Genomic DNA, 57,671 nt, shown 5'->3' with positions numbered 1-57,671 from the left:
GCGGCGAAGTGCCTCAAAGGCGTGCAACCGGGGGTAAACCTGCCGCTGATGCTCGATGGTCGGCTGATGGGGGTGCTGGGCCTTACCGGCGACCCTCAGCAGTTGCGTACCTATGGCGAACTGGTGCGGATGACCGCTGAAATGCTCCTGGCCCAGCGCCACCTGCAGGTAGAACAGCAATGGCGGCGACAACGTTGTGACGACTTGCTGGCCTTGCTGCTGGGCGGCAGCGGCGATTCGCCCCGGCTGCTGGACGAGGCCCGACAGTTGGGCCTGAAACCGCAGTTGGCGAGGGTACCCTGCCTGTTCGAACTGGCGTCGGGGCCACCTGCCGAAACCTTGTCGTCCTGGCTGATGAGCCGCTACCCGGACAGCTGGTGCGTAAGCCCCGCACGCCAGTCGTTGCTGTGGTGCCGCCCGGCGGGCCTGGTGCTGGACGAAGCGCGGCTGCTGGAGCGCCTGCAGCGTCACGGCTGGCAGGTTGAGCGCTTGGCCCTTGGTGGCGTGGCGCAAAGCCTGGAACAGTTGCGCCGAGGGTATCGCAGAGTGCGCGATCTGCTGGCCTATGGGCGAGCGGTGCTGCCAGGCGAACGCCTGCTCAGCCTCGACCGCTACCGGCTACCTGCCTTGCTGTGGCGCCATCGCAACGACGATGCGCTGGATGAGCTGCTCGAACCGCTGCAACGTATCCGCGCCAAGGATTCCAGCGGTCAGCTGATTGCCACCTTGCGTGCCTGGTGCGCCCATGATGGTCAGAGCCAGGCCTGTGCCGATGCCCTGGGCATTCACCGCAACAGCCTGCGCTATCGGCTGGAACGGATTGCCGAACTTGGCGAAGTCGACCCGCTACGGATGGAAGGCATGCTCAGCCTGTACCTGGCGTTGCAACTGCTGCCGACCGCGTAAGGCCGCGCCCGAAGGCATTTGCCCAAACAACGCATTCGCTGTCTTGTGCATTTGACCGAGGCCACCTGGCCGGGCAACTGTCAGCATGCCGCTCATCAGGACAGGAGAATCCCCATGAAGATCGTCATCGCCCCCGACTCGTTCAAGGACAGCCTCGATGCTGCCGGTGTCGCCCGCGCCATTGCCACGGGCCTGGCCGACGTGTGGCCGGATGCCGAGCTTGTCCAATGCCCCATGGCCGATGGCGGTGAAGGCACCATGGACGCCATTCTGGCTGCCAGCCAGGGCGAATGGCGGCGCCAGACCGTGCGTGGGCCGTTGGGGCAAACTGTCGAAGCCGGTTGGGGCTGGCTGGCGCAGAGCCGCACCGCAATCATCGAGATGGCCCAGGCCAGTGGCCTGCAATTGGTGCCGACCCGGCAGCGCGATGCCTGCCTCAGCAGCACCTGGGGGACTGGCGAGCTGATCGCCGCCGCATTGGCCGCAGGTGCCCGGCGTATCGTTCTGGCTATTGGCGGCAGCGCGACCAATGACGGTGGCAGCGGCATGCTGCGCGCTTTGGGTTTGCGTCTGCTGGATGCTGAGGGGCAAGCGTTGGAGGAGGGTGGCCTGGCCCTGGCAAGGCTGGCGCGCATCGATGCCAGCGACCTGGACCCTCGGCTGGCCGAAGTCCAGGTCGAAGTGGCTGCCGACGTCGACAACCCGCTGTGTGGCGCCAATGGCGCCTCGGCGATCTTCGGCCCGCAAAAAGGGGCAAGCCCGCAACAGGTACAGGCGCTGGACCAGGCGCTGGGGCATTTTGCCGATCACTGTGCGCGGTTGCTGGGTGAGGATGTACGGAACTTCCCCGGCTGTGGCGCCGCAGGCGGCATGGGGTTCGCGGCCAAGGCGTTCATGGGGGCGCAGTTCCGCCCAGGTGTGGAGGTGGTGGCAGAGCTGGCAGGCCTTGACGCGCTGGTGCAGGGCGCCGACCTGGTGGTGACCGGCGAGGGGCGCTTTGACGCCCAGACCTTGCGCGGCAAGACGCCGATGGGGGTGGCGCGGGTCGCCAAGCGCCATGGTGTACCGGTGGTGGTGCTTGCCGGTACGCTGGGGGAGGGGTATCAGCAGCTGTATGCCCACGGTATCGATGCGGCCTTTGCCTTGGTCAACGGGCCGATGAGCCTGGAGCAGGCGTGTGCCAACGCCGCTGAGTTGCTGCAGGCGCGCGCCGGTGATATCGGCAGGCTGTGGCGCTGCGCGTTGGAGGCGCGGGCTACAGGATCAACGGGTTCTGCAGGGTGTCGCTGAAGCGCTTCGGCGCGCCCTGCTCGAGCATGGTGATGAAACTGCCCAGGGCTGGCGAGGCGTTCTGGGTGTTCCAGTTCATGTACAGGCCCATGGTCGGAGTGGGCTGGCCCTTGATTGGGCGGATCGGGCGGAACTGCACACGCTCACGCAGCGTGGAATAGGCAATCGACTCGGGCACCAGGGCCACGCCAAAGCCACAGGCCACCAGGCCGATCAGGGTGTGGATCTGCGCCGCTTCCTGGACCACCTTGGGGTAGAAACCGGCCGATTCGCACAGGGCGATCAGCTGGCTGTGGTAGCCACTGCCCAGGGCTTGTGGGGTGAAGACAAAGTCCTCTTCGGCGAAGTCGCGCAGGTCGACCAGCGGCTGATGTGCCCTGGCGTGGCTGGCGGGCAGGGCCATGATGATCTGCTCGTTGAGCAACAAGCGCGACTCGATGGTGTCGGGTGGCATCGCCAGCTTGCGCATGAAACCGATGTCGGCTTCGCCGGCCAACAAGGCCTTGGCCTGGGAGGCTGAGGGCATCTCACGAATGGTCAGGCGCACATTCGGGTAGACCTCGCGGAACCTGCGCAAGGTGGTGAGCAGCGACTCGTAGTACGCGATGGAGATGGCTGTGATGGTCAGCTTGCCGCAGATGCCTTGCGACACATTGCGCGCGTATTCGATGCCTTGTTCCAGTTCCTTGAGCGTGCGATAGGCGGTGTCCAGGAAGGCCATGCCGGCGGCGGTCAGCTTGACCGCGCGCTTGTTGCGCAGGAACAGGCTGAAACCGAGTTTTTCTTCAAGGCGGTTGATCGCTTGGCTCAGGGGCGGTTGCGCCATGTGCAGGCGAATGGCGGCCTTGTGGAAGTGCAGTTCCTCAGCCACGGCAATGAACTGCCTGAGCAAACGTGTCTCGATCATTCTACGTCCCTTCATCGACTTGCAGGGGTGCCCGCAAGGCGGCCATCAGGGTGCGTGACACCCGACTGACAAAGCCTCGGTGATATCTCTGAGATATCAAAGTTGCATGCTTTTAATATTAAGTCATTGATTTTTTTATTGTTATCGTAAAAAAGGAGAATCAAAGGTGCCCTGTAATGCCCATACCAGACCCATTCAACGAAAAAGTCGCCATCATTACCGGTGCGGCCCAAGGGCTAGGCTTGGCTTACGCCATGGCATTGGCCGAGCGTGGCGCGCGGGTGGTGATCAGCGACCTGGGTACTGACCGGGCTGGCCAGGGGCAAGACCCCTCGGCGCTGGCCCAGGCGCTCGCGATCATGCAAGCCAAGGGTTACAAGGTGATCGCCCATGCCGGGCAACTGGAACACGAACGCGAATGCCAGCGGTTGATCGAGCTTGCCATCGAGCATTTTGGCGCGCTGGACATCCTCATTCACAACGCAGGCTGGGTCGATTACCAGGGGATCGAAGCGCAGGAAGAGGCGTTTCTCCAGCGGGCGCTGGGTATCAGCGTGCACGCCCCGGTGTGGCTGGCCAAGCATGCCTGGAAGCACCTCAAGCAGTCCGCCGCGCCACGCGTGGTACTGACCACCTCGGACCGTGCCATGTACCAGCGCTATTCGCAGCCCGGCCTGGTGGCGTATTCGGCCGGCAAGATGGCCCAGGTCGGCATCATGAACGCGTTGAGCATGGAAGGGCTGGAGCACGGCATTCTGGTCAATGCGATTTCGCCCGTGGCCAAGACCCGCATGTGGGGCGTGACCCAGGCACCGGAAGAGCTCAAGCCCGAGTGGGTCACCCCAGGGGTGTTGTACCTGGCCAGTTCGCTGTGCCGCGACACCGGCTACATCCTGCGCGCCAGCAACGGGCAGTTCACCGCCACCCGTTTCACCGAGAACAGCGGCGTCAGTTACCCGCGCGACCTGGCGCGGGTACAAGCGGGCAACCTCAAGGAGGTGGCCGAACGCTGGAGCCGCATCAAGGAATGCCACTATGTGCCAGCCAAGGTCGCCAACACCCAGGCCGATCTGGGCGAGAGCCCGGTCTGGGACGCGCGCAGCGGCGCACTGTACTTCGTCGACATCTCCGATGGGCGCATCAACCGGCTGAACCCGGACGGCGAAGTCGAGAGCCTCTATGAATCGGCTGCCCGCATTGGCGCCCTGGCATTGACCGACAAGGGCAACCTGATTTTCACCGAAGATGCCAGCGTTGCCATTCTTGACGTGAATGCGCGCAAGGTGCGCCAGTATTCCGTGCCGGTTCACCCGCGCGCCACCTACCGTTTCAACGATGGCGCCTGCGACCCTCAAGGGCGTTTTGTCAGCGGCCTGATGGACGAAGCCCCAAGCGGCAAGACCGGTGCCTTGTTGCGTTTCGATGCAGCGTTAAGCGACGAGGTGATCCACGATGGCATGGCACTGCCCAATGGCCTGGCCTGGTCTGAAGATGGGCACACCGTGTATTTCGTCGACTCTGTCGCCCGCTCGATCTACCGCGCCGACTACCTGGCGGAAGGCCGCTTGGCCGAAGTCGTGCTGTTTGCCGAAACCCCCGCGGAGCTGGGGCGCCCGGATGGCATTGCGCTGGATCGTGAGGGCGGGTTGTGGGTGTGCCAGTTCAATGGCAGTTGCCTGCTGCGGTTCGACCGCAATGGCCACCTGACCGACCAGGTGGTGATGCCGGTGCCACGCCCGACCAGCTGCTGCTTTGGTGGCGAGGGCATGACGACCCTGTACATCACCACCGCGCGTTTCGGCATGAACCCTGTTGAACTGCGGCATTACCCGGATGCCGGGGACCTGTATGCCATTCGCCCGGAAATCGCTGGCGTCCACCGCCACGCCTTCAAGGAATGAGGTTATGCACCTGGCTGGCCGGTAACACCGCCAGTTCGCCAAAGCGCTGCGCCGAGTCGATATAGCGCAGCGCCGACTTGGCGTCTTTCCAGCCCACATAACTCATCAACGATTTCAGCTCCCAACCGTTGGCCGTGGCCCAGGTGGCGAAACCGCGGCGCAGGGAGTGGCCGGTGTATAACGCCGCCGGTACCCCGGCGCGCTCCAGCATGCGCCTGAGCAGGCCGACCAGGCTGTTGCTGTTGAGCGGCGCGTCGCTGAGGTTGCCCCAGCGGTCGAGCTTGCGAAACACCGGGCCATGGGCGATGCCGGCCACTTCGAGCCATTGCAGGTACGCGGTGACGGGGCACAACGCCTTGAGTGCCGGCGTGCGGTGCTGCACGCCAAGCGCTTCGCGATCGCCCTTGCTGCGCGGCAGGAACAAGGTGATGCCGACACCGGCTTCAGCCTGGATATGCTCGACGCGCAGGCGTGCCAGTTCATCACCCCGAAACCCTCGCCAGAACCCCAGCAACAGCAGTGCAGTGTCGCGGCGTGCCCGGCGCAGGGCGGTCAGGTCGTGACATTCACGCGCCTGGCGGGCTTCGTCCTCGAAGCACTGCACGGCGGTTTGCAGATGCTGCAGCAACAGCGGTGCGGCCTGCTTTGGCGGTGTCGGGTGCAGGGTGCGGATGCCGCGCAGCACCTGGCGCACCAGCGGTGCCTTGGTCGGGTCGGGGAAGCCCTGGCTGACATGCCATTGGCTCAGCGCCGCAAGGCGTTGGCGCAACGTGCTCACGGCATGCTGTTCGGCGTGGTCGGCCAGGTAGCGGGCGATACGCTCGGGGGTGGCCGGCAAGAAACCGCCCCATTGGGTTTCGAAATGGTCAATGGCAGCCTGGTAGCTGCGCCGCGTGTTATCGCGGGTGGCGGCGCGGACATAGCGCTCGATGTCGGTCATGGTGCGGTAGCCGGTATTCAGTGCACACACGATAAACCGAATCGGCTTGCCTGTCCCGGCACACTTATGCGCCATGGCCTATGGCAGCGACTTTGCCGGTGTTCGCGGGTGAACCCGCGAACACCAGCTCCTCGCTGCCGTTGAAGGGTGGGTAGTCGAGCAATTGCGCCGGCGACAGCGGCCGGCTGAAGTGATACCCCTGAGCAATGTCGCAACCCGCGAGCTTCAGGCACACCACTTGTTCGCGGGTTTCCACGCCTTCGGCCACCACCTCAAGGCCCAGGCGTTTGGCCAGGATGATGGTGGAAGAGACGATCGGGCTGTCGTCATGGCTGTTGGACAGCGGCGCAATCAGCGACCGGTCGATTTTCAGCTTGCTCAACGGCAGTGAATGCAAGTGCGCAAACCCCGCATAGCCACGCCCGAAATCGTCCAGGCTGATGCCCAGGCCAGCGTCGCGCAGGCGGTGCAGGTGGCCGACCGCCGTGCCCTCGGGGTCGAGGATGGTGGTTTCGGTGATCTCCAGTTCCAACCGTTGCGGGGCAATGGCGTGCCTCTGCAGTTTGCTGAGCAGCCGGGTGCTGAAGTCTGCCTGGCGCAACTGCAGCGCCGAGACATTGACCGCCAGGCGAGCATCACGGCCCTGAACGTGCCAACGGGCCAATTCCTCACAGGCCAGACGCAGCACTTCCCAGCCGAGCTCGATGATGAAGCCGCTGCGCTCGGCCAGGTCGATGAAGCGGTCCGGGTAGAGCAGGCCGAATTCTGGGTGGTCCCAGCGCACCAGTGCCTCGTAGCCCAGCACCTGGTGGGTATCAAGGCGGATCTGCGGTTGGTAGTGCAGTACGAACTGACGCTCTGCCAGGGCTGCGCCGAAGGCCTGTTCGAGGGTGAAGGCGTGGATGTCGGTGAGGTTCAGCGAGGGGTCGAAGAAGCGGTACTGGGCGCGTCCCGCCTGCTTGGCCGAATACATCGCGGCATCGGCGCAGCGGATCAGGCTGTCGATCTCCTGGCCATCGCGTGGGCAAATGCTGACACCGACACTGGGGCTGGTGTTGACCTCCTGGCCATCCAGGGCATAGGTGGCCGAGAGCTTGTGCACCAGTTCACGTACCCAGGCGTTGATCTGCTCTTCAGTGCGCTGGCCGGCCAGCAAGACCACGAACTCGTCACCGCCAAAGCGCGACGCTTCGTCGCCTGGCTCCAGCAGGCGCTGGATACGCCCGGCCACGGCTTGCAGCAGCAGGTCGCCAATCTTGTGCCCGAGCGAATCGTTGATCGACTTGAAGCGGTCCATGTCGATGAACAGGATCGCCATCAGTCGGCGCTGGCCCCGTTGCCGGGTGAGCGCAAGCCCTGCGACTTCGACGAACTGGCGGCGGTTGTGCAGGCCGCTGAGGTGATCGGTGGCCGCGGCATGGCTGCTGCGTCGGTGTTCGTCTTCAAGCCGCCCGATCAGTTGCTGGTTGACCTGCTGCGCCTGTACCAGGGCACTGAACGCCTCCTGGCGCTTGCGCAGCAGGCGCAGGGTCCAGAGCAGGCTGGCGAGAATCATCAGGGTCATGCTCAGGTTTAGCCAGAACTGCCGGGCGTATGCCAAGGTCGATGGCGCGAGAATCTCTTCGTAGCGTTGGCTGACCACCACGCTGAAGCCGCGTTCGGCAACCCGCCGGAACAGGCTCTGGTAGGGGCCGCCGGGTGCGTACTGTGTCAGTGCCCCCGCGTCTGGCCCCGCTTGCGGCAGCTCGGGTTCCAGGGTATCGGCGGCCACCACCAGGCCACTGCTATCGATGCGCAGGCGTTCCTGGCCATCGTCTTGAAGCAGGCGCATCACGCCGGTGCTGCCCAGGTCGATGTGCTGGAACAGTACCGCCAGGTAACCGATGTCCAGTTGCACCACGAGGATGCTGTCGATTTCACGGCCCGGCAAGTCGGTCAGCGGCAACACGAAGGGCAGTCGCCAACTGGGCATGGCGCTGAATGGGCCAGGCGCCTCGACACTGGGCAGGAAGGGTTTGAAGCCGTATCGGGCAACGTGCAACTGCAACTGGCGCAGCCAGTCTTCAGGCAGTGTCGCGGCGTCATCGGCATGGCTGGCCGACACCCGCCGACCGTGCCGGTCATATAGGCTCATGCGTTTGAACAGCGGGTCTTCGGCAAGCAGCCGGGCCAGGCTGGTGTTGCCCTGGTGCAGCGCTTTCAGGTCGCCCTGGGTGACGCGCCCCACGACCTGGGCGCGGTCGACCAACTGGCGCAGGCTCTGCGCGACGATGCTGGCCAGGTTCAGGTGTTCGGCGGCCTTGGCGGACAGCGCATCCTGGCGCGCGGCGGCCTTCTGCGAGAAGTGCAGCCCCCAGAGAAAGGCCAGGGTGGCTGCACAAAGCATCAGGATCAACAGGCGCAGAAGGCCGGCGGAAGAGAGCGAACGGCGAATCACAGCGGATGGTCCCGACCCTGGGTGAAGTGGGCAAAATACGACAGTAAGATGACAGGCTAATGACTGGTGGCTAATGGCCTCTAAGGTTTTGCCGTATCCGCCAAGGGCGTCTGCAGGCGTGTGGTTTCTTCTTCCATGTAGGCCATCAACGCGCTGACTTCGGCATCGCCCAGGCGCATGTTCGGCATCGCCAGGCGGTTGTACTGCTCGTACAGCAGCATGGCCAGTGGGTCTTTTTGCGCAAGCATCTGGTCGGGTTCTTTCAGCCAGCGGCTCAACCAGTTGGCATCGCGTTGGCGGGTCACGCCAAGCAAGTCGGGGCCGATACCCCGTTGCACGCCGGGCTCGGTGTTGCCCAGGGTGTGGCAGGAGGAGCAGCGGGTGCGGAAGATCTGCTCGCCACTGCTGGGCGAGCGGATTTCAGGTGCCTGGGTGTAGTCGTTGGCCATGGCGCTGGCCTGTTTCCAGTTGTGCAGGCTGTTGCCCAGGCGGTCGGCGAGAATGTAGGGGCTTTCGAAGGGGGAGGCTTTCATCCAGCGGCCGGTGGCCTGGTTACCGATGATCAGGCTCAGGTTGTGGTCCTTGGAGCGGCCGTTTTCCAGGCCCTCTATGTACAGGCCCAGGCTTCTGCGCAATTGCTCGATGTCGTCGGGCTCGCCGGTAAGCAAGGTCCAGCCAGGGCCGATGCCGAATTTTTCGGCGTAGCGTTTGAGGGTGGCTGGGGTGTCGTTGTAGGGGTCGATGCTGATGGAGTAGAGGAAGATGTCTTTGCCTACCCGGTCGCCAAGAATCTTTTGCACCTGGCGCAGGCGGGCGGTTTCCACTGGGCAGGAGTCGGTGCAGCCGGTGAAGATGAAGTTGATGGCAACGACCTTGTCCTTGATCAGGTCGTCGAAGAAGTGGACCTTTTCGCCCTCTTGGGTGAGCAGGGGGATATTGGGAAAGTAATCGGCGCCCCAGGGCGTGGCCGTTTCGGTGGTTGGGGCTTGCTGGGGTTGCACTGGCCAGAACGGGATACTGGCAGCGAACAGCGACAGCACGAGCAGAACACGCCATGAGCCGGTCATGATGCACGCCTCTGTAACAGATCCGATGAAAAACCTGTGCAGGGGCGGCCCAAGGCTGCGCCTGCACAGGTTACCCGCTACTGGTAACTGATCGGTACCGTCACGCTTTGCCCCAGCTTCGACTTCACGGTCGCCGTTGCGGGCGTTGCCGGACCGTAGCCGGTGGTGGTGACCGATATCCGCCAACGGGCACCGGTGGTCGCCGCAGTCAGCGTCGCAGCACCCAGGTTCAGCAGGCCGTTGGTGGTGGCCACCGACACGTTGATGCTGTTGCCGGTGGCGATCGAGGTCGTACCGGACAGGTCCCAGGTGAATCGGTTACCGCTGCGTATTTGCACCGTGGCACTGCTGACCTGGATGTCGTCGATCAGTGCCGCCGGGCTCACCGCGACGCTGACCGTGGCCGGAGCCACCGACTCGGCACCCTTGGCGTCACGCGCCGAGTAGTTGAAGCTGGCCGTGAACGGCGTGGCCACGGTGGCGGGTGGGGTGTAGGTCACGGTGGTGCCATCGGTGCTGGTGGTGCCTTGCCCAGAGTCCGGCTGGCTCAGGCCAATGACGGTCAAGGGCACGTTGCGCTCGGGGTCGGTGTCGTTGGCCAGCACATTGAGCGTGATCGCCTTGCCGGCGGTGGTCGCAGCGCTGTCGTTGACGGCAACCGGCGGCTTGTTGGCATCGTCTTCATCGTCGTGGTCGGCGGTGCGGAAGGTCGGCAGGCCCACGGAGGCTACGTATTCCACACCGTCCCAGCCCGGTAGCGGCGTTGGCATCACCTGGAACTGGCCAGGGTGTTCCAGGTCCCAGCGCAGCAGCATCGAGGTGTCTTCATGCTGGGTGTTGTGGCAGTGTTCCATGTAGGTCCCGGCAAATTCGCGGAATCGTATAGCGATATCCAGCTCTTCCGACGAGTCGGTGTCCGGCCCGATGCGATAGACGTCCTTGCGCGCCCATTTTTCCCATTCTGGCGGTGCCTTGCCGTCACGGCTGAGCACGATGCCTTCTTCGAAGTGCACGTGCACTGGGTGGCTCCAGCCATTACCGCCGTTCTTGATTTTCCACACTTCCAGGGTGCCATCGCCGCTGAAGCCGCCTGCTGTGGCCTCGTTCGCCAGTTGCGGCGCCGCGCTGATACGCCGTGGGTCCATGCTGTAGCCGAAGCCGCCATCGGTCTTGATGGTCCAAGGGGTGGTGTCGGTACCGTCGGAGCGGCCAAAGATGAACTCGCGGTGGCGGGCAGCCTTGAGCTTGGCCTGGTCGGCCACGGCGTTACGGTCGAGGGTCAGCGGGATCATTTTCAGGCCTGCGGCTTTGCCGGGCTTGGCCGGCTCATAGGCGACTGGGTCCATGCTCAGGTCCTGGCCGCTGTAGGGCTGCACCAGCAGTTGCATGAACTTGCCCACCACCGGGTCGCCTTTATCCCATTGCGGGCCCTTGCTGGTCTGCTTGATGACTGCCTTGTATTTCTCCGACAGCACATCCGCCAGCGCAATGGCCTGGTTCGGGCCCTTGCCGCTCTGGTGCTCCATCAGGTTGACGAAGTACAGCTTGTCACCCGCTTTGATGCCGTTCTTGGCGAAGTTGATGATGATGTCGTAACGCTCGGCGATGCCTTGCAGCGGCATGATGCCGTTGTTGTCCTTGAGGTCGCCGTCGCCGTTGAGGTCCAGGGTGCCGTCGAACGGCACGGCATGCTCCATGATGTTGCCGTCGTTGGCGATCATGTGGAACGGCACGCGGGCGTAAGACAGGTTGGAGCCGGTGGGGCCTTTGAACTCGCCGCTGGTGCCGGCGATTTCACGTACCACGGCGAATTTGAAGTAACGCGACACCGAACCGTTGAGGATCCGGAAGCGATAGCTGCGCGCGCGTACCTTGAGTTTTGGCTGGTACTGCCAGTTGACCAGGATCTGGTCGCCGAGGAAGCCGTCGGTGTTGAACGGGTTGAACCACAACTGGCCGTTGGCATCCCAGGCCTTGTCGGCGATCACCAGGTTGACGTCATAGTCGCGGTTGCCCCACGGCATGCCCGAGCCGCTGGGAAAGCGCAGGTTGACGCCATCCTGCAGGGCTTCGTTGCCACGGTCCAGGGCGCTGTAGTAGTTCATCATCACGGCGTTGCCTTTGTAGACGTTCTGCGCCGTGAAATCCAGCATGTGGTCGTGGAACCAGTGGGTGCTCATGGTTTCGCGCCAGTCGCCGCGGATCTTGATGCTGCCGTTATCGCAGGTCTTGAGGCCTGGCGTCGCATCATTGACGAACAGGGTTTCGCCCGGTGAGCAGGGGAAGGCTGCACGTGGGTCCTGGGCACGGGTGTTGATGGTGTCGTAGCCGGCCAACTGCACCGGCCAGCGGTAGTCGTAATACTGGCCGGGGAAGAAGTAGGCGTTGGCGAAACCATCGCTTTCAGCCGGGGAGTGGCCGTTGTGCTCGTGGGTCGAGAGGGTGTGAAGGCCAAAGCCACCGTTGGCCGAAGGGTCGATCGGCAGCGCATTGTAGTGACGCATGAGGATCGGCTGGCCATAGCGCACCATCAGCAGCTTGACCGGGAAGGTGCCATCGAACGTCCACAACGATTTGTGGTTTTGCAGGGGCATGTTCGGGTGGAAGCGGGTGTCGATGCCCTTGGTGGTACCCAGAGTCGTGGGGATGTCCGAGGTCTGGTAGTACAGCCCGCCCGGCGCGAACTCGCCGACCGCATAGTTGTGCAATTGCTTACGGTCACGCAGCCCGAGGTTGATGCGTGCACCGGCTTGGGCGGTCTTGAACGCAGCCTGGGGGTAGAACTCGTTCCAGCGCTGGTGGGACCAGCCCTTTCCTGGTGGCCGGCCTTCAGCGGGCGAGCCGACCGGTTGGCGGTTGAGGAACATCTCGATCTGCGCCTTCCAGGGGTTGCGGTCGAGCACGTTGGAGTACTGGGTCGGGAACGGGTACAGGCCCGGTTGTTTGAGGAAAGCTTCCAGGGCCGTGCCACTGGGGCCGCTGCGCGCGACCACGTTGGGGTCTTGCGCGGGTGCCGCGCCGAGGGTGGGTGGCGGGAAGGTCAGGCTCGGTGCAGGAATGCTCGGGTCGAGTTTCTCCGGGCCAAATTCCTCGAACAGTAGCAGTTGCTGGGTGAACGGTTGCGCGCCAAACAGCGGGCTGGGCTTGCCGTTGGTGGGGTACTTTTCAGACGTTTGCAGGGCCGGCGGCAGTACGTTGTCCTTGCGCACGGTCGAACGGTCGCCGTAAGCACCATCGGTGAGCTCCAGAGAGCCTTCGTTGGCTTCCGGCAAGGTATACAGGTTGAGCAACGCGGGGGTCGGGTCGGCCGGCTGATCGGTGTAGGCCGAAGGATCGGTCGGCGGGGGCTGGCTGACGTCATCGAGGGAGGAGGCCATGGCCGGGATCAGCCCAAGGCTGAGCATCAGCACGGTGACGGAGGACAGCTTGAATGCGTGCCTGGTGGGGTGGATCACGGCAGGTGTTTTCATTGCCTTATGCCTCGCTCGCGGCTGTATGGCTTGGGGCCATCAATGGCGTTTTGCCTGGTTTAAGGGCCTGAGCAACGGCTATGCCAACTGGTGTTTCAGTAATGCTTTGTTAAACAAATCCTTGCACGGCCTGGGGCCAGGGCGCCAAGGAAGTGTCAAAAAACGGGGGCAGGCACCCACAACCGGGTAATGGGTGCCCCATTGTTTGGGTAGTGACAGTACCTTCGCACCTGCTGTATACCTGTGCGCCACCAAGGGGAGCCCGGCATCGGGCTGAGAAACCGCTGAACGCAGCAGCGCGGTGACCCTTCGAACCTGATCCGGATCATGCCGGCGAAGGGATGGGACTTGCGACCTGCCTTTTTGCCGGCCTCACTGCGAGGCCAGTCCATGCCAGTTTCAACGGTCTCGCTGTCACCCCCTGCAGAGGACAGCATCATGACCGAACGCTTCACGCAAACCCTGCGCCGTCAGAGCGAGCCGACCTGGTCGGCGGCCGTTGGGCACCGCTTTGTTACCCAATTGTGCGACGGCAGCCTGCCGGACCCGATCATGGTCCGCTACCTGGTGCAGGACCACCGTTTTCTTGACAGTTTCCTGACCCTGCTTGGCGCTGCGATCGCGACCGCTGACACCTTCGAGGCACGCCTGCGCTTCGGCCAGTTCGCCGGGATGATCTCCAGTGATGAAAACACCTATTTCCTGCGCGCCTTCGAGGCGCTGGACGTAAGCCCGGCGCAGCGCGTCGAAGCCGAGGACACCGCACCCACCGCAGGTTTCAAGGCCATCATGCGCGAAGCGGCGGCCACCCGCTCCTATGCCGCCGCGCTGGCGGTGCTGAATGTCGCCGAGGGCTTGTACCTGGACTGGGCGATCAAGGCGCCCAAGCCCTTGCCCGAGCACTTCGTTCACGCCGAATGGATCACCCTGCACGACAACCCGGCGTTCCAGGCATTCGTCGCCTTCCTGCACGCTGAACTGGACCGCGTGGGGCCGCAGGAAGCCGAGCTGAGCACCGACTTCTACCTGCGTACCGTAGCCCTTGAGCTGGCCTTCTTCGATGCCGTTTATGAGGGGGAGGTGTGAGCATGGATGTTTTCGATCGCCTCAAGACGGCCACCAGCGGCCAGTGGCAGCGTTATGTCGAGCATGACTTCGTGCGCCAGATGGGCGAAGGCACGCTGAGCGAGGCTGCGTTCAGGACTTACCTGGTGCAGGACTACCTGTTCTTGATCCAGTTCGCCCGCGCCTGGGCGCTGGCCGCCTACAAGAGCCGCCTGCCGGCCGACATCCGTGCAGCCCAGGCGGGCCTTGCGGCGATCCTTGACGAAACCGAACTGCACCTGCGCCTGTGCGCGCGCTGGGGGCTGACCCAGGCCGATATTCAGTCCGCACCCGAGCACCAGGCCACGGTGGCGTATACCCGTTATGTACTCGACTGTGGCGCTGCAGGCGATCTGCTCGAACTGCACGTGGCGTTGGCCCCTTGCGTGATCGGCTATGCAGAAATCGGGCGGACGTTGGCTGAGCGTATTGGCGACCTGAGCGATCACCCTTACCGTGAGTGGATCGGCGAGTACGCCGGTGAGGGGTATCAGCGTGTGGCGGCCAATGCGCGCGCGCACCTGGATGAACTGGCGGCGCGCAGCATGACCGAGCAGCGTTTCGTGGCGTTGGCGGGGACCTTTGGCCAGGCGTCGAGCCTTGAAGCCGACTTTTGGCAGATGGGCCTCGATGGCGCTGCCTAACCGGTAGGGCGTTGACCTGCGCAACCTGTTACCGCTTGCCGACGAGAGGTTGCGCAGTTGGGGGCGCTACGCCAGTTCGCTGGCAGGCCGTTTGGCCTCTGCAGTCACCTGCACAGGCGCCTGCCGGGCAATCACCGGGTCACTGGCCAACAGGCTGCGCATCAGGCTGTAGCCCGTCAGCAGCATGTACAACGCAATCGGCAGGCCCACCACGATGCTCGCCATCTGGATTGCCAACAGGCCACCGGCAATCACCAGGCTGGCCGCAATGGCGCCTTCCAGCACACACCACAACACACGTATCCAGTTGGGCGAATTGATGCTGCCCAGCGAGTTGAGCATGCACAGTACCTGGGTTCCGGCATCGGCGGCAGTGACGAAATGCACGGCCAACAGCAGGCAGATGATCACGCTGAGAAATGCACCCAGCGTCGGGCCGTCGAGGCGGTCGAGCAAGGTGAACATCGCCGTGGTGGTTTCCTTGCGCGTGGCCTCCAGAATCGGGCCGCCCTGGAACGGGCCGGCAGCGGTCTGTTCGGCGACCGGCAGTTGCTGGTAGGCGTGGCGCACTTGCTGCTCGTCCTTGAGCGCGGCACCGCCGAACACCGCCATCCACAGGATCGTCACCAAGGTTGGCACCAGCAACGCGCCGAACACCAGTTCGCGGATGGTCCGCCCGCGAGAAATACGGGCGATGAACAGGCCAACGAAGGGCCCCCAGGTCATCCACCATGGCCAGTAGAAGGCGGTCCAGCTCTTCTGCCAGCTGCTGTCGGCCTGGGCGTCGGTCCACAAACTCATGCCGATGATGTTCTGCGCGTAGTCACCTGCAGACTCGAACAGCAGGTTGAGGATGTAGTGGGTGGGGCCCAGTGCCAGCACCACCAGCATCAGCCCCAGGGAAATCCACATGTTCAGCGTTGAAAGGCGCTTCATGCCACGCGATACACCGGCCACCAGCGAGATCGAGGCGATCACGGTGACGACGGCGATGATGCTCAGCTTGAACGACAGGGTGACAGGGGTGCCGAACACCTGGTGCATGCCCATGTTGATCTGCTCAACGCCCAGCCCCAGCGATTGCGAGACCCCGAATGCGGTGACAGCGCCCCCAATGATGTCCACCGTGTGGCCGATCGGCCCGTAGATGCGGTTACCGATGATCGGGTAGAGAATCGAGCGCAGGGCCAGCGGCAGCCCTTCACGGTAGGCGAAGTAGGCCAGGCCCAGGCCAATCACGGTGAAGATCGCCCAAGGGTGCAGGCCCCAGTGCAACAGGGTGATGCGCATGGCCATGGACGCGGCTTGGTCGGTGAGCCCCGGCGTGAAGGGGTTGCTGGCGTAGTGCAGCACAGGTTCGGCAACCGACCAGAAGATCAGCCCAACGCCCATGCCCGCACTGAACAGCATGGCGATCCAGGCGGCGAAGCTGAACTCGGGTTTTTCGTCGGGGCGGCCCAGCTTGAGGGTGCCGAAGCGGCTGAAGGCGATGAACACCAACACCCCGAGGATGCCGCTGACCAGGGCCAGGTAGAACCATTTGAGGTGGTCGAGAATGGCGTCCGAGGCCCCTTTGAACACACCGGCCGCCTGGTCGCCATGCGAGGCGCAGAGCACCACGAAAGCCACCACAATGGAGAGGGACCCTACCGTCACAATAGGGTTCAGGCCTTTGAAAAGGCCTTGTTTTGCACGCATCGTCCATATCCTTTTTATTTTCGCTAGACGGCAAAAAAGGACGCCCGAAACCCGGGCGTCCTTGTCGAAAGTCAGAGGTCGATCACCAGGTCCGAAGTCGGGCGGCTGCAACACAGCAGCCGCAGGCCCTTGTCGATTTCACGCTGGCGAATACCGCCGTTGTGCTTCATATCCACGCTGCCTTGCAGTACCGCGGTCTTGCAGGTGCCGCATACACCTTGGCTGCAGGAGGAGGGGACTACGGCACCGGCTTTCTTGGCGGCGGCCAGTACGGTCTGGTCGGCGCTCATGGTGAATTCCTTGCCTGAGCGGGCCAGGCGCACGGTGAAGCTGTCCAGGGCCTGGCCGGGCGCGACGGGGGGGGGCTGCAGGCTCGGCCTCGGCGCTGATGTCGAAGCTTTCCTGGTGGTAACGGGCCAGGTCGAAACCTGCGTTGGCCAATAATGCCTTGGTGGCCTCCATGTAGCCCTTGGGCCCACAGGTAAACACGGCCCGCTCCTTGAAGTCGGGGATCTGGCGCTGCAGTTCGTCCAGCGACAAGCGCCCGGTCGGGCCGCGCCAGTCCGGCTCGTCACCGGTGCTTTCACAGAAGAACAAGGTGCGCAGCCGTGGCATGGTGCGCTCCAGGCGCGCCAGTTCATCGCGGAAGATGATGTCTTTGGGCGTGCGCGCACTGTGCACGAAAACGATGTCCAGGTCGGCGTGCAGGTCGGCGGCGGCGCGGGTCATCGCCATCAGCGGGGTGACGCCAGAGCCGGCCGACAGGTACAGCAACTTGCGCGCCGGGCCCGCCACCGGGGTAAAGACCCCCGCCGGGCCAGAAGCGGCCAGCGCGTGCCCTGGGCGCAGGTTGTCGTGCAACCAATTGGACACCGTACCGCCCAGCACCCGTTTGACCGTAATGGAAAAGGTGAACGGGCGGGTCGGTGTCGAGGACAGTGTGTAGCAGCGTGACACGCTAGCCCCGGCGATTACCGGCGACACGGTCAGAAACTGCCCCGGCTCGTAGGCGAGGGCGGAATAATCCGGGCTGTGGAAGGTGAAGGTCTTCACGTCGTGGGTTTCGTCCACGACGCTCAGGCACTCGATGCGTTTGCTTTCACCGCTGGCCCACTGGGCGCCATGGGCGGCCCAGTGGTCGGTGTCGGTGAAGCGCTGGTCGGCGCGCAGGCCGGCGATGTTTTGGGCAGTGTTCTGGGCAATGTTCTCGAGCACGGTCATCTCCTTCACACCCCATGTGCCGCGAGGCGCGAGGTATACCAGCGGGCGAACTGGTCGACGTACGGCTCGGTGTAGGTGGAGTAGGGGCCTGGGACGAAAGCCGGGTCCTGGGTGCCGCTGTGGGTGATGGCGACCAGGGCGGCGTCCTGCTGGGTAGTGGCGACCCAGACTTCGGTCAAGCGCTGCAGGTCGTAATCGACACCTTCGACGGCGTCGCGGTGCACCAGCCATTTGGTACGCACCAGTGTGCGATCCGGCGACAGCGGGATGATCCAGCTGATCATGGCGTGGTCGCTCATCACATGAGCCCAGGCGTTGTTGCCCCACAGGTGAGTGTCGCCCAAATCGCGTCGGGTCAAGTTGCCCAACAGCTTGCGGCAGGCAACCTTGGTGTCGAGCGTCTGTGATTCGCCAGCGCCAGCAATGATCATGCGCTGGGTACGGAACTGCGTGGGCGCGTTATCCTGCAAGTGCTCCACAGTCTCGTACAGGAGGCCCGATTCGGCCCAGTCGCCCTCGATACCGGCTTTGCGAATTTGATAGGCATCGTACGAGGCGCGGGCCTCGTCGCTCATTTCTTCCAGGCTGACGCCAAGGTCTTCGGACTGGTAAGACACGATCAGTTCCGGGTGGGTGCCGGCGCAGTGGTAGCACTCACGGTTGTTTTCCATCACCAGCTTCCAGTTGCCGTTCTCGATGTAGTCGAGTTCGTAGGCAATGCGGGTATTGGTCAGGTCGAACGGCTCGAAGCGTGGCCCCATCACCGCTTCGAGGTCGTTGATGTCTTCGGGCGGGTTATCGCCCAGGCACACCAGCACATGAGTACCGATGACCTTGCAATGCACCGAGATCAGGCTGCGGCACTTGGGGTCGAAGCCCTTGCCCATGTGGCTGGCATGCTTGAGGCTGCCGTCCAGGTCGTAGGTCCATTGGTGGTAGGGGCACACCAGCATGCCCACGGTGGATTTGCCCGCTTCCTTCAGGCGCGCGCCACGGTGGCGGCACACATTGCGGTACGCGCGGATCTGTTCATCATCGTCGCGCAGGATCAGCACCGACGATTTGCCGATGTCCACGGTGTAGACGTCACCGGGCTCATCGACATCGGCAGTAACGGCAACCTGTATCCAATGCTGGTTGAAGAAAATCTCCATGTCGGTGTCGAAGATATCCTGGCGGCTGTACAACGCGCCATTCATGCCAAAACCAGGTTGGCGTGATTCAATAAGTTCGCGATGGGTTTTGCTCGATGAAGGGCGCATTGTTGTCCTCAGGCACTTTTATTTTTAATTGATCAAGCCGTCTGGCGCGGATTATTGAAGTGGCCCTGAAAAGGCGTCAATGCGCTTAATTTTCTACGTGGTATTACTTGAAGTTATGCGAGAGCGGGGCGGCAGGGCGGGGGTTTGCAGGGATATTACAGGCGGGACAAATAATAGGCGTTTACTGCGTTAATTAACTTACGTGCGCCTGTTTTATGTAGAAGTTGGGGGGCGCACAACGCCCCCCTGGCAACTTGATCAGTGCCCACCCTTCATGCGGCGGGCCACGCAGTAAATGGCAAAACCGACCAGCGCCGTTGCGGCGCCGATATAGCCAGTACTGGTCCAGCCCATGCCGGCGGTGATAGCCATGCCACCCAACCACGGCCCAAGTGCATTGGCCAGGTTGAACGCGGCGTGGTTCGAGGCTGCCGCAAGGCTTGGGGCTTCATGGGCAATATCCATCAGGCGGATTTGCAAGGGCGCGGCCAGGGCAATCATGGTGCCGACCAGGCCGACGCCCAGCAACAGGGTCCACAGCGAATGCGCTGCGAAGGTGAAAAACAGCAGCACGGCAATCGACCAGATCAGCACCAGCCCCACGGCGCGAAACTGCAGGCGGTCGAACAGCTTGCCACCGACGATGTTGCCGACGATGCCACCGACACCAAAGGCGGCCAGGCCAAAGGGGATCCACTGCGGCGACGTTTGGGTCACGTGCAGCATGGTCGGTGCCAGGTAGCTGAACACGCAGAACATGCCGGCAAAGCCGATCGACGCGATGGCGAGCGCCATCCACACCTGGGGCAGGGCGAACGCCTGCAGCTCCTTGCGCGGGTCGCTGCGCACCTCATCGTGCGGTTGCGGCACGAAGCGCCAAACCATGGCGATGGTGCACAGGGCGATCAGCCCGACCAGCACAAACGCAGAGCGCCAGCCGAAGTACTGCCCCAGGAAGGTGGCAACCGGGTTGCCCAGTAACATGGCCAGCGTCAGGCCCATCATCACCCGTGCCACCGCGCCCGCCCGCTGGTTGTTCGCCACCATGCTCGATGCCACCACTGCAGCGATGCCGAAGTAGGCGCCGTGGGGCAGGCCGCTGATAAAGCGAAAAGTCACCAAGCCGCCAAACGAGGGGGCAAAGGCCGTGGCCAGGTTGCCGAGGGCGTACAGCGCCATCAACAGCAGCAGCATGTGCTTGCGCAGCAGTTTGGCACCCAGGATCGCCAGTGTCGGGGCGCCGACCATCACGCCCAGGGCATAGGCACTGATGGCATGGCCCACCTGGGGCTCGCTCAGTTGCAGGTTGCTGGCGATGTCTGGCATCAACCCCATGATGGCGAATTCGCCGGTGCCGATGGCAAAGCTGCCCAGCGCCATGGCGGCTTCCATCTTGGCGACAGTACTTTTCGGGAGGGTTAGCGGAGGTGCTTCATGGACAGACATTTGAATCCCTTTTGAAACATGCTGAAACGTTCAACGTGGGATCATAGTCAATCTGGGCGCGCAACGTCGAGGATGCAGGGCGCCCCCTCGACGGGGTTTTCTGGTAAGGAGTACAAATGTGCTCCACTGGGAGGCAGGCGGTGAAACCGGCTTTACACCGTCAGCTTGCGACTGAATTTGGTCTCCATGACGATGTGCGACGCCGTGTGCGCGACCCCTTTGATCATGTTGATACGGATCAGCTCGGCATTGAGTTCACCCAGCGTGTGGGTGGTCAGATGGATGATGAAGTCCGACTCGCCGGACACCGCATACACGGCTTGCACCGATTCCATCTTGCGCAGGGTGGTCATTACATCGGTGTAGCTCTTGTTGCTGCACGAGGTCATGGTGAAGCAGTTGATCACCTGCTGCAGCTTGTCCTGGTCGATGCGTACGCTGTAGCCGGTGATGACACCGGCATTCTCCAGCCGGTTGATGCGCTCCTGGACCGCAGAGCGCGACACCCCCAGCTTGCGTGCCAGCGAAGCCGTGGGCTCGCGGGCGTTGGCTTGCAGCAGCGCGAGCAGTTGCCGGTCTTTTTCGGTCAGTTTGAACAGCGCGCCGGGGTTGTGGGCATCCATGGCGATTCCTGGTCGGTGTCAGTTGTTGGAGTGCGAGCGCGCTTCCTGGAACCGGTCCATGAGTTTCAAGCCCGCATACACCGTTTGCGCCGCAGCCGGCCCGAATGGCCCGCCGTTCCATTCCAGGCCATAGGCATCGAACAGGCGGTAGCGATCGGTCTCGCCGCAGATGGCCTCGGCAACCACCCGGGCACCCACGGGTGCGGTGTTCATACCATGGCCCCCAAATGAAGTACAAGCCCACTGCCCCCGGCCCAGCGGGCCGATGTGCGGCATCTTGTGGCGGGCGTAACCCATCAGGCCGGACCAGGCCTTGGCGATCTTCAACCCGTGTAGCTGTGGGTACACGTTGAGGATGTCGCGGGTCAGCAGCTGGCCCAGACGCTGTTCATCCTGCAGGTTGCGTGTGGTGATATGGCCACCCCAGAGCAATCGGTCACCCTCGACGATGCGGTAGTAGTCGGAGGCGCGGCGGTTGTCGCCGACGGCATCGGGGGTGCGCACGATGTCGCGCAGCCGTTCACCGAGGCGCTCGGTCAGCACGACGTAGGTGGCGATCGGTAAGAATGCCCGGCGCAAGGGGCCGAACTCGGGGCCGCCGTAGCCGCCGCAGCAGTACACCACGTCAGCACAGGTGACTGCGCCGTGGGCCGTGCTGACACGATGCCCCGCGGTCTTATGTTCGACCCGCAGCATGGGCGACTGCTCGTGGATCGTGCCGCCCTGTATCTCCACAAGCTCGGCCAGGCCCAGGCAATAGTTCAGCGGATGGAAGTGAAACCCGTGGTTGTCGCGCAGCCCCTGGAAGTACCGCTCGGTGTTCAACCGGCTGCGGATCGCTGCGGTATCCAGGTACTCCATTTCAAAACCAAAGTCCCGCGCCATGCGGTCGCGTGTGCGCTGCAGGTTGTCGCTGTCCTCGTAGCGCACCACGCTGAGCTTGCCAGTGGTGGGGGCGCAGCCCGGTAGCTCATGCTCGGCGATGGTCTGGCGTACGATGTCGACGCCTTCCAGTGACAATTTGAACAACGATGCCGCCGTCTGCTTGCCACAGCGTCGCTCAATGGCCGACAAACCTTCGGACCAGCCCTGCAGGACGAAGCCACCGTTGCGCCCGGAGGCACCCCAGGCCACCCGCGCAGCTTCCAGCAGGACCACGGAGCGCCCTCGTGCCAGCAGTTCCCTGGCCGTGCTCAGGCCGGCAAGGCCGCCGCCGATGATGCAGACATCGGCGCGCACTTCCCCGGTCAGCGGCCGGCGTTGCGGCGCAGGGCGCATGGTGCCGGTGTAGTAGTTGTTGCTGTAAGTGGACATCGATCTGGTCATCCTGTGCTCTGGGCGCTTTTTCCGGGCATGAGGGCGCCCTACGCCCTCCGAATGAAGGGCGCTGGTTTGCGGGCTGGTGGGGGTTACTGCACGTGGGTGAGGTCGGCGCCGTACCACTTCTCGGAAAGCTGCTTCAGCGTGCCGTCGGCCTTCATGCCATCGACTGCCTTGGCCAGCTCGGCATTGAAGGCGTCGTCGCCTTTGTCCACGGCGATGGCGAGGGGCTCGTAATAGGCGGGCTTGCCCTGAACGGCAGCGATTGGGTAACCGGCCTTGATAGCCCCCATGATGGTCGGCAGGGCGGAGAGGGTGGCGTCCAACCGAGTACCATTGCCCATGCGCAGGTCGTCCAGCGGGCCCATGCTGTCGCCGTAGGTCTGCACATCGCCCGGTTGCACCGCATAGGTGAACGGCGGCACATCGGCGGCGTCGATCTTCAGCCGGCGATTGATGTAATCCTCGGAGGTGGTGCCCGCCTCGACGCCGATTTTCTTGCCATTGAGGTCCTCGGCACTGGTGCCGGCGGCGTCCTTGTGCACCGCGAACACATACGGGGTGTAGTAGTAGATGGCCGGGAAGTCGAGTACCCGGCCGCGCTCGGTGGTGGGTGTCATCGAACCTACCGACAGGTCCCAACGCCCGGCCCAGCGCCCAGCGGTGATGATGCCGTACTCGGGCGTGACGAAGGCCACCTTGGTGCCCAGGCGACGGCCGATTTCGTTGGCCACATCGATATCGAAGCCCTCGAGGGTGTTGTCGTCACCCAGAAACGACTGCGGTGGCCAGTTGGCGGCGGTGGCCACTTTCATGACCTTGCTGTCGTGAATGCGGTCCAGCGTGGCGCCGGCCCACGCGGCGCCTGCGGCGAGCGACAAGGTACTGGCAATGGCGGTTACAGCAAGCAAGCGAGTGACTGGGTTCATCGATAAGTCTCCGGATACACAATTGTTGTTGTATTGCACAGCGTCAGGTACAGCCCTCAGTGGCTGAGGATCTGCGAGAGGAACGCGCGGGCGCGCTCATGGCGTGGGTTGTCGAAGAACTCGTTGGGCCGCGCCTGTTCGATGATGCAGCCTTGGTCCATGAAGATGATGCGGTCGGCGACCTTGCGCGCGAAGCCCATTTCGTGGGTCACGCAGAGCATGGTGATGCCGTCCTGGGCCAGTTCGCCCATCACGTCTAGCACTTCCTTGACCATTTCAGGGTCCAGCGCCGAGGTCGGCTCGTCGAACAGCATGATGCGCGGCTTCATGCACAGCGCACGGGCAATTGCGACCCGCTGCTGCTGGCCGCCGGAAAGCTGCCCGGGGAACTTGTCGGCCTGGCTGGCGATACGCACCCGGTCGAGGTATTCCAGGGCCAGCGCACGGGCCTGGGGCTCGCTGAGCTTGCTGACCAGGCGCGGGCCGAGCATCAGGTTTTCCAGCACGGTCAGGTGCGGGAACAGGTTGAACTGCTGGAACACCATGCCGACCTGGCGGCGGATTTTGGCCACGCTGGCGGCTTCGCGGGTCAGCTGGTCGCCGGCGATCAACACCTCGCCTTTCTGGAAGTCCTCAAGCAGGTTCAGGCAGCGGATCAGGGTGGATTTGCCGGAGCCGGACGGGCCACAGATCACCACGATCTCGCCGCTGGCGATCTCCAGGTCGATGCCCTTGAGCACATGGAACTCGCCGTACCATTTCTGCAGGCCGCGGATCGCTACGCCAGCCGGTGCCGCTGCGGGGGTGAATGCTTGGTTCATCTAGAAGCTCCTCGATCAGCGATGGGCGCGATTGAAGCGTTTTTCCAGGCGCGATTGCACGGTTTCCAGCAGGATCGACAGCACCCAGTACAGGACGGCGGCGGTGATCAGCATTTCCAGGTGACGGAACTCGGCGCGGCCCTGGGTGCGGGCCAGGAACATCAGTTCCCAGACGCCGATGACCGACACCAGCGAGCTGTCCTTGAGCATCGAGATGAACTGGTTGCCGGTGGGGGGAATGATCAGGCGCATCGACTGCGGCAGGATCACTCGGGTCATGGCCTGGAACGGCGTCAGGCCAATGGCCCGCGATGCTTCCCATTGCCCGCGTGGGATGCTGCTGATACCGGCTCGGAAAATTTCGGTCATGTAGGCGCCATAGCACAGCGAAAGGGCCAGGATGCCGGCCGGCACTGCACCGACCACGTACCCGAGCTGGGGGATGCCCAGGTAGATGAGGTAGATCTGGATCAGCAGCGGTACGCCGCGAAAGAACGAGGTGTAGAAGCTTGCGATGGCGATGGCGAAGCCGTTGGAGGACAACCTCGCCGTGGCACCGAGCAACGCCAGGACGAAGGCGATGGCGATCGACAGGGTAGAAACGTAGACGGTGGTGAACACCCCCTGGGTGATCATGAAACCGACCTTGCTGGCGATGAAACTGTACGACAGATCGAAGGTGTCGAAGAACAACAGGAACAGGATCAGCAGTTCGCCCCACACCGTGATCACCTGGGCACGCAGCGGGAAGCGGCCAAGGATGAACAGGTTCAGGACCAGGGTGATGGTCAGGGTGCCGGCAACGGCAAGGTTGCGCAGTAGCGGTGCCTCAAGGTCGAGGACAATCGGGCCCATCAACCTGGCCAGGCCCCCTTCGCCCACGCCGTAGAACAGCGCGACCGTGAAAATCACCGCAGCGACCATGCTCATGAACGTCAGGCTGTCGGTCGCACGAGGTTTGACGATGTGATCTCTATACATGGGGTGCGTGCCTCACGGAGCTGGGCTCCTTTGTTGTTGTGAGGCCATTGTAGGGAGGCGAAGCGCAGGCAACTACCTGTCGAAATGCTGGACTTTGAGGTTTTTTTCAATCGATTGATGGGTTTGCGCCTTTACATTGGCAGGCCTGCAACTGTCATGTTGCAGGCCTCGGCTTTTACTGCATGAGCGAGGCCGATGACGGCCATTGAGAAGGCGCGGGCTTCAAGGCCGATGGCAAGCATTACGAATTTCACGTTGATCCGCACACTGGCAACATCACCAAGGATGAGCTGGATAAGTGATTCTGCTTCGCACGCTCAGCCCGCAGCCAGTCGGTTGTCGATCAGGTTTTCCAGGTTAGACAGTATCGACAGGGCATCGTAGGGCTTGCGCACCACGGGGACGTGCTTCAAATGCACGGGAATGCTGATGCCGTCGCCGTAGCCGGTGGCGAACAGGAAGGGGATGTTCTTGCGCGTAAGTTCTTCGGCAACGGCAATGGAGGTACCCGTCCCCAGGTTGATATCCAGCACCGCCACATCTGGCCTGTGGTTAGCCAGCAGTTTCAACGCCTCTGCTTCAGAGCTTGCGGTGATCACATCCTCGACCAACGCATCGGCCAGAATTTGTTCAAGGCCCACGGCAATCACCAGTTGGTCTTCGAGAATCAGCACGCATGAATTGACCAGGCTTGTGCTGGTCATGGGCGGCATTGCTGGCGCCATCAACGGGGCCGCGGTGTCGGCTGTTTCAAGTTGGGTGAGGTGCTTGCCAGGAATTTTGAAATACCCGTGCAAGCCTTCTGGCCTGTACTCCAGGGTGCTGGTCCCGCCGAGGTCGAAGGGGATACTGCGTTCAATCAGCACCGAGCCAAAACCGCTTCGGCTTGGCGGGCGAACCGTAGGCCCACCGCTCTCGCACCACGCGATATCGCAGCCCCCGCCCGAATCGATTGTCCAGCTGACCGCCAGTTTGCCGCCCGCCCGAGACAGCGCGCCGTACTTCGCGGCGTTGGTCGCCAGCTCGTGAAGCACCAGGGCCAGCACCGAGAAGGCGCGGGCATCAAGCAGAAGGTTCGGGCCGTTCAGTTCGATGGCATCGGTCGACGTGCGGTACGGTGACAGCTCAGCTTCCAGTAGCGTGGAGAAACGCCCGCCGCCATCACCGCGCACGACCTGGTCGTGTGCCAGGGACAACGCCTGAATGCGGCCCTTCAGCGTTGCGACATAGCTGTTGAGGGTCTGGTTTTCCGAGGTGGGGTGGGCCACGAGCGCACCGATGAGCGAGAGAATGTTCTTCACCCGGTGGTTGAGCTCTTCATTGAGCATCCGCTGGCGGACGTCTGCCTTGGAGCGCTCGTCGGCCATGAGCTCACTGTTGTGCAGGGCTACTTCGACGATCGCGGCGCGGATGGCCTCGCCAAACTGGCGGTCCTGCTCGGACCAGGGCTGTGAGTGTTGATGAACCGTCTGCTTCCACACGGCGAAGCTTTTGCGTGGCGTCAGGCGCTCACCCAGCGGCCCGCTATCGTAGGTCTTGTTGGGGTCACCGGCCCAATCCAGGGTCTCGAGCACTTCCTTGCGAAACAGCATGAGGTAGTCCCTGGGGTGCTGCGACATCGGAATCATCAATACACCCGACACGTCGACGGCATAGTCGTGGGCGGGCGGGTGCGCCATCGAAAGGCAGTTCGACGCCCAAGTACGACCTTCGGCAACACCTTCGGCAAAGCGCAGCAGGTTGGGTACCGCCGCCTTGGGCGGGGTCAGCGCCTCTGCGGACCAGCGCCCCTGCAGCGACATGGCGATGCCATCGCAGGGGATGAGTGACTTGAAGTCTGCCATGCGTGCACGCAGCAGCTCTTCGATATCCGTGGTGCGATGCGCATCACGCAGCAGGTTGTCCAGCACCTGGCGTGCGTAAGCGGCGGCTTCCAGGGTTTGCCTGGCACGAAGGCTCTGGATATGCAGCGAGAAGAATTCGCCGAACATTTCCGCCGCGACCCGCTGGCCCATGCTCAACGTGCGTGGTGCGTAATGGTGGCAGGCAATCAGCCCCCAGAGCGCGCCATCGACGATGACCGAAATGGACATGGAAGCGCCCACGCCCATATTGCTCAGGTACTCGCAGTGAATGGGCGACACGCTGCGCAGGTGTGCGTAGGACAGGTCCAGTGGCTCGCCAGACAGGTCCAGCACAGGCTCGATGGGGACTGTTGTGAACGTGGCATTCGAAATGATGCGCACCGGATTGCGCAGGTACAGGGCACGTGCCTGCTGGGGGATGTCCGATGCGGGAAAGTACTGCCCCAGGAAGCTTTCGAGGCCGCTGCGCTTGGCCTCGGCAATGACTTTTCCGGCGCCGTCAGGGCCAAGCTGATAGATCATCACCCGATCGTAACCCAGCAGCGCTCGCACGCGGCGGGCGGTATCGGGGAACAGCTTGTCGGAGCGGTCGATCTCCCGCAACTGGGCGATGACGGTGCGTACCAGTTCGATCGGTTCGGCGATGCTCGCGCCGCAGGGCTCGAACTCGAGAATGGCGGTGCCTTTGAATAGATGCGCGGCTACGTCAAACGCTTGCCCGGATGGCAGGCTCACGGCGAACGACAGTGCCGGTCGGGACGCTTCTTTTACCCGCGCGAGCGAATTGCGCAGCGTATGAGCGGCCTCCGTGCCGATGATGGTTTCGAGCCGTTGCCCGTTGATCTCGCCCGTCACGCCCAGCATGCCCAGGGTATTGGCGGAGTGACGCAGGACGACGCTTGCCGATGCGTTGCAGGCCAGCAGGCAGCCGTGCGGCTGGATGCTACCTGGGATCTGGATGGGTTCGCGATCGCAGTTGGTCAAGTTGACGGTAGGTTGCAAAGTCATAGGCGGCCCCTGCGGTTTACCAGAGACCGGCTGCCTGCATGACTGCCGAACATTTTCAGGCAAACGAAGTGTTTACAGTCGATTTCAGGCCTTGAGTCTAGACTGCACGTTACGCTTCGTCATCAGGGGCGAAAGACGGCCAGCGCAAGGCTGGCCGTGCTGGCATGACATGCGGCTTGAGCTGTATACCGCGATCAGAAACCTTCCAGCACAATTTTGCCGCGGGCCTGGCCACGCTCTAACAGGGCATGGGCGCGTTTGAGGTTTTCCGCGCTGATGGTGATATCGGGTACAGGAGCGCTTCGCACTCCATCGCGGGGCAAGCCCGCTCCCACAAAAGCTTTTCGTACAGAGGCTAGTGTTGACGCTCAGTTCATCTCTGGCGCGAGGTGGCTCATGAACGTCAGCTGTTCAATGGCGTGCATGTACTCGGAGAATCTGGGGTCTCCATCGTTGAAGGCCTTTGCCACGTGCTGAGCATTCTCAAGGCTGTCCCACATGGCCAAGTCCGCAAAGACTCGGTCGTCGCTCATAGGGCAGTAGGCATGGTATTCGAGCAGCCCAGGAAAGCTCTTTAACGTTTCACGAAGCCCGGCGCGAAGAGCGGGTATTTGTGCAACGCATTCCTGTTTGACCTTGAAGATGGCCAATTCAAGTACATGAGATGAGTGCTGCATGGGGATACCTTCAGTGTGTTGAGAAGGTTCCATTGTCAGTGCCCCCTACTGACAGCGTAGTGTCAGTAGGGGTGATCGCTTGCCACTGGCTTGCCTGGTACTTCATGTACGCCTGAAGATCGAAGGCAGGATTGTCGGGTAGGGGTTGGTGGGCAATGGCGATCGACGCGATGCGATCAACTCGAAAGTCACGGTACGCCGCACGCGTACCGCACCAGGTTCCGACTGTCCACTTTCCTCCCCAGTAAAAAAGACCCAACGGGTAAATGAGGCGTTGCGATACCGCACCGTCCAAACGGGTGTAAGTGATTTTCAGGGTCTGGGCATTCTCGATAGCCTTTCGCAGGGCTGCCAAATGCAGGCGTGTGGAGGCACCGGTCGAGCCAAGCGCTCTGATGGTTGCGGTGCTGGGGTCGACCTTGTGCTGGGCCATGGACGCCGAGATCTTGCTCAATAACGTCCTTGCAGCAGCGCTTAGATCGTTATCGGCGCTGGCAGAAAGCATGTCCATCCCGAGCATCAAGGCGTTGAGTTCGAGCCTGTTCAATGCCAACGGCGGCAGCTCAAAATCGTCATCGAGGGCATACCCCACGCCAGCGGTGCCATAAATCGGGATCCCGCTGAAGGAGAGGTCGTCGATGTATCGATAGATTGAGCGAACGGAAACGCCGATTCGGCTAGCCAGGCGTTCGGCAGTGATGGGCTGATGGACACGAATCAGATTGACCAGTTGAAACAAGCGATCAGCTTTACGCACCTGGTGACCTCCTGTTATCGACGCGGGAGGATATCAGAGTTCACCTGCTCATTGCCTGAGAGGCCATCTTGCGATGGCCTCGTCATGACGGCTTAGCCGCAGTCAGCTACCGACATAGCCAACCGACTTCCCCGCCAGCCGATTACGCATCAGCAGATACGCCCCCAGCACCACCAGTGACGTCACGGTGGTGAACCAGAACTGGAACCGCGACGCCGGGTCGAACGCCTGGGTGACAATCACCGCCAGCAGTGCGAACAGCGCAACGATATTGGCGTAAGGGAAGAACCACGCCCGGAAAGCTGTGGGATCAACCGCGTCATGCCGGGTTTTCCAGCGCATGGCAAAGTGGGCGATGATGATGAAGATCCACACGATCATCACGAACGTGCCGCTGCTTTTGGCCAGGGTCATGAACAGGTCGCCGCCGCTGACAAAGTGCACGGTCAGAATCAACAGGCAGATGCTCAGGCTCAGCAGCAGGGCGTTAAGCGGCACCCCTTTGGACGTGGTGCGTGAAAACAGCTTGGGCGCGTGCCCACGTTGGCTCAGCGAGAACAGCATGCGCGAGTTGGAGAACATGAAGGAGTTCATCACCGACATGAACGAGATGAACAACACGATCTTCATGGCCACTGCGGCGCCACTGAACCCGGCCAGGCTGAACAGCGAAACATACGGGGAAGCCAGGTTTTCCGTGTCTGTCCAGGGCAGGCACAGAATCAGGATCGACACCGAACCGACATAGAACAGCATCACCCGCAGAATGACACTCTTGATGGCGCGAATGACGTTCTTGCGCGGGTTTTCCGATTCGCCAGCCGCAACGGCGGCGATTTCACTCCCGCCCAGCGAGAAGATCACCACCACCACGCCGGCCATCACCGGCGACAGGCCATTGGGCATGAACCCGTCGTGAGCGGTCAGGTTGACCCAGCCAGGGGAGGGGATGTTGCTGTGCAGGCCGAGCAGAATCGAGAGCCCCAGCACCATGAAGATGATGATGGTGGCGACCTTCATCGCGGCCAGCCAGTACTCCACTTCAGCGAAGGATTTGACCGAGTAGGCGTTGCTGGCCATCAACGTCACCAGCATGATGAACGCGCCGGCCCAGATGGGTAGCCACGGCAGAAAATCGTTGAGGATGGCGCCTAGCAGCACCGCCTCCAGGGTGATGGTGAGCATCGACTTGAGCCAGTACAGCCAGCCCACGGTAAACCCCGCCCATTCGCCCAGATACGTATTGGCATAGGTCGAAAACGAACCCGCGTCCGGGTTGCGACAGGCCATCTCGCCGAGCATGAACATCACCAGGGTGACCACAATGCCGCCGATGAAGTACGACAGGATCGCGGCAGGCCCTGCCGAGGCAATCAACTTGCCCGACCCCATGAACAGCCCCGCGCCGATCACCCCGCCTAGCGCGATCATGGTGATGTGCCGTTGTTTCAGGCTTTGCTTCAGACTGTTGGATTGCATGTTCTTGTCCTCTCTTATTATCTGGAGGAATCGGCGACGCTGCTGCAGCGCAAGGCTTGCCGCTGCTGAAACTGTCGCCCCCCCACACACAGGCATCGTCGTGCGCCTGCGTCCACGCCCTGTAGCCTTTTATTCAGGCAATAGCTATCAGGCTGGCCACCTTGGGCAAAGCGGCCGTGCATCTCAAGCGAATTCTGCGCACAACATCCTGCGATTTTTTCCTGAGGGTGCTGTGGTAGACGGGGGCGGCGACCTGTGAGAGGGGGCGGGCAAGGGTTAAAGGAACGTGATCGGGTAGTTGATGATCAGGCGATTCTCATCAATGTCGTAGGTGCTGACGTCCCGGCGCAGGGTCGAATTGCGCCAGCGTACCGACAGATCCTTGAGCGGGCCGCTCTGGAAGACGTAGGCGAGTTCCGACTCACGCCCCCATTCCTTGCCCTGGCCGCCTGCACTGGTGCGCACGTGATCACCGGACAAATAGCGGTTCATCATCGTCAGGCCCGGTACCCCCAGGGCTGCGAAGTTGAAGTCGTGACGAAGCTGCCATGAACGCTCGTCAGCGCTGTCGTAGCTTGAGTTGTAGGTATCGTTTGCCAGCGGGTAACCGCCGTGCCGTTGACCCGCATCCAGCCCGTATCACCCGATACCCGCTGCAAGCCCAGGTAGAAGGTGTGCCCACCGGTCTTGGCCGACAGCAGCAAAGAGGCAGTCTTGTTATCCAGCTGGCCCGCTTTGGCAGCACCGTGCTCGTCACCGAGAAACAGGCCAAGGTTGGCACCCAGCGTCCAGTTGCCGACAGGTTGGCTGTGGATGACGTTGAGGTACTGCTGTTGGTAGATATCTTCAAGCTGGGCGTACCAAAGGCCCACCTGAGTGGCCTTGTCATTGAATTGATACTCGCCCCCGGCGAAGTTGAAGCGGTCGGAGGCTGCGTCCGGGCGCCCAGCCATGAACAGGCGTTCCATGCTGGCGTCGTTGCGCGGGCTGTTGCCGCGCATCTGGCCGGTGTAGAGGGCCAGGTTTTCAATCTCCCGGGAGGTCAGTTGCGCCCCACGAAAGGTCTGCGGCAATGAACGGCCGTCATCGGAGCGCAGGATGGGCAGCAGCGATACCCATTCACCGACTTTCAGTTCAGTCGCCGAATAACGGGCTTTGAGCGCGACCCCCAGGCGGCCGAAGTCGTCTGCCGGCTTGCCACCCTCGTGTACCGGCAGCAGTTGCGTGCCTGCGGTGCCGCGCCCGCCATCGAGCTTGAGGGCGTAGAGCCCCAGCACATCGACGCCCACACCTACGGTGCCCTGAGTGAAGCCTGAACGCAGATCGAAGATAAAGCTCTGCGTCCATTCCTCGGCTTTGCCTTGGGGGTAGGCGGGGTCTACAAAGTTGCGGTTGTGGTAGAAGTTGCGCAGGTTCAGGGTTGCCGTGGTGTCGTCGATCAAGCTGCCTGCCGACACCCCAAGTGCAGTTGTCGAGCTGAGCAAACCAACCACCAGCGGCCGGCAGAGGGGCGCAAGGCGTGGTGAGGTGACGCGTGCAAGGATCTTCATTATTGTTATTTCCTTTATTTTGAGCGCAGGGCACCCCCGCAGCGCGAGGCTGCGAAATGAGGGTGTCTGCGGTTACGGGGGGAGGGGGGTTATGCGCCCATCAGGGCAATCAACGCTGGCACGGTTAGCACGGCGGTGTAGTAACCCATGAACTGCACGCCGATGTTGAAGCCGAGAAAACGCGAGAGAAACCCGCCCAACAGGCCAATGGTGACGATCACCAGCAAGCCCAGCAGGCCGCCTTCCCAGATGCCGATCACCAGAATCAGGCCGACAAAGGTCGCGATCACTGCTTCGTGGCTGATCTTGCGCGACACATAAGCGGCCGCTCGGTGCGCGTAATTCATGGTGAAGGGGTAGGCGATCAGGATCGCGACCAGCACCGCCAACATGCCGTAGCCCAGAAACTCCCAGGTACTGAGCAGCGAATGCAGGTTGTTCACCTGGCCGCTGGCGGTATCGACGCTGAAGCGTGGCGGGGCATTGAACAAAGGCGCGGCGGGGCCGGCGGCGACCGGGCTCAGCGGCAGGCCGAAGGCGATCAGCGGGATCAAGGCTTCGGCCAGGTAGGTCGATTCGGTGACGCCGTTGCGGGCGGTAATGACCGTGGTCAGGCGGTGGTAGACGTGCTTGACCCGAGAACCGACGGCCTCGCCCATGATCACCGTCATCGCCACCGGGCTGAACACGAAGGTGGCGCTGGAGACCACCGCGGTGATGGCGGTCCACAGGGTTTGCTTGCGGTCCAGTACCCGCAGTGGGTTGGGAAAGAACCCGCCCCAGCTTTTTACATCAGGCGACAAGGAGAACGTGCGCACCTGCTGACGGCGCATGCTGGCGCGCTCGGCTGGCGCGAGCAGGCAGAACAGCGCGGCAATCAACGGGCCGATGGCGATGCCGAGGAAGTAGCTGACGCTGAGCTTGACCCCGTACTGCGCGGTCAGGCTTTGCGGGCCGACAATCACCATCACGAACGGGATCAAGGTCAGCACGGCTGCCAGTCGGCCTTTGGAGAACCAGGCGATGGCCACTGCCGCCAGCAGGAAGACCCAAGGTGCGGCGTGCTTGATCATGTCCCCGAATGGCGCGAGCATCACGGCGAATAGCACGGCCATCGGCACGGCGATCAATGCTGCGATGACAGCGCCGGAGATCATCTTGCGCAGGGCAATGTGTGGCACGCCCAGGTTGCGCAGGAAGTTGGCTTCGCGCATCAGGGGTGTCGCCATGGTGTCGCCGGGAATACCCAGTAGCGCGGTCGGTACCGCGTGGGTCATGTGCTTGGCCACGGCGCCCGCCAGGAAGAACGTCAGCACGCCGGCTGCCGGCACGCCCAGCAGTACCACCAGCAGGGTGAGGGGGGCGAGGGTGGTGGTTTCATCGCTGCCTGAAATCAGGCCGATGCCGGCAAAGATGACCGCACCGAGAATGCCCATGCCCAGAGCTATTAGAAACTGGTCCATCATCAGCGCGATCATGGCCGGCCTCCGTGTGCACTGACCGCGGGCACAGGCGCGGCAGATGAGGCATGCAGGTTGCTCGGGGGCGAGGGCTGGCCTTTTTCGTATTCGGCGAACAGGTCATAGAGATCCATTTCTTTGAGCTCTGCAATGGTTGCTGCAGGCAAGTCTGCCAAGCGGCCAAGGGGGCCAAATTCGTTCTGCAACTCGACCAGGATCTTTGCCCGCCAGGCAGGGTCTGCCAGGTGCTCGACGACATTGCGCTTGGGCTTGAACAGCGCCGCACTGATGCCGCCGCCGACCAGGCAGCCGACAATACCTACCAGCATTGCGTAGGCACGGGCCATTTGCAGCGACTCAACCCAGCCCACCAGCAGATGTTGCGCGGTAAAGAACGCGCCGAGGCTGACCAGGGCGCCAATGGCGATGGCGTAGATCAGGTGACGGCCGTCTACGGTGTCGCCCCAGACTTCGTACAGTTCGGACTTCATGAAGAGTCTCCCACTGCCCTTGCGGGCTTTTATTGTTATGAACGTGAAGAGATGACGCTTAACCCATTGTGCGCTGAGCGAGCAGGGCGCGGGCCACCTTGGAGGCCGTTGGCCGGCCAAGCTGGGCACTGATGAACTGACCTGCCTCGATGACCGCGTCAAGATCGACGCCGTGGCCGATACCCAGGCCGTCGAGCAGGTACAGCAGCTCTTCGGTGGCTACATTGCCCGTGGCGCCCGGCGAATACGGGCAACCACCCAGACCTGCCACTGAGCTGTCGAACACCCGCACATCCGCCTCCAGCGCGGCATGGATATTGGCGATGGCCATGCCGTAGGTGTCATGGAAGTGCCCAGCCAGGGCGCTTACTGGCACTACCTGGCGGCACGCCTGGATCAGCGCCCGGGTCGCCGCTGGCGTACCGGTGCCAATGGTGTCGCCCAGGCTGATTTCGTAACAGCCCATGCCAAACAGTGAGGCGCTGACTGCCGCCACGGCTTGCGGCTTGACCGGGCCGCTGAACGGGCAGCCCATGACGCACGAGACATAACCCCGCACGCTGACCCCGGCTTCGCGAGCGCGCACCATAACTTGCTGGTATTGGCGCAAACTCTGCTCTATCGAGCAGTTGAGGTTACTTTGCGAGAACGCCTCGGAGGCCGCCGCAAACACTGCGACCTCACGGCAACCCGCCGCTAGTGCAGCTTCCAGCCCTTTAAGGTTGGGCACCAGCGCCGTCCAGGTCACACCTGGGCGCTTTGGCAATGCCTTGAACACCTCATCGGAGCCGGCCATCTGCGGTACCCAGCGCGGCGACACAAAAGCGCCGGCCTCCAGGGTTTGCAACCCGGCGTCGGCCAGGCGTTGCAGCAGTTGCACGCGAATCTGCGGTGAGAGCGTGCGCCGTTCATTCTGCAGGCCGTCCCTGGCCCCCACCTCGACCAGCCGTACCGCCTCCATTACTGCGCCCGCTTGTGCTTGAGCAGTTCTGAGGCTTTGTCGGCGCGCACATCGCGGGCCTCGATCATCTGCTTGACCAGCCAGTCAAGCTCATCGCCCCTGGCACCTGCAGACAGCGCAATGTTGCGTGCGTGCAAGGCCATGTGACCACGCTGAATGCCTTCGGTCGACAGCGCACGCAGGGCGCCGAGGTTTTGTGCAAGGCCTACCGCGACTGCGATTTCAGCAAGCTCCTGCGCGGTTTTGACCCCAAGAATGCGCAGTGACAGCTGCGCCAGCGGGTGAGTCTTGGTGGCGCCACCGACCAGGCCGACGGGCATGGGCATCTCCAGGGTGCCGACCAGATGGCCTTGGCTGTCCTTTTCCCAGGTGGTCAGCGAACCGTAGTGACCATTGCGGCAGGCGTAGGCATGGGCCCCGGCCTCGACCGCGCGCCAGTCGTTACCGGTGGCGACGATCAACGGGTCGATACCATTCATGATGCCCTTGTTGTGGGTGGCTGCACGGTAGGGGTCGACCACGGCGAAGTTGTAGGCATCAAGGATACCCTCGATGACCTCCTCGCCCTTGTAGGCGCCGGTGATCAGCAGTTCAGGGGCAATGCGCACCTGCGCCCGGGCCAGGCGCAGGTCGGCCAGGTTGGAGAGGATGCGCAGGCGCACTTTGCCTCCGGTGATTTCTTCGAGCAGCGGCGCTACCGCTTCCGCCATGGTATTGACGGTATTGGCACCCATGGCATCGCGCACGTCGACGATCAGGTGGGCAACCAGCATCGGCCCACGCGGGCTCTGGGCGAAGGTATGTACCTCGAGGTCACGGCAACCGCCGCCGAGGCTGTTGAGCAGTTGGTCCTTGCGGTTGGCAAGCTCGATGATCTGGTCTTTGTGGCGCAGCAGGCTCAGGCGCGCATTGAAGGGGTCGGTGACCTCGACGATCTGTACCTGGGCGCGCATCAACGGCAGCGAGCTCGATGTCTTGAAGCCGCCGGCCTCGCGTGCCAGCTTGGCCATGAATGAGGCAGCGGCGACCACCGAAGGCTCTTCCACCACCAAGGGCACGATCACGTCGCGGCCGTTGATCTGGAAGTTGCTGGCCACGGCGTAGGGCAATTCAAAGGTGCCGATCACGTTCTCGATCATGCCGTCGGCGATTGCCAACGGTAGCGCGCCGGCGTCGCGAAGCAGGGCGATGTCTGCCTGGGGCAGTTCGAGCGCTTCTTGCAAGTGGCTGAGGCGTTCGGCGGGCGACATGGCGCGGAACATGGGCAGGCGGGAGTCGATGCTCATGAGAGGGGTTCTCTTGCAGTTATTGTTTTGAGTTGGCGTCACCCTAGTCCGATCTGTCTGGCTAAAGAAGGTACAGTTTGGCCGGACAGTACCTAAGCTGTACCCTCCCGGTATAAAAGGTATTCAGGACACCTGACAATGGCGCGGCAGACACTCGCAGAGCAACTGGCAGCATCCTTGGCCGAGCAAATCGGCAATGGCACCTACCGCATTGGCGAGCGTCTGCCGTCCCTGCGTGAGTGCATGCGTTTGTTTGGCCATTCGAAAAACACCGTGATCAACGCCTACGAATCGCTGGCCTCCCAAGGCCTGGTGGAGGCGCGGCATGGGCAGGGTTTCTTCGTCAAACAAGGCGCGCCACGTAGCAACGAGCCTGAAGAGCCTCTGCCTTATACACGGGCGATGGACACCATCTGGCTGATGCGCCAGCAGTTTGTCCGTGAGCCTGGGCATTCGCCGTTGGGGGAGGGCTTCCCGCCGGTGGAATGGTTGATGGACATGCGCCTGGACAAGTTCACCCGGCAAATCATGCGCACCGGCGTCACCACGCTGTTTCGCTATGGCAACCGCCTGGGCAACGCCAGCTTGCGCCAACACCTGGTGCAGAAGCTGGCCAGCTATGCAATCACTGCCAGCCCCAGGCAAATTGTCACCACCCACGGCGCCAACCATGCGCTGGACCTGATCATCCGCCGCTTCATCGCCCCAGGCGACAGCGTGCTGGTGGAGGACCCCGGTTACTACCCGCTGTTCGGCAAATTGCAGTTGCAAGGGGCACGGATGCTTTCGGTGCCACGGCTGGCGGATGGGCCGGACATCGAGGGGCTGGAGCAGCACCTGCGCCTGCATAAGCCCAAGCTGTTTTTCATTCAGTCCGTCGGCCATAACCCGACCGGCTCCGATATTTCCCCCAGCAAAGCGCATCGGTTGGTGCAGTTGGCCGAAGAACACAACTTCATTTTGGTGGACGATGATGCCTTGGCCGATTTTAAACCGGCCTCGGCGATCAAGGTGTCGGCACTGGATCAACTGCAGCGCTCGCTGTATGTCGGCAGCTTCTCCAAGTCGGTTTCAGCGGCGTTGAGAGTGGGCTTTATCGCGGGCAGCAAAGAGGTCATCGATGAACTGGGTGACCTCAAGATGCTCCTGCACACCAGCACCTCGGAGCTGTGCGAACGCACCGTCGACGTCATCCTTACCGAAGGGCACTTCCTGCGGCACGTGATCCGCCTGCAGGAACGCTTGAAAGCCGCGACCTCGGCGGGCTTGCAGATGCTCGACGAGATCGGCGCCGAGGTGTTCGCGCGGCCCGAGCAGAGCCTGTATCTGTGGGCCCGTTTTGCCCATGTCGACGACGCCAGGGAGCTGACCCGGCAGTTGCTGCCCAAGGGTTTCATGATTGCTCCAGGGCACATTTTTTCGCCGGAGCAGGCACGGGTTAACCCCTGGACGCGCTTGAACGTGGCCTATTTGAACGATGCATTGCTCAAGGCCGTGTTGTTGTGTCCTCAAGGGGACATGCAGTAGAGGACAGTGCCGAGTAACTGGGGGGGCGGCCTGTCAGCGCGGCCACCTATGTGAAGCGTCTATACCGTAAACTGGGTATCAATGGTTTGCGCGAGCTGCTCGGGTTGGCCACGCAAGCTCAGTGGGCTTGAACCGTCTGGATCGATATCCCATGAGGCCTCTACCATGCGCAGATTGATGCTGTTGCTCGCCATCACAGTGATTGCGGGTTGCCAGGCGCCAATGCCGGCCGCCAATCCCCAGATGGCCTGGGTCGATTTCTCGGTGCCGTTTCCAAACGACAGGGTGCTGATGGCCGAACGGCTGGACAAGCAACGCCTGCGCGATGGCCGCTTCTTTCAGGTTAGCCCCGGCAGCCATGAACTGATTGTCAGGTTCGACTTCGAAGCAAGCGGTGGCTCAGGCATGAGCATGATGGGTGGCAGCACCGTGCGCGAATGCTACCTGACGCTCAATTACCCGGATTTCAAAGCGGGCCAGCGCTATGTGCTGGAGGCGCGCTCCATGGCCTTGACGCCTGAGGCGCGGCTGTACGATGCCCAGGGCAAGATGGTTGCAGAGGTTAGCGAGTTCTATTGTCTTATGTGAGTGATACCTGACGTATGAATCGTCCGCTGTTTGTTTCTCTGGATGGCCCCAAAGGCACCGGCAAGACCACCTTGTTGGAGGCCATTACGAAAGTACTGAGGGCCGACAACCACAAGGTGATCCGGCTGTGCGAGCGAAATAACGACCCCAACAGGGGGGAAACCATGGCCTTGGTCAACAAACTCGCCAGAAACCCCTGCCAGGACCTGGAGCTGGGGGTTTGTGAGCGCCTGGCCGATAGCCGTAGCTGGATTACTCAGCATGTGCTGCCTAAGCAGCCATTGGGCAGCATCATCTTGATCGATCGCTGGTACCCCTCCGACGCAGCGTTTCGGCGGACAGTACCGTTTGCGCAGATTCTGCGGTTGAACATGGATCGAAACGTGCGCGTGCCTGACGTGCATGTCGGGGTTGTCACTGACCCTGAGGTTTCGTGGGCGAGGGCAGCGGCGCGGTCACGTGGGTTGGGGAGTACGGTGATGTTCAACCTGGGGGAGCAGGTGGCCAGTACCGAGGCGTTTGAGCGGGCGGTTGCGGAGCAGGGGTGGGTTTTGTGCCGTAATGAAGGGACGGTGGAAGAGGCGACGATGCAGGTGGTTTCGGAGATTTACAGGGTGCAACGCCGCCAGAGTGGCTAGGCCTTTCGCTGTGGCTAGCGTCAGAAAGGTAGTCGACGGGAAGCAGACGGCCGTCGCGCACCATCAAGGTTGAGTGAGTGGCTGCGTGACCACGAAATCGACGCGTTTGGGGAGCATGACACGATGTAACCGCATCCATTCGGTATGTGGTTTTCTATCTCGAATCTGCGCCAGTCGAGCATCGCCAGGTCATCAATCTGATGGGGTCTGCTTTCGATCAGCCAGACTACTGCGTTGAGGAATTGGCCATGAGAAAACACCAGAATGTCTTGTGCGGGATACGCTGCAAGGCGATCTAGAAATGCTCGCGCGCGGCCAACGAAATCGAGGAACGACTCAGCACCTTCGCCATCCCTGTAGGAGGGATCTGATCTTGCCCAGTAGTGGTCGACCCAAGACTTGCGTTGCTCGACGGTGGTGTTCACGCAGATGGCAGGGTCGAGGTAAGTGAACTCCTCGATAGGCCAGACTTCGAGTGGAACAGTCGGGTGCACACAAACCGTTACAGCCGCTGTCGCCTGGGCCCGTGTAAAGGGCGAGGTGATGACCAGCTCGGGAAGCTGGGTAATGGACTGCGCTACCCGCTCGGCCTGCCGAAGACCTTTCTCGGTAAGCGGAATACTTGCGTGATCGAGCGTCGCGGCGCCCGCATTTGCCGCACTCTCTCCATGACGTACTAACCTGACCTTCTTCATTGACATTTCTTGTCCACTGGCAATAGCACTCGAAGTGCATCCCCTCGCAGGCGACCTATATACACCCTATACCCTAACTCCATTGACGCTTAACAATCCATTTTTGGTGTAAGCCTTGAATCTAAAGGGCTTCACGCCTAGCACGTGAATGAAAGGGTCGAGCGCTTGAGCGAAGGGCGTCAAGCCTAGTCAGACTTCAGAAAGAGATGAGTCGAAAAGAAGTGGAGGCTAGATCCACCGACAGGCACTCGTGGAGGCTTAACACCGTCGCATGTAAGCCAGATAGTGTCTATATGATGGTAAGGTATTGCCATTTGCCATCACTCTTATGGGAAAGGATTCACAGTGACCGATCTTTCTATCCACGCTGCCCATCATGGTCAGTCGTTGGTCGATCCAGATGCATTGCAGGATCATGCACAGCAAGAGCTTCAAGCAGACCGTCTCGAAATTGAGGGTTTCTCCACTGAGGCAGCCGCTTTGCAGACGGGGGCTATGGTCACCTCGTTCCTCAAGTCGTACGAAAAACACAAAGACCTCGTCCCCTTGGATCATTGGCTGACTCAAGAGCTTCAGCGACATGTCTTGAGCTGGAGCCATCCTGGGGAAGCTCGAGAAATTGCACTTGAGGTCATTGAAAGCACGGAGGTCGCAAATCGGCTCCATGGTTCGCTTCAAACCCATCTCGAGAAGGGTAATAGCGGATCCAGCTGGTTAGCTCGGCGCCTTGAGGAGAGCGCCGCAACTCAGGGCAATGTAGAGCTAACGGCCTATGCGGCTCGTATAGACCGAGCCCTAGCAGATGCAACCAATGACGCGCTGAGCACCATCCTTCGTAAGGATGGAGGGATTAGCCAGGCCTATAACCTTGATGGCTTCATTGCTGAGCAACACCATGCTTCGACCTTCAATATCGACGCTGCTGCCCAAGGAAGCTCATACCGAGCAAAGGTCTTAACACCTGAAACCGGGAATGGTGGGTTCGGCAAGAACTCAATGGATATTGGGATCTACGATGAGAACGGGAAGCTGGTTCGTCGTTATCAGTCCAAGTACGGTCAGGACGCTGAGTCCACGGGTGCTTTGTTCGAAAAGGGCGATTATCGAGGACAGCGCAAGCTCGTCCCCAAGGGGCATGGAAATGAAGTACATAACTCCAGCGAAACCATCAGTATCGATGGCGTAAGCTCACGGCCGCTGACGAAGGAAGAAGCCAAGCAGTTGCAGGAGCGCGCTCAGCGTGAGCAAGAAGCAAGTCAATACGAATGGAGTGATGCTAACCGGCTAACTGTTGCAAAGCAGATCGGCAAACAGGCATTGATAAGCGCTGGATTCGTTGCTGGGTTACAAGGGATTCGGGTCTTTGGACGCAGGATCTGGAATGGTCTGAGTGGGCAAGAAAACCCTGCGCTGACTGAAGACTTGCAGGAATTCCTGAGCAGCAGTGCTAAAGGAGCAACGCAGGTCGGGGTTCAAGTTGCTGTAAGCGGCGCGCTAGTCGTCGCAGTGAAAAATGGTTGGCTTAAGGTAGGTAAGAACACCCCTGCCGGTGTAATCGCGAACATGGCACACCTGGGCCTGGAAAATGCCAAGTGTCTTTACCGCTTTGCCAAGGGCGAGCTCAGTGGCCCCGAGGCAGTAGACGCAATGGGGCAGGTCACTACCAGTGGGGTAGTTTCGCTCCTGGCTGCAACAAAAGGGGCAGCAGAGGGCGCTGCATTTGGTGCTTGCTTCGGCCCAGTCGGTATTGCCGCTGGGGGGCTAATTGGCGGCGTTGTTGGGGGCCTTGCAGGTAATGCTGCTGGGGAGGCGATCTACGAGGCAGGGAAACGAATCGTCACGGCGGGCGCCAAAGTGGTCGTTGCTACGGTTGTTGACGTCTGCGAGGGCGTGAGCCGTGTCGCTAACAAAGTCTTCGACGCATTGAAGTTTTGGTGATCATTTATGAACGACCTGAAGCAGCAGTTCTGTCAGCATGTCCATGCAGGATCCCCGGCAATTTACCTTGTCAGCAACGAGGAAGAGCGCGTCGATGACTTCATCAGAGATGTAGCGCCAGCACTATCCATGACGCGCGTTCAAGAGTGGAACATGGGGCACGGGTGGGTAAAGTTTGATACCAAACGACCACTCGCATCTGATTTGCGGTCAGCGCGAACAGACCTCGAGACGTGCCTGCCCGAGTTGCTCGATGATGACGAACTCGATGGCTGCCTAATCGTTGTTAAGGACGCGAATCAGGCCCTTGAGCAAAACCCTCTCGCCACTGCTCGCCTGAAACAGCTGTTGAATCGCATCGAACGGCATCATAGCGGTCAATGTGCCGTGCTCTTGGTAGGAGCATCGTTCACCATTCCTGGCTCCCTTGAGTCCCAAGTCACATTGCTGAATTTGCCTTTACCAGACCGGAGCACGATCCGCCAATTACTCAGTGAGATCCTCATAGAGAACGAAGCCTCTGTCCCCGATCATTTGAGCGCAGGCATCGTGTCTGGCCTAAGCGGACTGACTGCGCGGGAAGTGCGGCAGGTGCTCAGAATGGCCGTTAGACCAGGTGAGTCGATCACTCAATCCGACTTCACCATGATTCTTTCCGAGAAAAAGCAGATCATCGCCAAGAGCGGTGTCCTGGAGATGGTCGACGCCAACGTTCGTGCCTCTGATATCGGAGGTTTGCACCGACTCAAGGAGTGGCTGCAGCAACGTGGCCAGGTTCTCCAGCGCTTAGATCAGGCACTCGCGAGTGGAGTAACGCCACCCAAAGGGGTGCTAATCGCCGGCATGCCGGGCTGCGGGAAATCATTAACTGCAAAGGTTGCAGCTGACCTGTTCCAGATGCCTCTGCTGCGCCTGGACATTGGCTCTCTTCTCGGTAAGTACGTAGGCGAGTCAGAGCATAATATGCGTCGTGCGTTGTCGATGGCGGAGACAGTCAGCCCCTGCATCCTTTGGGTTGATGAGCTAGAGAAAGCCTTCGTCGGCATGGGGAATTCAGGCTCCGAGGTGTCATCGCGGCTCTTGGGTTATTTTCTGACCTGGATGCAGGAAAAGTCCGGAGCAGTCTTCGTCATCGCTACAGCGAACGACATCACAGCTCTTCCTCCAGAGCTGCTTCGGAAAGGGCGGTTCGATGAAATTTTCTACGTGGGCTTTCCTAGCGGAGAAGAGCGGAAATCGATCCTTGAAATTCACTTGGCCAAAGCGAAGCAGACCAGCGAAGGTCTGGATCTTGATGTGCTAGTGGATGCCTGCCGCGATTACTGCGGAGCGGATATTGAGAATGCGGTTGGGGAGGCAGTCACGACCGCATTCATTGACAACAAGGCTCTGGATCAGCAGCTTCTGCTCAATGCAATTCAATCCACTGTGTCGTTGCGAGAGACGCTCCGGGAGCAGGTAGGTCGCTATGAGGAGCTATTCGAGAAGCTGAAATTACGCCCTGCGTCCAATCAGGGAGGCATGAGCGTCGCCCAGATGATTCGTATGGCGGACGACCCTAATCAGCTCAAACGTGAGGATGTGGCCAAATCAAGAGATTGCCCAACCGACCTCCTCGAAAAATTGGTCACAGACCCACAGATTGCCGTTCAGAAGGCGGCCTACGCCAATCCACGGTGCCCTGAGCGTCTGCTGTCTATACGAATCAACATTCGGGCTGGGGCGCCAGACTTCAACTCGGAGCTGCTCCAGCTAGCCTGTGAGAATCAGAACGCACCGTTGGATCTCCTCTCGCACCATCTCAAGGACAGGAGCTTTGAAGCAGGGATCCGTTTCGCAATTGCCAAAAGTGCGCATGCCCTTGGGCTGGCTGAATATCTCATCGCTGATGATGACGTAAAAGTGCGTGCCACTCTCGCTGGGTGCATTGGTTTACCCGAGGCGCATCAACTCAAACTCAGCTATGAGTACGCCAACCAAGTCGGAGAGGCTCTCGTTGCCAATCCAGGCCTTTGCAATGCGGCAATGGAGAATATTTTCCCACGGCTCCGAGATAACCAAAAAATAAACCTCGCTAAATGTGCTGGCTTAAGTCACGACACCTTGACGGCTTTAGTTGAGGATGACAACCCGCTGGTGAGACAGTCTGTTGCACGGAATGCCGACCTACCGGAAAGTCTCCAGATTACACTCGCCGAGGACGAGGAGGATGGAGTTCTTGATGCACTTGCCAATAATCCGCGGCTCACTGAGAACGCCCGGTCGCTCGTGCTCGAGTCCAATCACGGGCAAGTCGGCACGTTTTTGGAAATGGCTGGTGTGGTTGATGACAACTCGATGCTGAAGGAGTTGGCTGGAAAAACTGTCGAGTTCAAAAAGGATCTAGCGAGCCGGTCAGGGCTTCCCGATTACATGCAGGTTGCTCTCGCAAGCGATGAGAATCTGAACGTCAGACTAGCGATGGTTAGGAATGCTGAGCTTTGCAAGGTCGCAAGAGGCGTCCTGGAGAACAGCGACTCAACGCTTATTAAACAGGCACTGGGAGTGCAAGTCGGCGGTATGTTCGGACGGTTTGCTCTAACTGCGCTGGCTATGAGCTCAGCCGCAGAGTCTATAAGTAAGGATGCAAGAAAATGGAGCACGGACACCCACAAAAAATAATATAAAAAGTAATCCAATAATTGGTGGATCGGCCAGTTTCGCAGGCCGATCACTTCAGCCAATGTGCAGTAGCCCATGAATCTGAGAGGAGCACATGTAAACGTTGAAATAAAATCGGACGCCCACAATCCCTTTTAAAAACAATATGTTAACCCTTCCTGTCGCTATATCGGCGGAAAAACGAAGTCTTTTTTCCGGGCTTATCCCGCATAAGAGTCTGTCTTCCGGTCTTATGTCACACGGGTTCGATGTACTCCTGAGCCCGCAGTGTGATTCCAGGTGCGCAGGTGTTTCATGGATTGGTTGGATAGCCTAATGGGCGCAATACCGATAAAACTCTACGATCCAAGACGTCTTTCTCAGGGGATCCCATTGCACTCGAAAGCCCGTGAACCGGGAGGAAAGTGGTGATGTGTATGGCGCCAACACCAGATAAGCCGTTGAAGATTGTTAGCGCTTGGTAGCCCGCAAGCCCTGAAACCTGGGACGTAACCGAAATGACAAGGTGTGCGCCTTCTACTCGCCCAGCACGGTGCGTTCAAGAATGAACAACAAGAACGCAGTACCTACACCAGATTCGTCACAACTCTTCCCTCGTTCCGCCCACCGCAGGTAGCTACCAGGAACCAATCGTCGTCCCAAGCCGAGAAACACACCGGCCCCAACGGCAGATCCACAAGCGCACTTTTATGCGTATGTCGCAATACGACAGGTATGGGAAATGCCATTCCCGTCCAAGATCTGCTCCAACGACCGAATATTTACGTTCGGAGGTTAGACGGTTTAGGAATGAAAAAGGCGAGCTTTATGTTCAGGACTTAATCATTCGGGTTAAATATATATTGAATGTGCGTGAATTTCGTGATTTTTAACTTGATGATCTCTATAAGCTTTTTTTAGTTGGAGTTTTTTTGTAATTTCTGAAGAAATGTCAATATATCTAATACTCAACTTCCTCCTGGCCTTGCCACCGCTTGGAAGCTGCCTAGCCGAAATTTGCGTGCATCTACCACTCCACTATCCTCACCTGTCAAATCATCGGATTAGTACCGGATAAGATGGATAAAGAACTCAACCTGCCTGCAGCGCCTAGCGATTCGGAAGAAAAAGCAAAGGTAAGAGTACCCAGAGACTGGAAAGAGTCAGGAGTACCTCCTGGAGGTGAGTACATTCCCTACCAGGAAAGAACTTATGACGCGCGCGAGCAAGAAGTGGCTAAAGAGCGCGCATCCGTTTTTGACCAGGTCATTGAGCGGTTTAACGGGATGACCGTCAAGCGAGGCATGGAAGTTCTTGGCCTCGGCCACTCTCAATTTTATAACTTGCTGCGCAAGCACAGAAAAGAAGAAAGTATCCAGCGAAACAAGAAAGGCAGGGTTATAGGAAGTTGCTGGGCCAGTGATGCACAAATCGCTGCTCTTGAAGAAGCCTACGAGAAGAAATTTGAAGGCCCCAAGGCATCCCTCAGTAAGCTCCACCAGTGGGCGCGGGAGTACTTCAAGGGAGAGGGTGAAAATGTCACGCGCTATAGGGCCAGGCAATTCTTAATGTCCAAGCCGGAAAGAGAGGTTTATTTCAAGCGGTACGGGAAAGAAAAGACGGATCATAAATATGGATTCAAGCCTCACAAGTTTGTGATCGATGGGCTTTTGCACAGAGTATCGATGGATCACACGATGGTCGACATCTTGTTGGCCGATGAGCAGAACAGAAATATTATCATCGGTAGGCCATGGGTAACGATGTTAATCTGCGATAAGTCGAGAGTGATCTTAGGTTTTTTTCTTAGTCTAGATCCCCCTAACCTTGATACCGTCGCTGCCGCCCTTGCTTTTGCAGTGATGAACAAAGATTTTCATCTATTCCGCTTCTTGACTAATCCGAATGAGTATCCATTCTTTGGTATTCCATTTGTTATATTTACCGACAATGCCGCTGAGTTTACAAGTGAAAAGTTCATTGAGCAGTGCAAGGCGTGGGGTATGGATTGGGAACACCGCCCTATAGGGAAAAAATGGTATGGAGGCATTATAGAACGCTTGATTGGCACGTTTATGACGACAGAAGTCCACTTCCTTCCCGGCGCAACCGGGAGTAACGTCGTTCAGCGAGAGGACTTCAATAGCGAATATAATGCAACGATGGATTATGAGCAGTTCGCTGTATGGTTCCTAAATCAAGTAACTGTTTATCATGGCAAAATCCACTCGTCGCTAAAATGCACTCCGCGTGAAGCTTGGAATCATTACGTTAATCAAGGTCTTTATGATCATGATCGTGTCATTGCATCAAACGATCAAATGAGGTTTTTGATTGATTTCTCACCGACAAGCTTCGATCACAAGGTGCATCCCTACGGAATAAATTTTGCTGGCCGTAGATACGCATGTTACGAGCTTGCCCCCTACGTGGGTCAGCGTTTTGATATCAAGTACCTTCGGCACGATCTGAGCTACGTCTGGGTCAAGCTCCCAGGCAAATTTCTGAAAGTTCCTTGTAGTTATAATCGGGTGGGGCTAGCTAACACTTGGGATTCCTACTCGAACCATAAACAACTTTCGAAGCGTAAAGCACTACTCAAAGACCTGCCCCCTGGCACTGTCGACGATGAGTTCGCGCACGCTGCTCTTGCCAATCAGACAGTGATCGTTCAAGAGGCCGTTGACCTTAAAACTGCTTTCATGGCCAATCTACCGCCTAAAGGTCTGCCCGCTCCACAGAGCACTCTAATCCCTGCAACCGAAGCAGTAACCAATGAACCCGTTGAGGACTGGCTTATCGAAGACACGCAAGACTTTATCCCGACAATCTTAACCCAGGACGAAAACGCTCACGATGTTTTTGTGCCGCGCATCATAAGAGAGCATTCAGATCAGCCTGATTTTCTTCCTGTAATTATAGTTGATAAGCATAAAGACTAACTTGGAGAGCTATGATGGCTTACGAACATATCAAGCACGATCTTAGAAATAACGCTGATCTGCCTGCGAAGGAGCGAATTAAGATATGTCGACATGATATATGGATTGATACGCCTCGCTACGCGCCTCTTTTCGAAAGCTTGAGGAACATGCTCTATACCGATAACCAGATCCAGTCCGCTAGCATTTTCATCCATGGGGATGGAGGCGACGGTAAAACGGCCTTATTCAACCGGCTTAAGGCTCTCGGTGAGCTTGAAGGTAAAAGGTTCGTGTTTATTACACTTACCGAAAACGTTAACCGTTTTAAATTACACGATGCATTGTGCGATGTCTTCGATGTTCCGATTGGCAAGCGTGGCACTGCGGTCAATCGTGTTAAGCTCATCATACAGAAGATAAAGGCCCTTGGAATCGGCGCGATCGTTGTTGATGAGTTGTCTGATTGCATGCTCGAAGCGTATTCCCATAAAAAATCTATATTGTCGCTGCTTCGTGGACTCGCAGAGGGTGATGGTAAGCTCTGTGTTATTGCGTTCGGGAACTCAGTTGCGAGTGAAATCATCTCACTGGATCGAATAATTGATCGGCGATTCGTGCCGTGGCATCTGAAGCCTTGGAAACTTGATCAGGATTTTGTGGATTTCATTGCTACATACGAGACCTACCTTCCACTCAAATTGCCCTCTAACCTTGCAAGCCCTAAGCTGCGAACGCTTATTCATGTGAACTCACACGGGATCCTTGACAATATCGTCAAAATTATCAAGTCCACTGCTATGGATGCAATCAAGCATGGGACGGAGCAGATTACGCCGAGTCAGTTCCAGAATCTTGAACCGATGACCAGGCTCTATGGTTACAAACTGCACCATCCCAAGGATAAGGAGGTTTCAGAATGACATTGGCGCCTTTCCAAGCCGTTGCTGTGAAAAGTGTAGTTTCTGCGCTGAAGGACGGTAGCGTGGTATGCCATTTGATGTCTGATCCTGGCAATGGTCTGACCACCTGCACCAATGCCGTTCTGAGCCAAATTACCGGCTCTACAGTCTTTGTTGGGGATCACGTAGACCTTGCGGGACTGGATTTGCTGGGTCAGTTCTATGAAGAGATACACGTTGATTTTGAGTTTCAGCCACAGTCGGGTGTTCCTGCATTGGTTACTGAGCTTTGCGCCATGAAAGGAGATCCGACCATATTCATCCACGACTTCGAAAAATTTGCCCTCACGGCGCTTGCCAAAGAAAAGTCATTGAAGCAACTGGGATGGCTGCTGAAGGCGCTTCCTGATAGTAGTTTTGTCATCGTCAGCAGTCCTGACTATCAGGCTGAGATGGTCGGACTGTGTCGAGCTCACGAGCGTGCCTACTCGCCTGTTGAGTTAGGGTCATTCGCGGATCGGACAGAGTTTACAGCCTTTTTTGAAGCATTGATTGATCAGAAGTCAGGACTGGGACGAGCAGCTGACAAGCTGTTGCTGCATGACATTTATCATCGACGAAACGGCAATTTGGCGTGGACGATGCTGGAGCTCTTCCATCCAGGCTATCGCAGTCAACGGGAGTCATCCCTTCAATGAATGCTCCTGATGTCCCCATTTTTGATGGTGAGGCTTTCTCTTGCTGGGTTTACAGGCAAAGCCTATGTTCCCAGCATACATTGCTCGATAGGAGCAGGCTTGCGGAGCTTTGGCATGCGTGCGTACAGTCAGAAGACTTTGACCCTGACTTTACGCACGATGCCAAATTCTCACGAGCGGCGTGCGAAATGCTGGATATTCCAAGGGAGGAGCAGGCAAAGATCTTCCAGCCGAATAGTCAATGGGTTATACCTCGATACTTCAGACGCAGCTTTTGCTACCGCTGCATGAAGGAGCACATTGCGAATTTTTCACTCCCTTCATACAGGAAAGAGTGGTGCTCTGTTGGTGTGGTCGTATGTCAAATTCACAAGTGTTCCCTGCTCGATGCAAGTGGTATTGTTGCTTCAAGTCCGAGTATGGCCATGCGCATCCTCAAGGCATATTCCGAGGATCCTTCTCAATGCGTTGCTGCGTCTCGTAGCCATGATGCTGACGAACAATTTACTGCGCTTTACAAGACTCAACTATTTTTTCAAACCTTGGAAGCTTCTCAGCAGCAAGCTGATCAAAACGGAATGTGGTCATGCAGTGAGCCGCATACGGGACTGCCACGCCTTTTGCTGTCAATTTTTTTGTATCCACGATTTGGCTTGGTGAATCGTTTTATAGCTCCTCGAAGCTCATATCGTATTACTACCCTATTTCAACAGACTCTTAACGCTGGGCCATTGGTTGCAGGAATAGCTCAAAGATGGGCTGGCATGCTGATGCTCGGATGGCTATTTGAGCTATTTACACCCCGCGAGAGCACTGATGTTGAATCGTTCATCGAGCGCGCAGGTGCTATAGCAGGATTTCATGATGCACGCAGCTTGGGAGCAGCATGTAATGTGTTCAATAGCCTGCACAGTGACGTTATAGCTAGACGACTGCGCGAGTGGATGCCAAATCCTAGTCCTGCTCTGTTGCAACAATTCATCGAAGGATTTTCTGAGGTATCTATTCGGTCGTGAGTATAGAATGTTTGGGAGCTGTCATGCCAGTAAAATACTCCTATATAGGGAATGTGACACTACCTTTGGGTGTTGTCGGTGTTGGAGTTGGTGGTTTGAATCATGAGGCTTGGCTTTCGTGTACCATTTCCCTGCCAACGATACACGTCTTCCAGTACTCGATACATTGGGGCTCAAAGGCTGCGCGGGCTGAAGTCCTTCACAAAGCATGTACAGCTATTGGGTTGATCCCAGCAGTTAAACATAGCGGTTCAAACTGGCTATTGAATCGTCAGGATATCTACTCACCCTGGCCAGCCGGTGAAGCATATCGTTCAATAAGAGAATTTTCGGATTTCATTCTCTTTGAGTTCTATCAATGGGGGCCAGGTATGTTTGGCTCTCGCGCAGCGTTCTATCAGGCAAGCATACATAAAATTCACCTGAGGGTCGCTGCGGCTCTCGCGAAATCTCATGGTATCCGAATGGGAGCTAGTTAGAGCATAGTGTCAATCGATTAATCAATCACTTGGCTTCAAGCAACATCCCAGTGCGCAACAGCGGGTAGACTTACGAGACCAGCGTTTGGCGGTCACACGCTTTGATTCCACACATTCCAGTCGAACAGACGTTTATCGCGAGAGATAGCGTCTCGCCCCCAGTCTGTGGCATATAGCCAGTAACATTGCGTTTGGCCAGGACTCCACCAAGCCAACACTGGCCAAAAGAGGCCAGAAGAAGCGAGAAGTGGCCAATAGCGCCGACAGAAGCCAGGCTTAGGGAGAAGTGGGGATGTACCTTTCAGCGCTGTCGATCCGTAATTTCCGCCAGTTTGGCGATCTGACTCCGGGTTTCACCATCCACTTCAACGAGGGCGTCACTGCGCTTGTAGGCGAGAATGATGCCGGAAAGACTGCGGTGATCGACGCCATCCGGCATGTCCTGCAAACCCGGGATTCAGACTTCCTGCGACTAGAGCTCGAGGACTTCCATGTCGGGAGTGACGGCGAGCCTGCGACCGACATTACTATGGTTTGCACGCTGGCAGGGCTGACCACACTGGAACTTGGAGCCTTCGCCGAATACGTCACGTTTTCACGCGGGGAGGGGCTGCTTCATGTGCACTGGTCGGCGCGTCGACTCGCGATGCCGACAGCGTCGCGTCGCTGGGTGGACATCCAGGTTCGCTGTGGTGAGCGGGGAGAAGGGCCTGCCTTGGACGTCGGCGCGCGCCAGTTGCTGGCAACCGCATACCTGAAGCCATTGCGAGATGCCGAACGGGAGATGTCACCGGGTCGCAACTCGCGCTTGTCCCAAGTCCTGTCGAGCTTCCCGGGTATAGACGCCGGTGAGTCCTATGTCGATATCGCTCCACCGGCGTCGGCAGCTGAAGCCACTGGCCTGAGCATTGCGGGCATGGGTGATTACATGCGCGAGCTGGTCAGAGGACATCAAGCCATCAAGGTTGCCCAGGCGACAATCAACGACCGATATCTGGAGCCTCTCTCTTTAGCAGGACAGCCGCTTCATAGCCATCTTGGCTTCGGCGATACCGGCAGTGAAACCACAAAGCTCAAGCAGATCCTTGAGCGCCTGGAGTTGGGTTTGCTGGACAAGGGATCGGGGAATGCGAGGGGGAGCTATGGTCTGGGCTCGAATAACCTGCTGTTCATGGCCTGCGAGCTCTTACTGCTCGGCAAGGAACCGGATGGGCTGCCGCTGCTGCTGATCGAGGAGCCGGAGGCGCATCTTCACCCGCAGCGCCAACTTAGACTGATGGAGTTCCTCGAGCGCGCATCGCAGCCTCGCCCCAAACAGCAAAATCAAACCCAACAGCAAGATCAAACCCAGCAGCAAGATCAAACACAACAGCAAGATCAAACACAACAGCCAGATCAAGCCCAAGCGGAACCAGCGCATACACGTCCCGTGCAGGTGATCCTCACCACACACAGTCCCAACCTGAGCTCTAAGATTGCCTTGGAGAATCTGGTGCTCATTCATGGCCAGCGTGCCTTCTCCATGGCACAGGGGCGAACGAGGCTGTCCGCTGACGACTATCGCTTCCTGAGTCGTTTTCTGGATGTCACCAAGGCCAGCCTGTTCTTTGCGAAAGGGCTGCTCATCGTTGAAGGGGATGCAGAGGCGATCCTGCTGCCGGCACTGGCCAGGCTGCTTGGGTGTGACTTGACCGAGCATGGTGTGTCAATCGTCAATGTGGGTGGCGTTGGCTTACGCCGTTACGCACACATCATGCAGCGAGCTGATGCGACAGAGGGAATAATCCAGATCCCAACGGCCTGCATCACCGACATGGATGTGATGCCGGATTGCGCGCCGGCCATCATGGGGCTGGATCCGCACAAGCTCAACGCCAAGGGTAAACCGGCGCGTCGTCAATGGCGGATGCTCAGTGACTTTGGCGCTACCGAGATTGAGCGCGAACCGAAGCTTGCGGCTCATCGTCAGAAACGGACACGTGGCGATGGCCAAAACGTGAAGACCTTCGTGGCCGATCATTGGACGCTCGAGTATGACCTGGCTGTCGAAGGGCTTATGGACTGGGTACACCGTGCCGCCACGTTGGCCTTACATGATGTAAAAATGAACGAAAAAAAGCTGACGCGACAGAAAGTCCTCGAGAGGGCGACGAAGGCGCTGGCGGCACTTAAGTCTCAGTATCTCACCAATGAAGAGCGTGCCACCGAGGTTTACCGGCAGGTTGATTCGGGCTCCAAGTCGATTACTGCACAGCATCTGGTCGACCTGCTGCAGTCGGCATTTGATGAAGGTGAACTCGACCGGGCAAGCTTGCGTGCAGCGTTACCGGCCTACGTGGTTGAAGCGATCGAATACGCCACAAGAGGCCGGATCATGCCTTCGGCGCCGGAGCAGCCGGCCACAAACACCGCGGAGACGCCGCTAGAGGCGCTTGAAGCAGGGGAGTTGGCGTAATGCGGCTCCAGGATCTTGTGCCTCCAGTCACGGATGCAGACATCGAGTGGGTGAGCGCGCTTATGTCGTTGCGCGACCTGGATGAACCTCGGAGGGAGTTCCTCAAGCGTCTCGATACGCTCGATGTAGCGGCCTGCCCGGGAGCGGTAAGACCACCCTCGTGGTTGCCAAGCTGGCCATTCTTGGTCGTCATTGGCGTAGTCGAACGCAGGGGATCTGCGTGCTATCGCACACCAATGCAGCGCGTGAGGAAATTGAGAGCCGGCTGGGCGCCACAGAGATTGGCCAGAGGCTGCTGCGCTACCCACATTTCATCGATACCATCCACGGTTTTGTCATGCGGTTTCTTGCGTCGCCCTGGCTGCGCTCGAATGGCCACCCGCTGACGGTGGTGGATGACGAGGCAACCGGGCGAGCAAGGGGAAGGGCGCTGGGAAAAGATCGTTGGGGTGTAGAGTACTTTCTCGATCAAAAAGAAAAGACGCTCGCTGATCTTCGACTGCCCTCGGTCGATTTTTCTACCCCTCTTCAAGGTAAGCATTACATTTGCTCGCCAGATGCACCTACTCATGGAAAGTTATGCAGAGCCATGGGCGCTGCCGCTTCGGAAGGCTACTTCTGCTATGACGAGGTTTTCACGCTTGGCCAGGCCATGATTGAGCAAGAACCGAATGTTGCTCAATCGCTGCAAGCCCGGTTCCCCTGTGTACTCATCGACGAAATGCAAGACACGGACTTGGAGCAGAATCGCCTTTTGAACCACGTATTTCCGCGCGATGCAGCGAATACAGTGGTGATCAGGGTGGGCGATCCCAATCAGCAGATATTCGAGGGTGACGGAGAGTCTGATGGGGCATTCCCGCATGGCGGGACAATCGAGATCTCCACAAGCTTTCGATTCAACCAGGCCATTGCCACGCTGGCAAACAGCTTTGCAGTCGCTCCCATTACGGGCGGATTGGTCGGTCGGGCCAGAACGGGTGAAGACTGTCCCAACACCCTTTTTGTCTTTCCAGACGACGATACGAGCGGTGTGCTTGGCGCATTTGCAGAGCTTGTGTCACGGCATGTACCCATCACCCAGCGCAAGGATGGGGTGCATGCGCTCGGTGCTGTTCACCGACTGAGGAAGTACAAGGACAACCAATTCCCGAAGGCCCTGGAGCACTATTGGAGCGCCTACCGCTCAGACGCTAATGGCTCGACGTATGCGCCCAAGACATTCATTGACGGTGTTCGCAGGGCCAGAGCCCACCTGGCGATCAGCGGTCACGCGCACGAAAGCGTTGAGATGATCGCGAGGTGCCTGCTCCATCTCGCTGAGCGTGCTGGGTTGAGGAAGCCAGTCCAGATCAGAACAAGGCTACACCGCTACATCGAGCGAAGCTTGGCAGCTAACGCGAAGCTTCTCAAAGCCTACCAGCGAGGTATCTACCTCTACTTGTTCTATCCGCATCCACTACGAGAGAAGCGGTGGGTTGAGACCCACGTTGGGCTCCTCAAGCGGCTGATCCAGGAGCTGCATCCTGGGGAGGAGGTTTCAATGACTACCGATGTGGAAGCCTATCTGGCGTGGGCAGAACCAGGCGATACGGTCGAGGTCGAGTCGCAGGTGCCCCGCAAAACCATTAACACATACCGATGGGAGGCCGGGGGGCACGAGCCTGTCGACGTTCAGCTGGCGTCCATGCACTCCGTCAAAGGGAAGACGCATTCGGCGACGCTGATCTTGGAAACGTTCAGTGGACAGCACTTTCTGGAAATGATGTTGCCCTGGCTTGAAGGAAAGCCCTTGGTTAAGAAAGAACATCAGGTGACTTACCGGAAAAACAGGATGCTCATGTATGTCGGCATGACTCGGCCTACGCATCTGCTTTGTCTGGCGATTCGAAGCAGCGCGCTGGGTGAGGGGGAGGCGAGAGTTGAGCGAAGGGCGGCCCTGCAGGCACAGGGCTGGGTGATCAATGAGTTGGATGCGAGAGCGGCAAGCTGACCCACGGTTGATATGCCCGGTAAAACCCGGAGACATTGTCATCATCGTTGATCTCACGGGAAGGCATGGTGAAGCGATCGGGTGGAAAAATTCCCACCCGTTTCGCTTCGTCTGGCCTATTAGCTCTGCACCAGCTCGAACGTGCGACCCGATAGGGCACCATGCAGGCTTTTCAAGGCGCTCTCCAGTTCACTGCCTTCCTCAACCTCGAACTGCTCAATGGTTTCCAGCGAGCTTTTGAGGTCGGCGTTCGCGTTCACAATCACTTCCTTACCCGCGATTTTGTTCAGCAGATCCTCACACAGCTTCTGCCCTTGCGGCGTGATGCCTCGGTATAGCGTGACGCTGTGATCATTGGTTTGCACCCGAATGAAGCGAACATGATCGTCGAAGCGATGGAAGCGAGGGTGGAACATTTCCGTGAAAGAATTGGGCGCAGGGTACGCCTCCAAGCCCTGTTTGGTGGGGCTGGCCCAGTCGTCGTCAGTCTTCAAACTGTTGCAGTCAACGCAGGCGACCGACAGGTTCCAGAAGTGGAAGGAATATTGTTCGTAGTTTTCGCGTGGAAGGATGTGCTCGATTGGCTTCGAGTAACCGCTGTTGAATAACCACCGCCGGCAGTAGCAGCAACGGTTACCTTGCTGCTTAGCGATGTACTGCCTGAAAGCTCCCTTGATGTCACTGACGGTCGGCTTCGCTGGGCCTCGCTTGCGCTTGGGCGTCTCAGCAGGTGCAGGGGAACCTGCAACTCCCGCCTCAGGTGAGCCAGGTGCAGCGATCGTGCCAGGGGCGGCGATCGCGCCAGGCGCTGCGGCCACTGTAGCTGCAGGCACCGGCTTTTTAGGATTCGAAAATTCGTTCCAGAGGTTTCGTTTCTTGATTGCTTCGCCAGCCTGTCTTGCCTTGAATCGCTGCAGAGCCATCACGTGGAAACGGTGAATGTTGAACATTACGACCTTATGGAAGCGCTCCTCGGCATGGCACTGCGCCTTGTACTCGTCGTAGGCAGGCTTCATGTCGGCATCTTTCAGCACATAGTAATCCGCCATGCTACACCTGAGCCTCGTCGGTACGTTTGCTTGCCGCTTCCTGGTCGACCAGTAGCAACTCAATCGCGGTGTAGGCCTTCTTGATCAGGTCGATGTCCTCTTCCTGACCTGGAGGTACGTATGCTCCAGGTTGAGTCGGCATCTTCTTGAGCATGTCATTCAGCTCTTTGAGAGGTGAGGGCTGGTCAGCTCGAAGCTTGCCTTTTGTTTCAATCGTTTTGGCAACGATACGAGCGCAGGCCTCATGCACCGCGCGGTTGTGAGGGGTGTAGGTACCGAAGCCTTCCAGAATGATCGACTCAACGGAGTACCGCTCCTTGTCAGTCAGCTTCGGCAATTTGCCCGTGTCGAGCAAGAAGCTGTGACTGCCTTGGTCGTTCGCATTGGTGATGAGGGTCGGAGCATGGGTTGCGACGACGAATGAGCAACCGAAGCGGCGGGAGAGCAGGTGGAACACCCTTGGAAGTGTCTGCTGCCATTTCAGATGCAAGCTGATTTCTGGCTCGTCTACCAGAAAGACCGTCCCTGGTTCGGCTGACGTGATGATGTTGAGCAGCAACTGGTTGATGTTTTGCTCTCCAGAACTCAGCGATGAGTAGGAGACAATCCGCTCCTTTTGATCGTCAATCGCTGGGCGCACGACGCCGAACTCGTATTTGGCCAGCTCGTCAGGAACATGGTTATCCGCAGCGTGATCTGACATCCTCAAGGTGCGAATTTCATTAGGGGCATTGTCCAGTGCCATTTCTGGCCGAAGCATGAAGTAGAAGCGTGGGGCGAAGCCCAGGCACGTTTGGCACTCTTTCAAGGCCTCAAGCATGTGCTGATCGACGAAGACCCTGGCCGCCAAGGCGGTTACGGCTTTGGTCAACCTGGAGGGAGAGATGGCATCTGCACTGGTGCGGGCACCGCGATACTCAAAACGTTTGTATTGTTGGCTGCGTCCGAGCGGGAAACGATCATGTACCCCTGTCGAGATGCCAACAGTTCTGCGATCAAGCTCACCGACCCTGTCGATGAGTTCACACAGCAACTGGGTCTTCCCTGCACCGTTGTTACCAATGATATAGATGCAGGCAGGCTCAGTCGGATCGCTCAAAAGCTTGAGAATGTCTTGTGGGTTGGCCGCAAGGTTGAAAACACTTCCCTGAAGCTGATTGGTTCGGATGAAGTTTTTGGGCGAATAGATTTTCCAGGCTTCCTGATGCTCGCTTTTGTCCTCGATACACAGCCCCTTTACATCCTTGAAACCATCTGAAAACTGTGCATTCAAGATAGTTTCGACCTTCGGAGGAATGCTCCTGGGCAGGTCGTCGATGTTGCGTGATTCATGGATGTTAAAGATATGACCGGCTAGGATCGCGCGTTCTTCAAGATCCAGCCGCTCCAGGGATTTATTAGCGTTTGAGACGTCGATGTACAGCGCTGGCTTGCGCATCAAGTGAATATGCTGGCTAAAAATCAGCAGGACTTGGTCATGCGCGGCGGCTGTCGCTTCGCTGGAGCTAAAACAGATAGCAGCGTCTAACCGCAGACCGTTGAAGATCGCCGGTGCAAGCTCTTTACGTAGTCCGCCGTACTTCGCTTTGCTGGCTGGCAGTACAAGCATGAATCGCGCAGGTTGAGGGTAC

At 59.4% G+C, this 57,671-nt stretch carries 40 protein-coding genes, 4 pseudogenes and 1 riboswitch (2 of these 45 only partly in view); of the genes and pseudogenes, 17 read left to right on the top strand and 27 right to left on the bottom strand.

Going from position 1 to position 57,671, the window contains the following annotated elements; all coding sequences use genetic code 11:
• Together OGV19_RS11080 and OGV19_RS11075 are read left to right on the top strand one after the other, a co-directional pair.
• Window positions 1-906, top strand: partial view of a sugar diacid recognition domain-containing protein gene (locus OGV19_RS11080; protein ID WP_264313395.1) — the 3' portion only. It extends 192 nt beyond the left edge of the window; 906 of the gene's 1,098 nt are visible here — the last part of the coding sequence; its start codon lies beyond the left edge, outside the window; its stop codon occupies window positions 904-906.
• Between the two features lie 114 nt (window positions 907-1,020).
• Entirely contained in the window at window positions 1,021-2,196 is a 1,176-nt protein-coding gene (locus OGV19_RS11075; RefSeq protein ID WP_264313394.1) for a glycerate kinase, read from the top strand.
• Here the strand turns inward: OGV19_RS11075 and OGV19_RS11070 are convergent.
• Window positions 2,162-3,103 (bottom strand): LysR family transcriptional regulator, encoded by a 942-nt coding sequence (locus OGV19_RS11070; RefSeq protein ID WP_264313393.1) that lies wholly within the window; start codon window positions 3,101-3,103, stop codon window positions 2,162-2,164. The genes OGV19_RS11075 and OGV19_RS11070 overlap by 35 nt on opposite strands.
• A 176-nt stretch (window positions 3,104-3,279) precedes the next feature.
• Here OGV19_RS11070 and OGV19_RS27665 point away from each other — a divergent pair.
• Window positions 3,280-3,927: pseudogene (locus OGV19_RS27665) on the top strand (SDR family NAD(P)-dependent oxidoreductase); the annotation flags it as partial.
• Window positions 3,904-5,004 (top strand): SMP-30/gluconolactonase/LRE family protein, encoded by a 1,101-nt coding sequence (locus OGV19_RS27660; RefSeq protein WP_319026082.1) that lies wholly within the window; start codon window positions 3,904-3,906, stop codon window positions 5,002-5,004. The pseudogene OGV19_RS27665 and the gene OGV19_RS27660, both read left to right, overlap by 24 nt.
• Here the strand turns inward: OGV19_RS27660 and OGV19_RS11060 are convergent.
• From OGV19_RS11060 to OGV19_RS11045, 4 genes are all read right to left on the bottom strand, one after another.
• Window positions 4,994-5,974, bottom strand: coding sequence for a site-specific integrase (locus OGV19_RS11060; RefSeq protein ID WP_264313391.1), 981 nt, complete (start codon window positions 5,972-5,974; stop codon window positions 4,994-4,996). The two genes, OGV19_RS27660 and OGV19_RS11060, sit on opposite strands and share 11 nt — an antisense overlap.
• 34 nt (window positions 5,975-6,008) lie before the next feature.
• Window positions 6,009-8,381, bottom strand: coding sequence for a putative bifunctional diguanylate cyclase/phosphodiesterase (locus OGV19_RS11055; protein WP_264313390.1), 2,373 nt, complete (start codon window positions 8,379-8,381; stop codon window positions 6,009-6,011).
• Between the two features lie 80 nt (window positions 8,382-8,461).
• Entirely contained in the window at window positions 8,462-9,448 is a 987-nt protein-coding gene (locus OGV19_RS11050) for an SCO family protein (protein WP_264313389.1), read from the bottom strand.
• 77 nt (window positions 9,449-9,525) lie between these two features.
• Window positions 9,526-12,918 carry an Ig-like domain-containing protein gene (locus OGV19_RS11045; RefSeq protein ID WP_264313388.1) on the bottom strand — a complete coding sequence of 1,131 codons (3,393 nt, stop codon included), beginning with the start codon at window positions 12,916-12,918 and terminating at the stop codon, window positions 9,526-9,528.
• 244 nt (window positions 12,919-13,162) lie between these two features.
• A riboswitch (TPP riboswitch) is annotated at window positions 13,163-13,277 on the top strand.
• Window positions 13,278-13,356: 79 nt separating this feature from the next.
• On the opposite strand from OGV19_RS11045, the gene OGV19_RS11040 reads away from it, so the two are divergent.
• Window positions 13,357-14,004, top strand: a complete 648-nt coding sequence (locus OGV19_RS11040; RefSeq protein ID WP_264313387.1) for a TenA family protein — start codon at window positions 13,357-13,359, stop codon at window positions 14,002-14,004.
• Between the two features lie 2 nt (window positions 14,005-14,006).
• Window positions 14,007-14,666 carry a TenA family protein gene (locus OGV19_RS11035; protein ID WP_264313386.1) on the top strand — a complete coding sequence of 220 codons (660 nt, stop codon included), beginning with the start codon at window positions 14,007-14,009 and terminating at the stop codon, window positions 14,664-14,666.
• A 66-nt stretch (window positions 14,667-14,732) separates the two neighbouring features.
• Here OGV19_RS11035 and OGV19_RS11030 read toward each other — a convergent pair whose 3' ends face one another.
• The 19 genes and pseudogenes from OGV19_RS11030 to OGV19_RS10940 all read right to left on the bottom strand — a co-directional run bounded on the left by OGV19_RS11030 (window position 14,733) and on the right by OGV19_RS10940 (window position 36,501).
• Window positions 14,733-16,364 (bottom strand): BCCT family transporter, encoded by a 1,632-nt coding sequence (locus OGV19_RS11030; RefSeq protein WP_264313385.1) that lies wholly within the window; start codon window positions 16,362-16,364, stop codon window positions 14,733-14,735.
• Between the two features lie 71 nt (window positions 16,365-16,435).
• A pseudogene (locus OGV19_RS11025) lies at window positions 16,436-17,585 on the bottom strand (2Fe-2S iron-sulfur cluster-binding protein).
• Between the two features lie 5 nt (window positions 17,586-17,590).
• Window positions 17,591-18,784 carry an aromatic ring-hydroxylating oxygenase subunit alpha gene (locus OGV19_RS11020; protein WP_413470120.1) on the bottom strand — a complete coding sequence of 398 codons (1,194 nt, stop codon included), beginning with the start codon at window positions 18,782-18,784 and terminating at the stop codon, window positions 17,591-17,593.
• 321 nt (window positions 18,785-19,105) lie between these two features.
• Window positions 19,106-20,293: an MFS transporter gene (locus OGV19_RS11015; protein ID WP_413470119.1), complete on the bottom strand. Its 1,188-nt coding sequence runs from the start codon at window positions 20,291-20,293 to the stop codon at window positions 19,106-19,108.
• 152 nt (window positions 20,294-20,445) lie between these two features.
• On the bottom strand, window positions 20,446-20,916 hold the full coding sequence (locus tag OGV19_RS11010; protein ID WP_264313383.1) for an Lrp/AsnC family transcriptional regulator: 471 nt from the start codon (window positions 20,914-20,916) through the stop codon (window positions 20,446-20,448).
• An 18-nt stretch (window positions 20,917-20,934) separates the two neighbouring features.
• Window positions 20,935-22,230, bottom strand: a complete 1,296-nt coding sequence (locus OGV19_RS11005) for an NAD(P)/FAD-dependent oxidoreductase (protein WP_264313382.1) — start codon at window positions 22,228-22,230, stop codon at window positions 20,935-20,937.
• Window positions 22,231-22,325: 95 nt separating this feature from the next.
• Entirely contained in the window at window positions 22,326-23,165 is an 840-nt protein-coding gene (locus tag OGV19_RS11000) for an ABC transporter substrate-binding protein (RefSeq protein ID WP_264313381.1), read from the bottom strand.
• Window positions 23,166-23,221: 56 nt separating this feature from the next.
• Window positions 23,222-23,986: an amino acid ABC transporter ATP-binding protein gene (locus tag OGV19_RS10995; RefSeq protein WP_264313380.1), complete on the bottom strand. Its 765-nt coding sequence runs from the start codon at window positions 23,984-23,986 to the stop codon at window positions 23,222-23,224.
• Window positions 23,987-24,001: 15 nt separating this feature from the next.
• Window positions 24,002-24,967, bottom strand: a complete 966-nt coding sequence (locus tag OGV19_RS10990; protein WP_264313379.1) for an amino acid ABC transporter permease — start codon at window positions 24,965-24,967, stop codon at window positions 24,002-24,004.
• A gap of 317 nt (window positions 24,968-25,284) precedes the next feature.
• Window positions 25,285-27,840: an HWE histidine kinase domain-containing protein gene (locus OGV19_RS10980; RefSeq protein WP_264313378.1), complete on the bottom strand. Its 2,556-nt coding sequence runs from the start codon at window positions 27,838-27,840 to the stop codon at window positions 25,285-25,287.
• Between the two features lie 194 nt (window positions 27,841-28,034).
• Window positions 28,035-28,121 (bottom strand): annotated as a pseudogene (locus OGV19_RS27790) (hypothetical protein); the annotation flags it as partial.
• A gap of 87 nt (window positions 28,122-28,208) precedes the next feature.
• Window positions 28,209-28,517 (bottom strand): antibiotic biosynthesis monooxygenase, encoded by a 309-nt coding sequence (locus OGV19_RS10975; RefSeq protein ID WP_264313377.1) that lies wholly within the window; start codon window positions 28,515-28,517, stop codon window positions 28,209-28,211.
• Window positions 28,518-28,527: 10 nt separating this feature from the next.
• Entirely contained in the window at window positions 28,528-29,274 is a 747-nt protein-coding gene (locus OGV19_RS10970; protein WP_264313376.1) for a helix-turn-helix transcriptional regulator, read from the bottom strand.
• 102 nt (window positions 29,275-29,376) lie between these two features.
• Window positions 29,377-30,753, bottom strand: coding sequence for an amino acid permease (locus OGV19_RS10965; RefSeq protein ID WP_264313375.1), 1,377 nt, complete (start codon window positions 30,751-30,753; stop codon window positions 29,377-29,379).
• A 276-nt stretch (window positions 30,754-31,029) separates the two neighbouring features.
• Window positions 31,030-32,303 (bottom strand): annotated as a pseudogene (locus OGV19_RS10960) (OprD family porin).
• Between the two features lie 89 nt (window positions 32,304-32,392).
• Window positions 32,393-33,781 carry a tripartite tricarboxylate transporter permease gene (locus OGV19_RS10955; protein ID WP_264313374.1) on the bottom strand — a complete coding sequence of 463 codons (1,389 nt, stop codon included), beginning with the start codon at window positions 33,779-33,781 and terminating at the stop codon, window positions 32,393-32,395.
• The gene (locus OGV19_RS10950; RefSeq protein WP_264313373.1) at window positions 33,778-34,254 is read right to left on the bottom strand and encodes a hypothetical protein; all 477 of its coding nucleotides are present in this window, start codon (window positions 34,252-34,254) and stop codon (window positions 33,778-33,780) included. The genes OGV19_RS10955 and OGV19_RS10950 overlap by 4 nt, the downstream gene beginning before the upstream one ends.
• Before the next feature lie 58 nt (window positions 34,255-34,312).
• Window positions 34,313-35,215, bottom strand: a complete 903-nt coding sequence (locus OGV19_RS10945) for a hydroxymethylglutaryl-CoA lyase (protein ID WP_264313372.1) — start codon at window positions 35,213-35,215, stop codon at window positions 34,313-34,315.
• Window positions 35,215-36,501 (bottom strand): hydroxymethylglutaryl-CoA reductase, degradative, encoded by a 1,287-nt coding sequence (locus OGV19_RS10940; RefSeq protein WP_264313371.1) that lies wholly within the window; start codon window positions 36,499-36,501, stop codon window positions 35,215-35,217. Before OGV19_RS10940 ends, OGV19_RS10945 begins: the two co-directional genes overlap by 1 nt.
• 138 nt (window positions 36,502-36,639) lie before the next feature.
• On the opposite strand from OGV19_RS10940, the gene OGV19_RS10935 reads away from it, so the two are divergent.
• The 3 genes from OGV19_RS10935 to OGV19_RS10925 all read left to right on the top strand — a co-directional run bounded on the left by OGV19_RS10935 (window position 36,640) and on the right by OGV19_RS10925 (window position 39,254).
• Window positions 36,640-38,028 carry an aminotransferase-like domain-containing protein gene (locus tag OGV19_RS10935; protein ID WP_264313370.1) on the top strand — a complete coding sequence of 463 codons (1,389 nt, stop codon included), beginning with the start codon at window positions 36,640-36,642 and terminating at the stop codon, window positions 38,026-38,028.
• 165 nt (window positions 38,029-38,193) lie between these two features.
• The gene (locus OGV19_RS10930) at window positions 38,194-38,616 is read left to right on the top strand and encodes a PA0061/PA0062 family lipoprotein (protein ID WP_264313369.1); all 423 of its coding nucleotides are present in this window, start codon (window positions 38,194-38,196) and stop codon (window positions 38,614-38,616) included.
• A gap of 14 nt (window positions 38,617-38,630) precedes the next feature.
• On the top strand, window positions 38,631-39,254 hold the full coding sequence (locus OGV19_RS10925; protein WP_264313368.1) for a dTMP kinase: 624 nt from the start codon (window positions 38,631-38,633) through the stop codon (window positions 39,252-39,254).
• Between the two features lie 20 nt (window positions 39,255-39,274).
• Here the strand turns inward: OGV19_RS10925 and OGV19_RS10920 are convergent, their stop codons facing one another.
• Window positions 39,275-39,949 (bottom strand): histidine phosphatase family protein, encoded by a 675-nt coding sequence (locus tag OGV19_RS10920; RefSeq protein ID WP_264313367.1) that lies wholly within the window; start codon window positions 39,947-39,949, stop codon window positions 39,275-39,277.
• Window positions 39,950-40,294: 345 nt separating this feature from the next.
• Here OGV19_RS10920 and OGV19_RS10915 point away from each other — a divergent pair, with 345 nt between their 5' ends.
• The 8 genes from OGV19_RS10915 to OGV19_RS10880 all read left to right on the top strand — a co-directional run bounded on the left by OGV19_RS10915 (window position 40,295) and on the right by OGV19_RS10880 (window position 54,991).
• Window positions 40,295-41,887 carry a hypothetical protein gene (locus OGV19_RS10915; RefSeq protein ID WP_264313366.1) on the top strand — a complete coding sequence of 531 codons (1,593 nt, stop codon included), beginning with the start codon at window positions 40,295-40,297 and terminating at the stop codon, window positions 41,885-41,887.
• A gap of 6 nt (window positions 41,888-41,893) precedes the next feature.
• Window positions 41,894-44,548, top strand: coding sequence for an AAA family ATPase (locus tag OGV19_RS10910; protein ID WP_264313365.1), 2,655 nt, complete (start codon window positions 41,894-41,896; stop codon window positions 44,546-44,548).
• 1,058 nt (window positions 44,549-45,606) lie between these two features.
• Window positions 45,607-47,469, top strand: coding sequence for a TnsB C-terminal domain-containing protein (locus tag OGV19_RS10905; RefSeq protein WP_264313364.1), 1,863 nt, complete (start codon window positions 45,607-45,609; stop codon window positions 47,467-47,469).
• A 14-nt stretch (window positions 47,470-47,483) separates the two neighbouring features.
• Entirely contained in the window at window positions 47,484-48,371 is an 888-nt protein-coding gene (locus OGV19_RS10900) for an ATP-binding protein (protein WP_060511532.1), read from the top strand.
• Complete coding sequence (locus OGV19_RS10895) at window positions 48,368-49,048, top strand: hypothetical protein (RefSeq protein WP_060511530.1); 681 nt, start codon at window positions 48,368-48,370, stop codon at window positions 49,046-49,048. The genes OGV19_RS10900 and OGV19_RS10895 overlap by 4 nt, the downstream gene beginning before the upstream one ends.
• 188 nt (window positions 49,049-49,236) lie before the next feature.
• Window positions 49,237-50,064, top strand: coding sequence for a TniQ family protein (locus OGV19_RS10890; protein ID WP_264313363.1), 828 nt, complete (start codon window positions 49,237-49,239; stop codon window positions 50,062-50,064).
• 771 nt (window positions 50,065-50,835) lie between these two features.
• Window positions 50,836-52,998: an ATP-dependent nuclease gene (locus OGV19_RS10885; RefSeq protein WP_264313362.1), complete on the top strand. Its 2,163-nt coding sequence runs from the start codon at window positions 50,836-50,838 to the stop codon at window positions 52,996-52,998.
• Window positions 52,999-53,158: 160 nt separating this feature from the next.
• A complete protein-coding gene (locus OGV19_RS10880) occupies window positions 53,159-54,991 on the top strand; it encodes a UvrD-helicase domain-containing protein (protein WP_264313361.1) in 1,833 nt (610 codons plus the stop codon).
• A 119-nt stretch (window positions 54,992-55,110) separates the two neighbouring features.
• Here the strand turns inward: OGV19_RS10880 and OGV19_RS10875 are convergent, their stop codons facing one another.
• On the bottom strand, window positions 55,111-56,040 hold the full coding sequence (locus OGV19_RS10875) for an HNH endonuclease (RefSeq protein WP_264313360.1): 930 nt from the start codon (window positions 56,038-56,040) through the stop codon (window positions 55,111-55,113).
• A gap of 1 nt (window position 56,041) precedes the next feature.
• Window positions 56,042-57,671: the 3' portion of an AAA family ATPase gene (locus OGV19_RS10870; protein WP_218576029.1), read on the bottom strand. 692 nt of this gene lie beyond the right edge of the window; 1,630 of the gene's 2,322 nt are visible here — the last part of the coding sequence; its start codon lies off the right edge, out of view — the gene reads right to left on this strand; the stop codon is at window positions 56,042-56,044.

This window comes from Pseudomonas putida (assembly GCF_025905425.1).
GTDB lineage: Bacteria > Pseudomonadota > Gammaproteobacteria > Pseudomonadales > Pseudomonadaceae > Aquipseudomonas > Aquipseudomonas putida_AF.
This window is presented reverse-complemented; position numbering and strand designations above follow the sequence as displayed.

Coding starts and splice junctions, on each gene's coding strand:
- OGV19_RS11035 (WP_264313386.1), top strand. CDS start 14,007: ATGGATGTTTTCGATCGCCTCAAGACGGCCACCAGCGGCCAGTGGCAG.
- OGV19_RS10995 (WP_264313380.1), bottom strand. CDS start 23,986: ATGAACCAAGCATTCACCCCCGCAGCGGCACCGGCTGGCGTAGCGATC.
- OGV19_RS10945 (WP_264313372.1), bottom strand. CDS start 35,215: ATGGAGGCGGTACGGCTGGTCGAGGTGGGGGCCAGGGACGGCCTGCAG.
- OGV19_RS10965 (WP_264313375.1), bottom strand. CDS start 30,753: ATGCAATCCAACAGTCTGAAGCAAAGCCTGAAACAACGGCACATCACC.
- OGV19_RS11030 (WP_264313385.1), bottom strand. CDS start 16,364: ATGCGTGCAAAACAAGGCCTTTTCAAAGGCCTGAACCCTATTGTGACG.
- OGV19_RS10935 (WP_264313370.1), top strand. CDS start 36,640: ATGGCGCGGCAGACACTCGCAGAGCAACTGGCAGCATCCTTGGCCGAG.
- OGV19_RS11015 (WP_413470119.1), bottom strand. CDS start 20,293: ATGTCTGTCCATGAAGCACCTCCGCTAACCCTCCCGAAAAGTACTGTC.
- OGV19_RS10885 (WP_264313362.1), top strand. CDS start 50,836: ATGTACCTTTCAGCGCTGTCGATCCGTAATTTCCGCCAGTTTGGCGAT.
- OGV19_RS10990 (WP_264313379.1), bottom strand. CDS start 24,967: ATGTATAGAGATCACATCGTCAAACCTCGTGCGACCGACAGCCTGACG.
- OGV19_RS10950 (WP_264313373.1), bottom strand. CDS start 34,254: ATGAAGTCCGAACTGTACGAAGTCTGGGGCGACACCGTAGACGGCCGT.
- OGV19_RS11005 (WP_264313382.1), bottom strand. CDS start 22,230: ATGTCCACTTACAGCAACAACTACTACACCGGCACCATGCGCCCTGCG.
- OGV19_RS11000 (WP_264313381.1), bottom strand. CDS start 23,165: ATGAACCCAGTCACTCGCTTGCTTGCTGTAACCGCCATTGCCAGTACC.
- OGV19_RS10980 (WP_264313378.1), bottom strand. CDS start 27,840: ATGACTTTGCAACCTACCGTCAACTTGACCAACTGCGATCGCGAACCC.
- OGV19_RS11070 (WP_264313393.1), bottom strand. CDS start 3,103: ATGATCGAGACACGTTTGCTCAGGCAGTTCATTGCCGTGGCTGAGGAA.
- OGV19_RS10905 (WP_264313364.1), top strand. CDS start 45,607: ATGGATAAAGAACTCAACCTGCCTGCAGCGCCTAGCGATTCGGAAGAA.
- OGV19_RS10975 (WP_264313377.1), bottom strand. CDS start 28,517: ATGCAGCACTCATCTCATGTACTTGAATTGGCCATCTTCAAGGTCAAA.
- OGV19_RS10875 (WP_264313360.1), bottom strand. CDS start 56,040: ATGGCGGATTACTATGTGCTGAAAGATGCCGACATGAAGCCTGCCTAC.
- OGV19_RS10940 (WP_264313371.1), bottom strand. CDS start 36,501: ATGAGCATCGACTCCCGCCTGCCCATGTTCCGCGCCATGTCGCCCGCC.
- OGV19_RS11045 (WP_264313388.1), bottom strand. CDS start 12,918: ATGAAAACACCTGCCGTGATCCACCCCACCAGGCACGCATTCAAGCTG.
- OGV19_RS10910 (WP_264313365.1), top strand. CDS start 41,894: ATGAACGACCTGAAGCAGCAGTTCTGTCAGCATGTCCATGCAGGATCC.
- OGV19_RS11010 (WP_264313383.1), bottom strand. CDS start 20,916: ATGGATGCCCACAACCCCGGCGCGCTGTTCAAACTGACCGAAAAAGAC.
- OGV19_RS10955 (WP_264313374.1), bottom strand. CDS start 33,781: ATGATCGCGCTGATGATGGACCAGTTTCTAATAGCTCTGGGCATGGGC.
- OGV19_RS10920 (WP_264313367.1), bottom strand. CDS start 39,949: ATGAAGAAGGTCAGGTTAGTACGTCATGGAGAGAGTGCGGCAAATGCG.
- OGV19_RS11040 (WP_264313387.1), top strand. CDS start 13,357: ATGACCGAACGCTTCACGCAAACCCTGCGCCGTCAGAGCGAGCCGACC.
- OGV19_RS10890 (WP_264313363.1), top strand. CDS start 49,237: ATGCTGGATATTCCAAGGGAGGAGCAGGCAAAGATCTTCCAGCCGAAT.
- OGV19_RS10895 (WP_060511530.1), top strand. CDS start 48,368: ATGACATTGGCGCCTTTCCAAGCCGTTGCTGTGAAAAGTGTAGTTTCT.
- OGV19_RS11050 (WP_264313389.1), bottom strand. CDS start 9,448: ATGACCGGCTCATGGCGTGTTCTGCTCGTGCTGTCGCTGTTCGCTGCC.
- OGV19_RS10900 (WP_060511532.1), top strand. CDS start 47,484: ATGGCTTACGAACATATCAAGCACGATCTTAGAAATAACGCTGATCTG.
- OGV19_RS11075 (WP_264313394.1), top strand. CDS start 1,021: ATGAAGATCGTCATCGCCCCCGACTCGTTCAAGGACAGCCTCGATGCT.
- OGV19_RS11020 (WP_413470120.1), bottom strand. CDS start 18,784: ATGAATGGCGCGTTGTACAGCCGCCAGGATATCTTCGACACCGACATG.
- OGV19_RS10925 (WP_264313368.1), top strand. CDS start 38,631: ATGAATCGTCCGCTGTTTGTTTCTCTGGATGGCCCCAAAGGCACCGGC.
- OGV19_RS10930 (WP_264313369.1), top strand. CDS start 38,194: ATGCGCAGATTGATGCTGTTGCTCGCCATCACAGTGATTGCGGGTTGC.